Annotated in this window: 48 protein-coding genes and 1 pseudogene (1 of these 49 cut by a window edge); 24 read left to right on the forward strand and 25 right to left on the reverse strand. The window is 69.3% G+C overall.

The features are described from left to right. The 3 genes from QHF84_RS31495 to QHF84_RS31505 form a co-directional block, all read left to right on the forward strand. Positions 1–716 (forward strand): outer membrane lipoprotein carrier protein LolA (locus QHF84_RS31495; RefSeq protein WP_281317182.1); only part of this gene is annotated, 716 nt, incomplete at its 5' end. Positions 717–720: 4 nt separating this feature from the next. Further along, entirely contained in the window at positions 721–2,412 is a 1,692-nt protein-coding gene (locus QHF84_RS31500; RefSeq protein ID WP_281317183.1) for a class I SAM-dependent methyltransferase, read from the forward strand. Further along, positions 2,413–3,615: a Bcr/CflA family multidrug efflux MFS transporter gene (locus QHF84_RS31505; RefSeq protein WP_281317184.1), complete on the forward strand. Its 1,203-nt coding sequence runs from the start codon at positions 2,413–2,415 to the stop codon at positions 3,613–3,615. A gap of 3 nt (positions 3,616–3,618) precedes the next feature. Here the strand turns inward: QHF84_RS31505 and QHF84_RS31510 are convergent, their stop codons facing one another. After that, entirely contained in the window at positions 3,619–7,461 is a 3,843-nt protein-coding gene (locus QHF84_RS31510) for an NACHT domain-containing protein (RefSeq protein WP_281317185.1), read from the reverse strand. A gap of 148 nt (positions 7,462–7,609) precedes the next feature. Between QHF84_RS31510 and QHF84_RS31515 the strand changes: the two genes are divergently transcribed. Together QHF84_RS31515 and QHF84_RS31520 are read left to right on the forward strand one after the other, a co-directional pair. Further along, a complete protein-coding gene (locus QHF84_RS31515) occupies positions 7,610–8,089 on the forward strand; it encodes a hypothetical protein (protein WP_281317186.1) in 480 nt (159 codons plus the stop codon). A gap of 10 nt (positions 8,090–8,099) precedes the next feature. Further along, the gene (locus QHF84_RS31520) at positions 8,100–8,645 is read left to right on the forward strand and encodes a hypothetical protein (RefSeq protein WP_281317187.1); all 546 of its coding nucleotides are present in this window, start codon (positions 8,100–8,102) and stop codon (positions 8,643–8,645) included. 106 nt (positions 8,646–8,751) lie between these two features. Here the strand turns inward: QHF84_RS31520 and QHF84_RS31525 are convergent, their stop codons facing one another. The 3 genes from QHF84_RS31525 to QHF84_RS31535 form a co-directional block, all read right to left on the reverse strand. Beyond that, on the reverse strand, positions 8,752–9,543 hold the full coding sequence (locus QHF84_RS31525) for a hypothetical protein (RefSeq protein ID WP_281317188.1): 792 nt from the start codon (positions 9,541–9,543) through the stop codon (positions 8,752–8,754). 111 nt (positions 9,544–9,654) lie between these two features. Further along, the gene (locus QHF84_RS31530) at positions 9,655–9,816 is read right to left on the reverse strand and encodes a hypothetical protein (RefSeq protein WP_281317189.1); all 162 of its coding nucleotides are present in this window, start codon (positions 9,814–9,816) and stop codon (positions 9,655–9,657) included. Next, positions 9,813–10,793, reverse strand: coding sequence for a hypothetical protein (locus tag QHF84_RS31535; protein WP_281317190.1), 981 nt, complete (start codon positions 10,791–10,793; stop codon positions 9,813–9,815). Before QHF84_RS31535 ends, QHF84_RS31530 begins: the two co-directional genes overlap by 4 nt. A gap of 235 nt (positions 10,794–11,028) precedes the next feature. On the opposite strand from QHF84_RS31535, the gene QHF84_RS31540 reads away from it, so the two are divergent. From QHF84_RS31540 to QHF84_RS31550, 3 genes are all read left to right on the forward strand, one after another. Further along, positions 11,029–11,697, forward strand: coding sequence for a hypothetical protein (locus QHF84_RS31540; RefSeq protein ID WP_281317191.1), 669 nt, complete (start codon positions 11,029–11,031; stop codon positions 11,695–11,697). A 566-nt stretch (positions 11,698–12,263) separates the two neighbouring features. Further along, positions 12,264–12,647, forward strand: a complete 384-nt coding sequence (locus tag QHF84_RS31545; protein WP_281317192.1) for a hypothetical protein — start codon at positions 12,264–12,266, stop codon at positions 12,645–12,647. 23 nt (positions 12,648–12,670) lie between these two features. Further along, positions 12,671–13,054, forward strand: coding sequence for a hypothetical protein (locus QHF84_RS31550; protein ID WP_281317193.1), 384 nt, complete (start codon positions 12,671–12,673; stop codon positions 13,052–13,054). Between the two features lie 4 nt (positions 13,055–13,058). Here the strand turns inward: QHF84_RS31550 and QHF84_RS31555 are convergent, their stop codons facing one another. Then, positions 13,059–13,616, reverse strand: coding sequence for a hypothetical protein (locus tag QHF84_RS31555; RefSeq protein WP_281317194.1), 558 nt, complete (start codon positions 13,614–13,616; stop codon positions 13,059–13,061). A 60-nt stretch (positions 13,617–13,676) separates the two neighbouring features. On the opposite strand from QHF84_RS31555, the gene prs reads away from it, so the two are divergent. The 4 genes from prs to QHF84_RS31575 are packed head-to-tail and all read left to right on the forward strand — an operon-like array spanning position 13,677 to position 17,957. After that, positions 13,677–14,609, forward strand: a complete 933-nt coding sequence (prs, locus tag QHF84_RS31560; RefSeq protein ID WP_281317195.1) for a ribose-phosphate diphosphokinase — start codon at positions 13,677–13,679, stop codon at positions 14,607–14,609. 56 nt (positions 14,610–14,665) lie between these two features. After that, positions 14,666–16,369 (forward strand): glycosyltransferase family 39 protein, encoded by a 1,704-nt coding sequence (locus QHF84_RS31565; RefSeq protein ID WP_281317196.1) that lies wholly within the window; start codon positions 14,666–14,668, stop codon positions 16,367–16,369. Beyond that, a complete protein-coding gene (locus QHF84_RS31570) occupies positions 16,366–17,181 on the forward strand; it encodes an ABC transporter ATP-binding protein (protein WP_281317197.1) in 816 nt (271 codons plus the stop codon). Before QHF84_RS31565 ends, QHF84_RS31570 begins: the two co-directional genes overlap by 4 nt. Continuing rightward, entirely contained in the window at positions 17,178–17,957 is a 780-nt protein-coding gene (locus QHF84_RS31575) for an ABC transporter permease (protein ID WP_281317198.1), read from the forward strand. Before QHF84_RS31570 ends, QHF84_RS31575 begins: the two co-directional genes overlap by 4 nt. 21 nt (positions 17,958–17,978) lie before the next feature. Here the strand turns inward: QHF84_RS31575 and QHF84_RS31580 are convergent, their stop codons facing one another. After that, positions 17,979–18,656, reverse strand: coding sequence for a YdeI/OmpD-associated family protein (locus QHF84_RS31580; RefSeq protein WP_281317199.1), 678 nt, complete (start codon positions 18,654–18,656; stop codon positions 17,979–17,981). A 109-nt stretch (positions 18,657–18,765) separates the two neighbouring features. Between QHF84_RS31580 and QHF84_RS31585 the strand changes: the two genes are divergently transcribed. Next, complete coding sequence (locus QHF84_RS31585) at positions 18,766–19,053, forward strand: antibiotic biosynthesis monooxygenase (RefSeq protein ID WP_281317200.1); 288 nt, start codon at positions 18,766–18,768, stop codon at positions 19,051–19,053. Between the two features lie 347 nt (positions 19,054–19,400). On the opposite strand, the gene QHF84_RS31590 is transcribed toward QHF84_RS31585, so the two are convergent. Next, positions 19,401–20,975: a tetratricopeptide repeat protein gene (locus tag QHF84_RS31590; protein WP_281317201.1), complete on the reverse strand. Its 1,575-nt coding sequence runs from the start codon at positions 20,973–20,975 to the stop codon at positions 19,401–19,403. Between the two features lie 120 nt (positions 20,976–21,095). On the opposite strand from QHF84_RS31590, the gene QHF84_RS31595 reads away from it, so the two are divergent. The 4 genes from QHF84_RS31595 to QHF84_RS31610 all read left to right on the forward strand — a co-directional run bounded on the left by QHF84_RS31595 (position 21,096) and on the right by QHF84_RS31610 (position 24,899). Then, on the forward strand, positions 21,096–22,298 hold the full coding sequence (locus QHF84_RS31595) for a hypothetical protein (RefSeq protein WP_281317202.1): 1,203 nt from the start codon (positions 21,096–21,098) through the stop codon (positions 22,296–22,298). Positions 22,299–22,336: 38 nt separating this feature from the next. Then, on the forward strand, positions 22,337–23,170 hold the full coding sequence (locus tag QHF84_RS31600; protein WP_281317203.1) for an SDR family NAD(P)-dependent oxidoreductase: 834 nt from the start codon (positions 22,337–22,339) through the stop codon (positions 23,168–23,170). Positions 23,171–23,305: 135 nt separating this feature from the next. Then, complete coding sequence (locus QHF84_RS31605) at positions 23,306–24,358, forward strand: glycosyltransferase family 4 protein (RefSeq protein ID WP_281317204.1); 1,053 nt, start codon at positions 23,306–23,308, stop codon at positions 24,356–24,358. A 52-nt stretch (positions 24,359–24,410) separates the two neighbouring features. Further along, complete coding sequence (locus QHF84_RS31610) at positions 24,411–24,899, forward strand: AgmX/PglI C-terminal domain-containing protein (protein WP_281317205.1); 489 nt, start codon at positions 24,411–24,413, stop codon at positions 24,897–24,899. Here QHF84_RS31610 and QHF84_RS31615 read toward each other — a convergent pair. The 4 genes from QHF84_RS31615 to QHF84_RS31630 all read right to left on the reverse strand — a co-directional run bounded on the left by QHF84_RS31615 (position 24,889) and on the right by QHF84_RS31630 (position 27,872). Next, on the reverse strand, positions 24,889–25,509 hold the full coding sequence (locus QHF84_RS31615; RefSeq protein ID WP_348652901.1) for a Sir2 family NAD-dependent protein deacetylase: 621 nt from the start codon (positions 25,507–25,509) through the stop codon (positions 24,889–24,891). The two genes, QHF84_RS31610 and QHF84_RS31615, sit on opposite strands and share 11 nt — an antisense overlap. Further along, positions 25,454–25,936 carry a hypothetical protein gene (locus tag QHF84_RS31620; RefSeq protein WP_281317206.1) on the reverse strand — a complete coding sequence of 161 codons (483 nt, stop codon included), beginning with the start codon at positions 25,934–25,936 and terminating at the stop codon, positions 25,454–25,456. Before QHF84_RS31620 ends, QHF84_RS31615 begins: the two co-directional genes overlap by 56 nt. Before the next feature lie 298 nt (positions 25,937–26,234). Further along, on the reverse strand, positions 26,235–27,146 hold the full coding sequence (locus QHF84_RS31625; RefSeq protein ID WP_281317207.1) for an alpha/beta hydrolase: 912 nt from the start codon (positions 27,144–27,146) through the stop codon (positions 26,235–26,237). Between the two features lie 48 nt (positions 27,147–27,194). Further along, entirely contained in the window at positions 27,195–27,872 is a 678-nt protein-coding gene (locus QHF84_RS31630; RefSeq protein ID WP_281317208.1) for a Coq4 family protein, read from the reverse strand. A gap of 108 nt (positions 27,873–27,980) precedes the next feature. Between QHF84_RS31630 and QHF84_RS31635 the strand changes: the two genes are divergently transcribed. Continuing rightward, positions 27,981–28,583: a TetR/AcrR family transcriptional regulator gene (locus QHF84_RS31635; RefSeq protein ID WP_281317209.1), complete on the forward strand. Its 603-nt coding sequence runs from the start codon at positions 27,981–27,983 to the stop codon at positions 28,581–28,583. 24 nt (positions 28,584–28,607) lie between these two features. Here QHF84_RS31635 and QHF84_RS31640 read toward each other — a convergent pair whose 3' ends face one another. From QHF84_RS31640 to QHF84_RS31675, 8 genes are all read right to left on the reverse strand, one after another. Beyond that, positions 28,608–28,805 (reverse strand): ferredoxin, encoded by a 198-nt coding sequence (locus QHF84_RS31640; protein WP_348652902.1) that lies wholly within the window; start codon positions 28,803–28,805, stop codon positions 28,608–28,610. A gap of 38 nt (positions 28,806–28,843) precedes the next feature. Continuing rightward, positions 28,844–29,494 carry a TetR family transcriptional regulator gene (locus tag QHF84_RS31645; protein WP_281317210.1) on the reverse strand — a complete coding sequence of 217 codons (651 nt, stop codon included), beginning with the start codon at positions 29,492–29,494 and terminating at the stop codon, positions 28,844–28,846. A gap of 2 nt (positions 29,495–29,496) precedes the next feature. Then, positions 29,497–30,711: a cytochrome P450 gene (locus tag QHF84_RS31650; RefSeq protein ID WP_281317211.1), complete on the reverse strand. Its 1,215-nt coding sequence runs from the start codon at positions 30,709–30,711 to the stop codon at positions 29,497–29,499. 132 nt (positions 30,712–30,843) lie between these two features. Next, complete coding sequence (locus tag QHF84_RS31655) at positions 30,844–33,597, reverse strand: beta-propeller fold lactonase family protein (protein WP_281317212.1); 2,754 nt, start codon at positions 33,595–33,597, stop codon at positions 30,844–30,846. Beyond that, positions 33,597–34,526, reverse strand: a complete 930-nt coding sequence (locus QHF84_RS31660) for an STAS domain-containing protein (protein ID WP_281317213.1) — start codon at positions 34,524–34,526, stop codon at positions 33,597–33,599. The genes QHF84_RS31655 and QHF84_RS31660 overlap by 1 nt, the downstream gene beginning before the upstream one ends. Positions 34,527–34,778: 252 nt before the next feature. Beyond that, complete coding sequence (locus QHF84_RS31665) at positions 34,779–36,971, reverse strand: DUF4139 domain-containing protein (protein ID WP_281317214.1); 2,193 nt, start codon at positions 36,969–36,971, stop codon at positions 34,779–34,781. A 143-nt stretch (positions 36,972–37,114) separates the two neighbouring features. Then, positions 37,115–41,788, reverse strand: coding sequence for a protein kinase (locus QHF84_RS31670; protein ID WP_281317215.1), 4,674 nt, complete (start codon positions 41,786–41,788; stop codon positions 37,115–37,117). Between the two features lie 12 nt (positions 41,789–41,800). Further along, the gene (locus QHF84_RS31675; protein ID WP_348652903.1) at positions 41,801–43,105 is read right to left on the reverse strand and encodes a sigma 54-interacting transcriptional regulator; all 1,305 of its coding nucleotides are present in this window, start codon (positions 43,103–43,105) and stop codon (positions 41,801–41,803) included. Between the two features lie 285 nt (positions 43,106–43,390). Here QHF84_RS31675 and QHF84_RS31680 point away from each other — a divergent pair. Beyond that, positions 43,391–43,531 (forward strand): annotated as a pseudogene (locus QHF84_RS31680) (ATP-binding protein); the annotation flags it as partial. A gap of 156 nt (positions 43,532–43,687) precedes the next feature. Here the strand turns inward: QHF84_RS31680 and QHF84_RS31685 are convergent. The 5 genes from QHF84_RS31685 to QHF84_RS31705 all read right to left on the reverse strand — a co-directional run bounded on the left by QHF84_RS31685 (position 43,688) and on the right by QHF84_RS31705 (position 47,838). After that, positions 43,688–45,262 (reverse strand): caspase family protein, encoded by a 1,575-nt coding sequence (locus tag QHF84_RS31685; RefSeq protein ID WP_281317217.1) that lies wholly within the window; start codon positions 45,260–45,262, stop codon positions 43,688–43,690. Continuing rightward, the gene (locus tag QHF84_RS31690; RefSeq protein ID WP_281317218.1) at positions 45,259–46,011 is read right to left on the reverse strand and encodes a DUF4384 domain-containing protein; all 753 of its coding nucleotides are present in this window, start codon (positions 46,009–46,011) and stop codon (positions 45,259–45,261) included. Before QHF84_RS31690 ends, QHF84_RS31685 begins: the two co-directional genes overlap by 4 nt. Beyond that, positions 45,996–46,496, reverse strand: coding sequence for an RNA polymerase sigma factor (locus QHF84_RS31695; protein ID WP_281317219.1), 501 nt, complete (start codon positions 46,494–46,496; stop codon positions 45,996–45,998). The genes QHF84_RS31690 and QHF84_RS31695 overlap by 16 nt, the downstream gene beginning before the upstream one ends. 9 nt (positions 46,497–46,505) lie before the next feature. Further along, a complete protein-coding gene (locus tag QHF84_RS31700; protein ID WP_281317220.1) occupies positions 46,506–47,291 on the reverse strand; it encodes a hypothetical protein in 786 nt (261 codons plus the stop codon). Between the two features lie 157 nt (positions 47,292–47,448). After that, positions 47,449–47,838, reverse strand: a complete 390-nt coding sequence (locus QHF84_RS31705; protein ID WP_281317221.1) for a DUF202 domain-containing protein — start codon at positions 47,836–47,838, stop codon at positions 47,449–47,451. Positions 47,839–47,965: 127 nt separating this feature from the next. Between QHF84_RS31705 and QHF84_RS31710 the strand changes: the two genes are divergently transcribed. Both QHF84_RS31710 and QHF84_RS31715 read left to right on the forward strand, forming a co-directional pair. Further along, the gene (locus tag QHF84_RS31710; RefSeq protein WP_281317222.1) at positions 47,966–48,382 is read left to right on the forward strand and encodes a hypothetical protein; all 417 of its coding nucleotides are present in this window, start codon (positions 47,966–47,968) and stop codon (positions 48,380–48,382) included. A 5-nt stretch (positions 48,383–48,387) separates the two neighbouring features. Next, positions 48,388–48,678, forward strand: coding sequence for a hypothetical protein (locus tag QHF84_RS31715; protein ID WP_281317223.1), 291 nt, complete (start codon positions 48,388–48,390; stop codon positions 48,676–48,678). 122 nt (positions 48,679–48,800) lie between these two features. On the opposite strand, the gene QHF84_RS31720 is transcribed toward QHF84_RS31715, so the two are convergent. Continuing rightward, complete coding sequence (locus tag QHF84_RS31720) at positions 48,801–51,050, reverse strand: glycosyltransferase family 39 protein (protein ID WP_281317224.1); 2,250 nt, start codon at positions 51,048–51,050, stop codon at positions 48,801–48,803. Between the two features lie 56 nt (positions 51,051–51,106). Between QHF84_RS31720 and QHF84_RS31725 the strand changes: the two genes are divergently transcribed. The 3 genes from QHF84_RS31725 to QHF84_RS31735 form a co-directional block, all read left to right on the forward strand. Further along, on the forward strand, positions 51,107–52,693 hold the full coding sequence (locus QHF84_RS31725; protein ID WP_281317225.1) for a hypothetical protein: 1,587 nt from the start codon (positions 51,107–51,109) through the stop codon (positions 52,691–52,693). Positions 52,694–52,769: 76 nt separating this feature from the next. Then, a complete protein-coding gene (locus QHF84_RS31730; protein ID WP_281317226.1) occupies positions 52,770–54,602 on the forward strand; it encodes an ATP-binding protein in 1,833 nt (610 codons plus the stop codon). Positions 54,603–54,695: 93 nt separating this feature from the next. Then, positions 54,696–57,493: the 5' portion of a serine/threonine-protein kinase gene (locus QHF84_RS31735; RefSeq protein ID WP_281317227.1), read on the forward strand. Its footprint extends 1,069 nt past the window's final position; the window shows 2,798 of its 3,867 coding nt (coding positions 1–2,798); its start codon is at positions 54,696–54,698; its stop codon lies beyond the right edge, outside the window.

Below are 57,493 nucleotides of genomic sequence, written 5' to 3' on the forward strand. Positions count from 1 at the left end.
CGTCCCCGCGCCCGACCGCCACCGCGTCCGCCGCCGCCCCGGCCGCCTCCGCCTCCGCCGCCGCCCCGACCGCCTCCGCCACGGCCTCCGCCGCGCCCGCGCCCACGGCCGCGCCTGCGCCCGGCTCGGCCGACGCCGTGGCCGTGGCGATCGATCAGGTCTTCCTCGACAAGAAGACCTTCTTTGCGAAGTTCAAGCAGGAGCACACGCAGAAGGTCGCGGGCACGACGAAAAAATCGACCGGCGTCTTTTATTTCGAGCGGCCGAACAAGATCTCCTTCCGGTACGACCCGCCGAGCAAGAATCGAATCGTCTCCGACGGCACGACGCTCAAGGTCTACATCGGCGAGGACAACCAGATGTTCGTGCAGCCCGTGGACAAGACCGAATACCCGGGCGCGCTCGCCTTCCTGATGGGCAAGGGCCTCGGCCCCTCGTTCAGCTTCTCTTTCAACGACAAAACCAAATTCGAGGGCGGCCCCGTCCTGCTCGGGAAACCCCGGCAAGCGACGCCCCATTACGACTCCGTGTATTTTTACGTCGACAAGGCGCTCCTGGAGAAAAAGGATCCCGGCGTCATCCGGCGCGTCCTGCTCGTCGACGCCCAGGGCAACCGCAACCGCTTCGATTTCGAGGGCTCGACCCAGCCTGCCACGATCGATCCTGCCGAGTTCACCTTCACCCCTCCGCCGGGCACCAACGTGACCCAGAATTGAAGCCGTGCCGCTCGACCTCTGGCCGCTCTCTCCGCCGGGCCGTCTGATCCACGAGGACCGAGACCTCGTCGCCATCGACAAGCCCCCGTTCGTCCCGACCCACGCGCCCGAGCGCAGCGACGACGTCCATCGCCGCCTCACGGCCCATTACGAGGCCACGCAGCCGGGCGCGCCCGTTTATCTCGGCGTCCACCAGCGCCTCGAACGGGACGCCTCGGGCGTGCTCGTCTTCACGCGCCGCCGCGAGGCGAACCGATCCATTGCCGAGCAAATCGAGCGCCGCCGCGCGCGCCGCACCTACGTCGCGCTCGTCCGTGGCACGCCGGGCATGCTCGGCCGCGGCAAGGGGCCGGACAGGGGCGTCTTGCGCCATCGCCTCGCGCCGGGCGAGGGCGGCCATCGCGTCCTGCCGCCCTCGGCGCGTGCGGGCCAGCCGTCCACCGTGCTTTTCCGCGTCCTCGACAGGTGCGGCGATCGCACGCTCCTCGCGCTCACGCCCGAGGTCGGTTGTCCCGTGGATCTGCCGGCCCAGCTCGGCGCCGAGCAGGCCCCGATCGTGGGCGACGTGGCCCGCGGCGGCGATCCGGCCCCTCGGCTCGCCTTGCACCTCGAAGAGCTCGTCCTCGAGCATCCCGCAGACGGCCGCTCGCTCACGCTCCGCGCCCCCATCCCCGCTTTCTTTTCGGATTTTCTCGAAGGGAAAGATGGGCTCTCCGACGTCGACGCCATCGAGCGCCGCCTGCGCGAGGCCGCCGAGCGCCGCGCGTGGATCGCGCGCCTCCCGGACACGGACGCCTTCCGCCTCGCGAATGCCGCGGGCGACGGCTTGCCCGGCGTCACGGTGGATCGATACGGGGATTTCCTCGTGATCTCCCTTTACGACGAGAACGCGGAGGCCGCGCGGGAGCGGATCCTCGACGCGGCGTTCCGGCTCGGCGCGACGGGCATCTACCTCAAGATCCGCCCGAAACACGCGAGCCGCATCGTCGACGCGCGCGAGCCGCAGTTCGCGCCGAAAGACCCGGTCCGAGGCGCGCCCGCGCCCGACCCGATGATCGTGCACGAGCTCGGCTTGCCTTACGAGGTGCGCCTCGGCGACGGTTTGTCCACGGGGATCTTCCTGGATCAAAGGGAAAACCGCCGCCGTGTGCGGGAAATGGCCTCGGGGTTGTCGGTCGCGAACCTCTTCGCCTACACGTGCCCCTTCACGGTGGCGGCGGCCGCGGGCGGGGCACGGCGGACGGTGAGCGTGGACGTGTCGCGCGGCGCGCTCGAATGGGCGCGGAGAAACCTCGACCGCATCGGCGCGGATCCGGCGGCGCACGTGCTCGTCGAGGCGGACGCGATCAAATGGCTGGAGAAAAGCGCGGCGAAGGAAGGACCATTCGACCTCGTGATCCTCGACCCGCCGAGCTTCGCGACCACGAAGCAGACGCGTTTCTCCGCGGAGAGCGATTACAAAAAGCTCGCGGCGAGCGTGCTCCGCGTCCTCGCGCCGGGCGGGCGGCTCCTCGCGTGCACGAACCACAAGGGAATTCCGCGCGCCAAGTTCAAGCGAGTGCTGCAGGACGCCGCGCGCGACGCGGGGCGCGGCGCGGCCCAGGTGAAAGATTGGCCCGATCCCGAGGATTTTCCGCCGGAGCCGGGCGGGGAGGCCCATTTGAAGACGGTGCTCGTGACGCTCGAGAGGGGTTGAATGGCGACCACCCTCCCCTCCGACGATCACCTCTCCCACCGTGATCGCCCGGGCCTGCTCGCGCTGATCCTCGGCGCGCTCGCCGCGCTCGGGCCGCTCACGATCGACATGTACTTGCCGAGCTTGCCCTCGATCGAGCGGGATCTCCGGACCACCGCATCGATGACGCAGCTCACGCTCGCCTCGTATTTCGCAGGGCTCGGGATCGGTCAGCTCGGGTACGGCCCCCTCACGGATCGCTTCGGCCGCAAGCGCCCGCTTTATTTCGGGCTCACGCTGTACGTGCTCGCGTCGGCCGGATGCGCGCTCGCGCCGAATGCGGAGACGCTCATCGCGCTCCGCTTCCTGCAAGCGCTCGGCGGCGCCGCCGGGCCCGTGGTCATGCGCGCCGTCGTACGGGACCTCTACGTCGGCCCAGCGGCGGCGCGCCTTCTCTCGATGCTCATCCTGGTCATGGGCGCGGCGCCGATCCTGGCCCCGCTCCTCGGCGGCTTCACCCTCGAAATCGCGGGCTGGCGGACCATCTTCGCCGTGCTCACCGTCCTCGGCGCTGCTTGCCTCGCGCTCATGGCCACGGCGCTGCCCGAGACCTCGACCACGCGGACGCGGATCGAGGTTCGCTCTCTCGCCCGCAATGTGCGCGCGCTCCTCGGCCACCGCGCGTTCGTCGCGCACACGCTCACGGGCGCGTTCTCGCAGGCGGGCATGTTCGCGTACATCTCGGGCTCGCCGTTCGTCCTGATCGAGCTCTTCCACGTCTCGCCGCAGCGATATGGATGGTTTTTCGGGGCGAACGCGGTCGGGTTCATCGCCGCGTCCCAGGTGAACCACCGGCTCCTCGCGCGTTTTTCCCCGGGTCAGCTCCTCGCGCGCGGGACGGTCGCGGCGGCGTCGATGGGCGCGGTCCTCGTCGCCATTGCGGTGACCGGGGCCGGAGGGCTGCCCGCGGTGGCCGTATCGCTGTTCGGATTCATGGCGAGCATCGGCTTCATCGGGCCGAACGCGACCGCGCTCGCGATGGATGAGCAGGGGGACCGCGCGGGCCTCGCCTCGGCCCTGCTCGGGTCGATTCAATTCGGGATCGCGGCCTGCGCGTCGTCCCTCGTGGGCGTCCTCAACGACGGCTCCATGCGCCCCATGGCGGGCGTCATGGCCGCCTGCGGCGTGGCCTCCTTCCTCGCGGGCTTTCTCGCGCGGCGTTGACCGTCAATCGAACTCGACGTCGAGCTCGTCCGGCATGGGAGCGAGCAACGGCAATCGGGCGATCCCCGCCTCGTCGCAAAGCTCGTCGAGCGTGACCTCGGTCCCGTCGTCGAGCACGAGGTCGCCGCGCACGTAATACCGCAGGCCCCAGGAGAGCGGTTTTCCGCGGCTCTCCGGGTGCTCGGCGAGCTCGCCCAAGAGCTTGCGGTCCTCGGGCGAAGACAGACGCGCCACGTGCCGCGCGAGCGCGGGCCAGAGCGGATCGATTCCCTCGGGCAGCTCCGCGAGCGCGCGGCGGAAAGGCATCGATTCCGATCGCGGGCGCAAAGAAAGGCGGCAGGCCTCGTGGAAGAGTCGCAGGAGCGGATCCTTCGGCTCCGAAAACGCCAGCACCGCGCGTGTCCCGGCCCGGCCGATCCCGGCGAGCTCCACGGCCGCGAAATCGAGCGTCCACGGCTCCTCGGGCAATTCGAGCTCGTGCGCCCAGACCCACGCCATGTCGAGCACCCAATCTTGCTTCCAGTCCCGCGCCCAGTAGCGCGACAGATCGAACGCCCAGTCCCGCGCCAGATCTCGCGTCCAGTACCGCGCCAGATATCGCGCCCAGTACCGCGCCAGATCGAGCGCGAAATCCCGCGCCCATTCCCGCGCCCACGATCGCGAGAGGTCCATCGCCCAATCCCGCGCGAGGTCGAGCGCCCACGTCCGCACCCAATCATCGTGCGCCGCTTCCTTCGCCCACGACCCCGCCAGATACCGCGCCATGTACCGCGCCAGATCCCGCTCCTCCCGCTCCGGCACGAGCACCCGCCTCGCCGCGCGCCCGAGGTGCTCGCGTTTGCCCCCGAGCGAGATCAACGTCTGGAGCCGCGCCGCCGCCGGCCCCCGCGGACCCGGCCACAAATGGAGCAGGGAAAGCTCCGGCGGATCCCCCGGCCAAACCGGGCTCGATCCTCCAAGCGCCCGCCCACGCGCCACGCCTTGCCCCTCGCCCGCCGCCGAGAGCAATCGCGACATCGCCGGCGGCTCCGCCTCCTCGCGCCCGAGCCGCGCCTCCTGCCACCACGACGCCGCAATGACCCCCGGCAGCCAGCGCGCCCGCGACGCCACCTCCGGCCATGCCGCCGCGAGCCGCTGCCGCCGCCCTTCCTGCCGGCTCGCCGCCCACGCCCGCGCCGCCGCGAACCCGCGCACCTGCTCGTGCACGTGGAAATGGGCCGAGAGCCGCGCGCACCACGCCTCGAAATGCCCCTCGCCGAGCCCGTCCGCGAACATCACGCCCGCGAGCCAGAACCCATCGGCGTCCCCCTCGATGAGATTCTCCAGCACGGCCGCGAGGTGCGCGGGATTCCGGTCCTCCACGACCGCCGCCCACAGCCTGAGCGTCTCCCAGAATGCGAGATCGTGCAAATACCGCCGGCAAAGCGCGACCCGCGCCTCCGCGCCCTCCACCACCGCGGCCCAGTGCTGCGCCACGAGGTATTCCTGGAAGCTCAGGTGCGCAAACGAAAAGGTCCCGTCGGCGCGATCCACGAGCACGCCTGCCGACGAGACCAACCACGCGATGAACCCGCGGCGCTCCTCGTACGAAAAGCGCGAGGGCAGAAGCGCGCAAAGCTCGTCCTCGGTGCGCACGATCGGGCTCCGGCTGTGCACGACATACCCGTCGCGCTGCACCCGATCGGCGAGCTCCGCGAGCACGCGCATCCGCTCGGCCGCGTCCTCCGGCCGGAACATCGCCGACGGCGCCCGCGCGCCCTCCGCCTCCTTCGCGCGCGGCCGCGCCGAAAGCAGGTTGTCGAGGCACACGCGATACAGCTCGTGCCGTTTGTCCGGCAGCGGCCTCGACCGGTGCACGAAGAGCATCATCACGAGCAGGAGCGCCGTCCGCGCGAGGGCCTCGGCCTCGGCGCTCGACGCGAGGGCCGAGACGAAGCGCTCGCTCGCGGCGCGGGCGGACGCCTCGTCCTCGCCGTACACGCGCCCGTGAAAACGCGCGGCGAATGCCCGGATCTCCTCGTCCGAGAGCGGCTGCACGTCGAGCACATCGAATCCTTCGGCGCTCGAAGGCCGGCTCTCGCCATAAGGACGGCTCGTCACGACCGCGAGGACACGTGGCCACGTGCCGAGCAGGCCCATCAATTTCTCGCGCACCTCGTCGCCGAGATCGCCGAGCTCGTCCCAGCCGTCGACGAGCAGGATCGGCCTCGGCCCCGTGGGATCGTCGAAAAGCGCAGCGAGCGTCTTTCGTTCGTCGCGCCCGCGCACCTCGGCGAGCCGGCCCGCGAGGTAGGCTTCGAGCGTCCGCTCGCTCGGCGCCGCCCGCTCCCATGCGCGCCCGAGCTCACGAAGCTCGATCAAAAAGGGGACACAGGTCTTTCCGCCCTCGGCGAGCAGCTTGCGAAAGCAATGGCGCAGGATCGTGGTCTTGCCGCAGCCGGCCGGCCCACGAATGACGAGCGGCGAGGCGCGCGTGGCGAGCGCGAAGGGATCGAACGGCGCGCCGTCGTCGAGCTGGTCCGGGTCCGTATTCGTCCCGAGCCTCGGCGGCACGAACATCTCGTCGAGCCGCGCCGAAACGGGCGGCCCTCCTCCGCTCGGCTGCGTCACGCCCACGCCGCCGAGGTCCCAGCGCACGTAACGCGCGCCGAACCGCCGGCGATACGCCTCCACGAACGCCGAAACTTCGACGGCCTCTGACGCGACCGTCGCCTGTTTTTCCTCGCCAAACCCCTTGGGCACGTACAGATCGAGCGTCGCGCCGCGCGGGCTTCCGGGATCGACCGCAAAGGACCCCGGCTCGACCTGCCCCTCGGCGCGGGCGCGCGGCGCGTAGATCCGCAAAATCGACCGCGCTTGCCGCCGGGCCGGATCGAGCTCCAAAAGATGCACCATCGCCGGCTGGCTCTCGGGCAATTTCCCGGGCGAGAGCCCCCAGCTCCCGGACGAGAGCACCAGCGTGTGCCCCTTGTCCCCGCGCCGAAAAGGGAATGCGTGGGCATCGGCGCCGTGGTGATGTCCGTGCAGGACCACGGAGACACGCGCGTCTTCGGTCACGGCGCGCAGGTGCTCCTTGCCGTCGAAGCCCGCGGCGTCGGCGGCGAAATGCTCGATCGTCTCGGGCTTGACCGGGCCGGGATGGCCGCGCAGCCATTCGACCCAGCTCTCCACGGCCTCGGGCACGGGCGTGATCGGATTGTGGTGCACGGCGAGGATCGACATCCACGACGGGGGCAACCCCCGCAGATGATCGAGCAGCCGCTGGGCTTGCGCCTCGCCGAAGGAGCCGCCCTGGCGCGCGTGGGACTCGCGCTCGCAGGAGTTCAGGGCGGCGACGGCGACCCCGCCGTCCGGCGTGGCGAAATGGTGAACGACGGCGCCGTGGCCGATCGAGGTCACGTTCGCGAGCTCGGCGCGCGGGCGCCCGTGGAACGCCGCGACGAACGCTTCGAAGCGCGCGAGGCGTACGAGGGCGAGGCGTCGTTCGAGCTCGGCGTCATCAAACCCCTCGTCTTCTTGCTCGATCTGGACCTTGCGCGTCTCGGCCCAGGAGACGTCGTGGTTTCCCGGGACGAACACGAATCGATCCCGGGGGACACGAAGAAGCGCGTCGAGATGCCCGAAAAACCCGAGCGCCGCCTCGTATTCGTTCTTGCGCGCCGCCTCGGCGATGTCGCCCGTGACCACGACGAGCCCCACGCCCTGCCGAATGCCGAGCTCCTCGCGCGCGGCGTCGATCGCGCCCGCGAAACGTGAAGCGAGCCGCTCGCCGTCCTGGCCCCCGAAGCGACCATGCGGCCCGAAATGCAGGTCCGAGAGGTGGAGGACAAGGAGCGGAAAGGACACGTCGAGGGGGAGCATACCGGAAGTGGGGCGCGGCATGAAGCCCCAGCGCGCGAGGCGCGGAGAAGCGCCTCATCCGGGGGGCCGGGAGGCAAGCGGGCGCTCCGGGCGGGGCGCGGGAGCGAGGCGGGCGGCGGAGGGATGTGGGAGTTTGTCGGAGGATCTGAGCGCCTTCACGACGCTCGGAAACGGATTGCGGACGTGGGTTTTTCCAGGTACGGGTTTGACCTGGAACATGCGTTTGTCATCACCCGCATCCTGGTTGCCTCCGCATATTGCCGCCCTGTTCTTCGCGCCGCTCCTCGTACTCGCCGCATGCGCGCCGAGCCGCGAGGAAGAGGCCATTCTCCGCGAGCCGCCGAAGGTGGCGACGACCTTCGGCCCTCACCTGCGCCTGCCCGACGAGGCGCGACTTTGCAAGAGTCGGCTGGGCGTCCACCGGTGTCCGAAGGACTTGCCCCTCCGCGGGATCTATCCCGTCGAGCCCCTGCGGAACGCGTCGTGTCTGTACGAGCCAAACGGCCCGCCGATCGCGGAGCTCGACGAGAATGGCGTACCGCAAAGCGAGTACACGTTGTGTTGCGTCCTGACGTACTTCGAGGCGGACCGGCGTGACGCCTGTTCGCGGTGAGGGTGCCAGAATGGAACAGCAGAAACAGCCGCCTCCTCGTGTTCAAGGGGGCGGACCTACCGCGTGGTTCGTCTTCTGGGTCGAGTTCGTCGGCGGAGGGCTCGTCTTCTTCGCGTGTATCCTCGGCGTCGTGAACGTGTTCGCGTCGACGATCGAGGTCGACCGGTTGGCGAGCGAAACCGCCTGCATGGGGCAACCTCGCGGGTGCGAGGCGATGCCGATGAAGTGGGAGCGTGTGCCATGGGCGCACACGCTCCAGGTGAATACGACCGGCGGCACCGTCGATGTCCGTTGCAGCCGCGCGTATGTGCTCCTCGGCGCCTGGTCGTGTGGCGCGCTGAACGTGTTGCCGGAGCCCGTCACGCCGAGCGCAAGTGCGAGCACGAGCTCCGCGCCCTCCGCCGCGTCGGCAAAGGTCCCACCTCGATCCGCCAAGCCCATCGTCGTCCGGATTTCGCCGGCTTCGTCCGGTTCCGCTGTGCAGCGCACGGGCAAGTCGGTGCCCCAGGTGGTCCTGGATCTCGGTGGGAAACCGCCGGTAGAGACGACACAGTAGAGGGCTCGGCCACCGCTGTATTCCAAACGTTTGTCAAGGGAAAAGTCCTGGGAGTCGCAGCGGTAACCGACCCCTCTCGAGGTGTCGCGTGGACGGGGGCCGTGGCTCAGCCATCCTCGACGCGGATCGGGATCCAGTCGAACCCGGTGACGCCGGCATCGCGGAAGATGCGCCAGACCTTGGGGGTGACGAGGAACAAGGGGTTCGGGAAGAGGGCTTCGCTCACGTCGCCGTCGAACTTCGCCTCGCCAAACCATTCCCAGGTGACGTTTATATCGCGGATGTCAGCGACGTCCGCAGCCCGGTAGGCGAGGCGCATAGGGACCTCCTCCTTCCCTGCGAAGCTACTTCGCCCGCAAGGGCAGGGATTGTAGGGGGAGATGCCGGTCGAGCGGGGCGACATGCGAGGCAAGGTGTGCGTGGCGCAGAGCTGGCGCCACGGGAGCTGGAGGTGGCCCCTGCCCTCGAAGGCTGCGAAGACGCCGCGGAACGAGAGTCCCGTCGCGCCGCTCTCCGCGAGTGCACCGGAAAGCTTCTCGTCGACGAGCATGTCGTCTTTGAAGGTCATGGCCGCGCGCCGGCCTTCGAGGCGATGAAGATACTCGCCGTCGAGGATCATCGCGGAGGTCTGCCGGGCCCCGGCGCCGCACCGCTTGCAGGCCTCGGACATATCGTAGGTCGTGCCCTCCTGCGGCCCGCCGAAGACCTCGGCATTGACGTCGTACGACATGATGAGCAGCCGTGCGGATTCGAGCTCCTCGTCGGTGAAGCAATCGTAGCGCCGTTCCAACCAGGAAGCACCACGCTCCGTGAGGAGATGCAGGAGGCGCGGCAGGCGCTCGTCCCTTTCGTCAAGGGTGACGATGGTGAAAATCGCACCTTCGTCCAGCTCCGCCACGTCGGGACCGCAGCGCACCGTATCGAGCAGCGCACGGGGCCCCTCTTGGATGCGGTCGCTTCTGAACAGGATTCGAACCTCTGTCTTCATTCTGCGCCTCGACGGCTCGGACTACTTCCCGAAGTAAGGCTTGATGGCATCGAGCCAGTGGGAGTAAGGGGCATATACCTCCTCGTATACCTTCCAGAGGCCTTCCTTGCTCTTCGGGAACAGCTTCTTGGCCTCGTCGAGCGCCTTCGTGATCCTCTTGTGTTCTGCGCTCGTCAAGATCACGGACGGTCCTCCGTGAGCTCCTCGACCCCCTGGAGGATGATCGGCGCCTTCTTCGCGCACGCCTCCTCCAGCTTCTTGGCGAACTTCTCGGCCTGCCCGACGAGCACCGCCGAGGCGACCTGCGTGATCGCCGCCGCGGCCTGCACGATGGCGTTGTCGACGCCGTCCTCGTCGTCGCCGCCGATGATGCCGAACCGCTTACCGTCCTTGCGCGCGAGATCGTGGTTGAACTCGCCGTTCAGCATTGCGGAGGCGATCGTCAGCTCGCGGACCATCCGCTCGATCGGCGTCAGGGGCTTCGCCTTGCCCTTCCCGTTCCCCTTGCACCCCTCCTTCGTCTGCTCGCACGGGACCGCGTTCACGAGCGGTCGCCCTTGCCCGTGCTGAAGCTCGGGGAGCACGCCGCCCCGATCCACCAGCGTGCAATGCGGGTCCACGCACTTCGGCGGGTGCACCTCGTCCCGCTTCGGCAAAACGCCCTCTGACGGCAACTGCGGCTCGCTCGACAGAACGCCCTCGGGCGGAGGCGGCGAGGGCTTTGGCTTCTCCGGCGGACGCTCGGGCATCTTGTTCACGCCCGGCGGCACAACCTCGACCTCGACTTGTTCGTCCTTCGCCGGCGGCGGCGGCGACTCCGAGGCCTCGGCGGACGCGGACGTTCCGGCCTTGCTCTCCTCGCCCGGAGCCTTGCGCGTGTCCTTCGCCGGTGCCGGCTTCGGGCGCGGCGGCGGCGTGGGGCAGGTCAGCTTGTTGTATGGAGGCGGTAGAAACCTCACGTTTCCGGGCGGCGCGTAGGGGTCGTATACGAAGATCGTCAGCCCGCTCGTCTTCGCCGCGAAGACCTGCCAGCTCTGGGTCATCACGGTCGCGCTGCCCGAAAGCGCCCACTGATCCATCTTCGGGTGCCCCGGGAGCCGCACACAAACGCGGATCTCCGCCCGGGCGACCGTCGGCACGCACAGGACGAGGAGGCTCAACGGTAAGCACCAGGCGAAGACGCGAGGAAGCACCAGCAACTCCCGAGGTGAATGCGCCCTCCCAGGTCCACCCCCGCGGTGGTGATCGGGCCTGCTCCGGCAGGCCGGCAATCGTGCCGAAAGCATAACGGGAACGTCAATCCCAGCGCGCATACCTGCGCGGCGCGGCCCCCTTCCCCCTTGACACGTCCCCCGCCGCCTCAGTTACCTTCCCCACATGGCTACCCACCTACGCATGACCACCTCACCCCAGCTCGCGGCCGACATTTGCGCCGCCATTGCCGACGGTCTCGCCAGCGATGAAGCCACGAAGCACCTCGCGCACCTGTGGGAATCGCTCGCGGCCAAGGGCGACGCGCTCGCCGCAGAGCGCCGCAAGCTCGATCGCGCTCTCGGCCGCGCGCGGGCGCGGCTCGCGGTCGCGGATGCGCAATGGGATCCGGAGGTCGCGGCGTTTGGCAGGGACGTCGTCGACAAGACGGGCGGCCGTCGGGATGTGCCGCCCTATACGCGGTTTTTCAAGGATGTGTCGCCGTCGGCGGCGCAAGATTTTGGGGTCGATCGCGAGGTGAAGCAGGGCCGCGAATGGCTCGACGAGCTCGGGCGGAACCCGGACGAGCCGCTCGCGTTGAAATGGTCGTCGCGGCTCGGGGTGGTGACGGACAAGCTCGACGCGGCCTCGAAGGAGCGGGCGAATGGCCTGCGCGCCCTCGCCTTGCAGGGCACGTCGGAGGAGCTTTACGTGGAGGACATCAACCTGGAGCTCGACCGGCTCGAAGGCGACCTGAAGAAGCTGTTCCCGGGCCAGCCGAAGCGCGTCGCGGCCTTCCTGGAGCCGACGCGGCCGAAGCGAAAGCGAGCTGCGGGGGACGGCGACGAGGCGGAAAGCGGCGAGGATTCGTGAGGTAGATCGCGCAACGGACTCGCTCCGGGTCTGGATCGTGGTGGTTGTGCGGCGCGCGGAGGTGACTCCCGGGGGGGAGCGCGCCGGTTGCGCGAGGCGCGAGGGGCGATCCGGGTCGGGAGTGCGCCCGTTGCGCGACGCGAGAGGGCGGATCCGGGTCGGGAGTGCGCCGGTTGCGCGGAGCGACGGGGTGGATCCAGGCGGGGATCGGGGCGGTTGCGCGGGGCGCGCGGGGCGATCCAGGCGGGGAAAGAGGTTGACGCGTCGGGAGAGGGCCGGCAGGCTCGGGTGAGGGGCGAAGGTCATGCGCGTGGGTCCGGTGTTGTCTTTCTGGCGAGCTGGATGACGGGCTGTGGTGGGTCCACGGTGACGGGGACGCAGTGCGCGGACCCAGCCAATTGTGAGTTACAGACCCCTCTTTGCCACAATAGTTGCGACCACAAGTGGGCTTTGCCCACGTGCCATGATTGCTGCAACGAGATGCGTCGCAAGTGCCTCGACTGCGCGCCCAGGGAACAAATCAACTTCGAGGGCTGTGATTGATGACACTTTCGAAATGTGTGAACATGCGAGCTTCATTCCTGATTTTGGCCGCTCTCACCTTCCCCGCATGCAGCCGCGGGGAACCTACCGAGGTCACCCTCGACGTCGGCAAAGCGACGCGCGTGAACGGCTGCAACGTCTTCGTGCACGACGCGAAACCCGGGGAGCGTCCTGCTTCCTTCATGACGCCCGCCTGCGACGTGCCGGAGTCGCTGGTGAACGAAAAAAACTGGTGGGGTGAGGGACTTCCACGGCCGGCCACCACAATGATCATGGGAGACTGCATGCGCCTGGGGGACCGATTCTATTGCATGGTCGGACTGGAAGCCGACAAGTCGGTCACGCTCAAGGCGACCTATGAGATCACGCACCCCCGCAGGGTCGATCACCTCCGGCCCATCCGATGATATGCTTACGCCGTCGAGGAACCATGCGAAGCTGTCTCTATATGCTCGTAGTCCTCGCGCTCGTGTCCTGCGCACGCGGTGAGCCCACCGAGGTCACCCTCGAACTGGAAAAGCCCACGCGCGTGAATGGCTGCAATGTCTTCTTGGACGAGGCTCTCCGACAGGATCCGCTCGTCGCGTATCTGTCCCACGCATGTGACGTGCCGGAGTCCGCCTTGAAGGAAGAGAACTGGTGGGGGGAAGGCCCCAAACGCCCGTGGACCGGCATGCACGTGGGCGATTGCGTGCGGCTGGGGAATCGATTTTACTGCCTGGAGGCCATCGAGCCTGGCGAGTCGGCCACGCTGAAGGCCACATACGAAATCCTCCACCACCGCCGAATCGACCACCTCCGCCCCATCCACTGACCCCTCAAAACGCCCCCCGCACCACGACCCCGCCAAACCCCGCCGAGACCACCGGCACCACGGCGACCCCCTTCCCCGCCGCCTCCTTCTTCTCCGCCTTCTCCGCCGCCATCACACTCGTCACCACCAGATACACCCCCGCGAACGCCGCTCCCACGTGCAGCCCGTACATCACGTGCTGCAACGTGTTCCACGTATTCCCCCGCGCGCACGTCTCCCGGATGAACCCCGCCCCCGGATCCGCCGACGTCTCCGCCCCCACGCACACGCTTCGCTCTTGCGTGAACTGCGCCGCGAACACGCTCGTTCGTATTGCCACGTTCGCCTCGTGCACCTGGTACGTCGACAGGATCCCGAGCCCCAGCGACACCGCCGACACGCCGAACGCGCTCATCCCCGCGACGAACCGTCCATCCCATCCGCCCCGCTCCTCGGCCTTCACCTCCGCCGCCGGCGCAGGTTCGTCCGCCCGCGCGACGCCCGGGACGACGAGCAACGCGGCGAAGGTGAGGCGCGCCGCGAGGGTGGATGCGAGCGGGCCGGGCAACGTGATTTTTCTCATGGTTTCCTCCTTCGAGGCGTGACAACGGCGCCGAGATGGGCGAGGAGAACCCGGGCTGCCATGGCAAGAAAGCTCCTCTTCACGATCTCCTCGTACGCCTACCTCGAGCCCCGTTTCCTCGCGGCCGGCGAGCTCGACCGCGGCGAGATCGTGCACAAGACCTTCCCCGACGGCGAGCGTTACCTGCGCGTCGCCGAGGACCCGTGGGGACGCGACGTCGTGCTGCTCGGCGGCACGCCCACCGACCTCGACTGGCTCGAGCTCTACGACCTCGGCTGCGCCATCAGCACCGGCGGCGCCCGCTCCCTCTCCATCGTCATGCCGTATTTCGGCTACGCGACCATGGAGCGCGCCGTCCTGCCCGGGGAGGTCGTCACCGCCAAGACCCGCGCCCGCCTCGTCTCGGCCATCCCGCCGTGCGAGGGCGGCACGCGCGTCTACCTCTTCGACCTCCACACCGACGGCATCCCCTACTACTTCGGCGACAGCCACGTCACCCACCATCTCTACGGCGCCTCGCTCGTCACGAAGCTCATCCAGCGCACGATGGACGGCCGCTCCTACCTGCTCGGCGCCACCGACGCCGGCCGCGCCAAGTGGGTCCAGAGCCTCGCGCGTGACCTCGACGTCGAACCCGCGTTCGTCTACAAACGCCGCGATCCCGAGACCGGCAAGCTCGCCGTCACGGGCGTCAACGCCGACGTGCGCGGCCGCGAGGTCGTCATCTACGACGACATGATCCGCACGGGATCCTCGCTCATCCAGGCCGCCGCGGCCTACCTCGCCGCCGGCGCCACGCGTTGCCACGCCGTCGCGAGCCACCTCGTCCTGCCGCCCGGCGCGCTCGAAAAACTCCGGGCGAGTGGCATGTTCGAGCACATCCTCGGCACCGACTCGCACCCCGGCAGCTTGCAGCTCGCGAACCAGCCCGGGGCCATCGAGTCCGTCGCGCCGCTCTTCGTCCACGCGATCGAGCGGACGTACCGCATCTGAGGGACGACCCCAATTTGATTGGAGCCTCCGCCGGATCCGACTAGAACGTCGCTTCGGTGACACTCGCCGCCGACGAACCGGAAGCCGCCCCCGAGCGGGCCAGCCCGCCCCCCGCGTCCGCGAACTCGACGCGCCTCGTGCCCCTCGCGGAGCGCGCGCTCGTCATCGCGTGCCTCGGGGTCATGGGGATCTTGTTCCTCGACATGCTCACCTTCGGCCATGGCCGCGACCAGGGCATCTACACCCTGGTCGGGCGCACCGTGCTCGAAGGCGGCATGCCTTACCGCGACGCCTGGGACTTCAAGCCCCCCGGCATCTTCCTGATTTATGCCCTCGCACGGCTCCTGTTCGGCTCGGCCGAGTGGGGCATCCGCGTCGTCGAGATCGTCGGCCTCGCGCTCATGTCGTTCGGCATGGTCCGGCTCACGCGCAGGTGGTGGGGCAGCGGCCTCATCGGCCTCGTGGCCGCGACGATCGCCACCTTCATCCACGCGCAGCTCGAGTTCTGGCACACGGCGCAGCCCGAGTCGTTCGGCGGCATGCTCACGATCGCCGCGCTGCTCTGCGTCCCGGGCGTCGGCCCTTCGGGCCGGCCCTCGCATGTGGCGACGAAGGCGCGCTCGTTCCTCCTCGCCGGCTTCCTCTTCGGGTTCGCCTTCCTCCTCAAGCCGCCGCTCGTGGGCGGCGCCGCGATCCTCGCGCTCTTGCCCGCGTGGTGGGAGACGGACCCCGAAAAACCCACGATCGAGCGCCTCAAGGCTGCCGCCCGGAACCTGGTCCGCCCTTCGCTCCTGCTCGCGGCGGGCGGGGCGATTCCGATCGTGCTCTGCATTGCGTGGTTCGCCGCGCGGGGCGCGCTCGGGGACCTCTATCGCGTCCTCTTCGTCTTCACGCCCCATTACACGGCGCTCGGCTGGCACGGCGCGACCGTGACGGGCATGCTCTATTACGCCTTCACCGAGTGGCTCCAGCAATATGGCAGCGTCCCGACGGTGGGATTGCTCCTCGCGCTCGGCTTCGGCGTCGGGACGAAGGAGCGGCCGCTCGTCCTGCTCGCGCTCGGCATCGTGGTCGTCCACCTCGTCGGCGTGGCCATGCAGGGGAAGTTTTTCCCGTACCATTACGGCGCCACCTGGCCGCTCACCGCGCTCTGCGCCGCGCTCGGATATCACGCGCTCTTCCAGTGGGCGCGGGCGCGCGGGGCGCTCGGCCTCGCGGGGTTTGCCCTGTTCGTCCTGTTCGTCCCGTTTGGCCGATCGGCGACGAAAGACGTCCCCGGCTCGTTCCTCGTGCGCTCGGAGAAGCGCCTCGCCATCGCGGCCGCGGGTTTCCGTGACCAGCGCGGGCTCGACGAGCTGAACAGCCTCTGCGACGTGAACATCGTGGCGCTGCGCGAGGTCGCGAATCTCCTCGGGCAAGAGGTCCCCGCGAATCGCCCCATCTTCGTCTGGGGATTCGTGCCGAACCTCTACGACATGGCCGATCGCGCCTCCTCGACGCGATACATCTACGACATCCCGCAGCGCGTGCCCTGGGCCAAGGAAGAGCACCGGCGCATCCTCATGGAGGACCTCCGCAATCGCCCGCCCGCCGCCATCGTCGTCCAGCATTACGACGTCGTCGCCATGGTCACCGGCGACGGAATGGGCTCGGCCGACGCGCTCACGAGCTTCCCCGAGCTGCAAGCGCTCCTCGAAAACCAGTACACGCTCGTCCGGACGATCGACGGATTCGACGTCTACCGGGAAGCCGCCCGATGACGGCCCTGGTCCTCGAACCCGGCCTCGCAGCAGAGGCGGCTCCCCCGGGCGGCGTGCGGATCGTCGTCGAGCAAGCGCGGCGCATCTTTCCCGGCAGCGGCGTCGTGCTCGACGGACTCGACCTCGACGTCGCGGCCGGCACCTTCGTCGCCCTGCTCGGCCCCTCCGGCTGCGGCAAGTCCACGCTCCTCCGCCTCGTCGCCGGGCTCGACCAGGCCGACGGGGGCTCGGTCCGGCTCCTCTCGCCGGACGGCGCGGAGCGTCCGCGCATCGCATACGTTTTTCAAGACGCACACCTCCTCCCCTGGCGCAACGTCGTCGACAATGCGGCCTTGCCGCTCGAACTGGCAGGCGTTCCTCGGGACGAACGGCGCGCGCAGGCGCTCGCCGCGCTCCAGCAGGTCGGGCTCGGCGACGCGGCGGCGCGGTATCCGGCGGAGCTCTCGGGCGGCATGAAGATGCGCGTCTCGCTCGCCCGCGCCCTCGTCACACGCCCGAGCATCCTCCTGCTCGACGAGCCTTTCGCCGCCCTCGACGAGCTCACGCGCCAGAGGCTCGACGATCAGCTCCGCGCGCTCTGGCTCGACCTCGGCATGACCGTCCTCTTCGTCACGCATTCGAACGCCGAAGCCGCCTACCTCGCCGAGCGTTGCATCGTCTTCTCCCGCCGCCCGGCGCGCATCCTGCTCGACACCCCGATCGACCTGCCCCGCGAGCGCCACGCCTCCCTGCGCAGCGATCCTCGCTTCGCCCGCGCGCTCGGCCCGCTCCAGGACGCGCTGCTCGCCGGGGAGGCGCCGGATCCGCGATGAAATCGAATCCCCTCAAAGCAGCGGCCCCGCCCATTCTCTCGCTCGTGCTCATGCTCGGCGCCTGGGAGGTGCTCGTGCGGGTGCTCGTGGTGCCGGCGTATCTCCTGCCCCCGCCGAGCCAAATCGCCGCCGCATTCGCCGCCGACGCAACGACGCTCGCCCTCGCGACCCTGACCACGGCGAAAAGCGCGCTCCTCGGATTCGTGCTCTCCGGCGTGATCGGCGTCCTCGTGGCCGTCGCGCTCTCCGCCTCGCGCCTGCTCGAACGCGCATTTTACCCGTACGCCGTCTTCCTGCAGACCGTGCCGATCGTGGCCATCGCGCCGCTGCTCGTGCTCTGGTTCGGGCCGGGCGAGCGCGCCGTCAGCGTCTCGGCGTTCATCGTGAGCGTGTTTCCGGTCGTGGCGAACGCGCTCTCCGGGCTGCGATCCGTGGAGCCCGCGCTGCGTGATCTTTTCCGTCTCTATGGCGCGGGCAAACTCCGCACGCTCGTGCTCTTGAGCTTGCCCTCGTCCTTGCCGAGCATCGTCACGGGCCTGCGCATCGCGGGCGGGCTCGCCGTGATCGGGGCCATCGTGGGTGAATTCGTGGCAGGCTTCGCCGAGGGCACCCCCGGGCTCGGCATCCTCATCATGAGCGCACCGCGGCAGCTCCGGACCGATCTGCTCTTCGCAGCCGTGCTCTGCGCCTCGGCACTCGGACTCGGCTTGTTCGGCGCGACGAACCTCGGCGGCTGGCTTCTCCTCAGGCGGTGGCATCCGTCGGAGAAGAGCTGATCCCGCCGCGAGAAAGAGCGTTCAGCGCGCGTACTTCGCGTTCCGGTCCCTGACGCCGGCCGCCATCATCTCGACCGCCGACGCAATGCGACGCGCCCGCGTCTCCGGCTTCTTCGCCTCCTCGATCCAGCCGACATACTCCCTGCGATGCGAAGGCGCGAGCGAACCCCAGGTGGCGCTCGCCGCGGCGCTCGTCGCGAGCGCCACCGAGAGATCCGAAGGCGCCGTCCCATTCGCCGATTCCTTCCTCGCCGCGCCCGTCTTCCTCGCCCCCGGCGCCGCAGCCGAGTTCTCCTTGCGCGCAACCATCGCCTCCGGCTTGAAGCGCAACGCCGACCAGGTCTCATCGATCGCGACCTGCGCAACCCCACCCCACCCAGCCTCCTCGATCACCTTCCAGCCAACATCCCGCGTGAGATCCGTCTCCACCCCCGAGCTCTTCTTCGGATAAGCAATCCAGAGGACGCCGCCATCACGCACCGCCGAAATCGCCTTCAGCCCGCCCTTCTCGAGCTCCTTCGCCTTCTCGACAAAGAAAAGTACGACGTCAAACGAACCACGCGCCAACGTCGACAAGCTCGCGCCCTGAGGCAACGGTTCGAGCAGCTCCGCGCGTCCGTCCGGGGCCCCGAGGACGAGCACACGGCTGTTCGGTTTGATCTGGAGTTTCTTGGAGAGGGAGCTCTGGGTGGTGGTCATGGCAAACGCTCGCACGCCCATGCTACAGCCATTTCCGCGTCCAGAGTGGAACACGGTTTGCCCCGACCACGCTCGCGCGACGCGCGCCCCCGCCTCGAAGGAGTCACCCATGTACGTCGTGGTCAACACCATCCAGGCCCCCGAGCACGAGCTCTCAAGGATCAGGCGGGCCTTCCGCGACACAGCACACGACCTCGACCAATTCGAAGGCTTCCTCGGCATCGAGCTCTGGCAAGACGAAGGCGCCCTGCTCGCAGTCTCCCGCTGGGCCACACGCGAAGCCTTCCTCGCCTACCCACGCTCCGAGCTGTTCCGCAAGCACCACAAAGGGCTACGCGGCGCAGAAGCAATGACAGCAGCGCAGATCAAGATGTACGAGGCAGAGTCGATCGCCTGAGGCGTCGCGCTGGGGCTTTGCCCCAGGCCCCACCAGGGGCTGTCCGCCCCTGGACCCGGACCAGCGCAAGCGCTGGACTCGGGGTCGATGAACTGCGCGGTGCGCAGTTCATCGAACGGGCCAGGTCCCCTGCCAGCCAAGACCGCAACGCTGACGGTTCAACCGGCAACGTGCCCGCCGCCGGCTAGAAACCGACCTCCATGGTCTTGCCACCGGGCCGTCGGAAAAACTGCGCACCGCGCAGTTTTTCCGCCCTCGGTCCAGGCCGTGCCTGGTCCGGGTCGAGGGGCGGACAGCCCCCGCGGGGTCCGGGGCAGCGCCCCGGCGCGACGCCCGCCTTGCGAGACTCACTCCCGCGGCGCGGGTGGCAGCGACTTCAGCGTGAGACGCCGGATCTGCTCGAGCACGATCGGATCGTTCGGGCGCATCTCGCGTGCTCGCTCGAAGAGCAGCCGTGCGCGCGCGGGTTTGTCCGCGACGCCTTCCCAGCGCGCGGCGAACTCGATGAGCCGCTCGAAGCGGAGCGTATCGCTCGGCAGGGCTGCGAGCAGACGTTCCTCGGCGCTCATCACGCCTCGCCAGTCGCGCTCCGATACGCAGAGGAGAAGGAGCGATTCGAGTGCGGGGATGTGACCTGGCCGGAGCGCGAGTGCTTTCTCGAAATCCGAGATCGCGTCTTCGGGCTCGCCGTGCCGCGACCGCAGCTCGCCGATGCGCACGTACATCTCGGCGCGCGAGTGTGGATCGCCGGCGGGCCCGAGCACCGAGAGCGCCTTGCGAAATGCGGCGATCGCGCCGTTCACATCGTCCTGCGACGCGAGCAGCTCGCCCTCGACCGTGTATCGCGCGAACGGCGAGATCTCGCGACCCGAGATCGGGCTCGAGATCGGCCCGTCCGTCCCGAGAATCGAAGCGCTCCCGCTGCTCGCCATCGGCGGCGGCGGCAACGAGGCGCCCGGCGGTGCGGCGAGCGGACGCGCCAGCGGGATGACACGCGGCATGCTGCCCCAGTCTTCGCCTTCTTCGGTCCAGGTGAGATCGACGTCGTCGGTCGGCGGCGGCGGATGGAACGTGCGCGGCGGACGTGGCGCCGCGAGCGAGACCTCGGGCTCGCGGACGGCCGGCGGCGCCATGCGTGGCGCCTCGGCGGGCAGCGGCGGCGCGGGCGGCAGTGGCAGCGCGACTGGCGGCGCGGGTGTCGCGCTGCGCGGAAGCACGTCGAGGCGCGGCGCGGGCATGGTGGAGGTGGAGTCGCGCCGGCCTGGTTTGCCCGGGGCGAGCTCGAAGCTCACCTTCGCCCGCGCGTGGTGCAGGCAAGGCACCGACTCGCGCAGCTTGCTCAGCAGCCGATCGAAGAGACCACGCGAGGTCAACGTACGTCCGCTCGGCAGCGCGTCGAGCTCGGCGACGATCGCCTGCGCGAGCGGCAGGCTCGTGGTGTCGGCCGTGCGCGGGCGCGCGCCGAGGAGCAGCTCGATGCCGCTCGCGTTCGGATCGGTCGCCGCCTCGGCCGCGCGCACGAGCACTTCCGCGCGCGTGGGGTCGAGGCCGAGCTTCGTGTCGGCGAGCTCGAGCACGACGAGCTTCGGCCCTGGCGCGCCGTCGCGCAGCACGGCCGCGACGTCCGCGAGCGCATCACCGACGGTGGGGTTCTGCGGATCGAGGGACAAGAACAGCTCGCCGTCGATGGAGAGCAGCGCCGAGCACGCCACGTAAAGCATCACGGAGTCGCGGAAGCTCGGCCCGCGCTCGGCGAGCAGAGCCTCGATCTGCTCGGCCAGGTCGCGGCCGGGATCGGCCTCCACGACCTCGAACGCGGCGTCCTCGCGACCGAGGCGGCTTTTGAGCTGCCCGGAGCCCGTCGCCGCAAGGGACGCGCTGGCGCCTTCCTGCGCTGAAATCGCGGTGATCAAGAGTCGCATCGAGCCCGTGTCCTCGGGGTTGGTCGCTGTGAAGGGCGAATTTACCAGGGATCGCCTCGGATCTCTCGATTTCAAAGAGAGCACGGGAACGGCAGCCTCGGGAGGCGCGAGGCTGGTAAGATGGGACGCGAGTCCTCCGTCATGCACCACGCCGTCGAGCTCTTCGTGTCCTCCGCCCCCGGGGATCAGGTGATCCGCGAGGAGCTCTGCGCGCGGCTCGCGGCCTTCGTCGACGCCGGGATCGTACGGGAAGCCGTGCCGGCGGCCCCCCCGGATGACACGCGCTCCCGCATCCGCACGGCCGACGTGGTCGTGGTGCTCGTGAGCCCCGAGGCCCTCGCGCCCGGCTCGATCGTGGAGACGACGCTGCGCGAGGGGCTCGCGATGGAGAGCGACAAGCGGGCCGTGGTGATCCCGCTCCGCGCCCGCGCGGGCGCCCCGGAGGAAGCCGGCCTGCTCGCGGATCGCACGATCTACCCGCGTGATGGCCGCGCCCTCGACGATGCCGAACAGCGGGAGGAGATCTTCCGCGAGGCCATTGCCGGCGTGCTCACGGGCGTCACCCTCTGCCACGTCATGGTCGGAGACTACCTGCTCGAAGACGAGCGCGAGGCCGCGGCTGCAGCCTCTTTTCAGCGTGGCATGACGCTCGCCGAGCGCCTCGCCGGCGACGCGCCCGAGGATCAGGATCATCGCTCCCTCGTCGCGATCACGCGGGACCGCTACGCCGACGCGCTCCTCGCCGCTGGAGACGGGCCCGGCGCGCTCGCGGCGTACAAGGAAGCGCTCGTCGTGCGCGATCGGCTCGCGCGCGACGCGCCGGACGACATCACCCGCCGCCGCGCGCTCGCGCGCTGTCACGAGAGCATCGGCGAGGTGCTGCGCGCGATGGGCGAGAAGCCCGACGCGCTCATGGCCTACCGCGCTTGCCTCGCGCTCCGAGAGGACCTCGCCGAGTCCACGTACGACGACGAAGCGCGGCGTGACCTCTACGCGACGTACGGCCGTATCGGCCACGTCCTCCGCGCGATGGGGGATCCGCGCGGCGCGCTCGACGCGTTCCGCACCGGCCTCAAGCTCGCCTCGCGGCTCGCGGCGGAGCAGCCGGACATGGCGGCGATCCAGGGGGATCATGCGCTCTTTTGCTTCCGCGCGGCCACGGTCCTCGCGGAGGGCACGTCGGCCGAGCGGCTGGAGGCGCGCTCGCTCTTGCGCCGCGCGCTCGCGATTTACCGCGTTCTCGAAGAACGAGAGCTCCTCACGGAGGCGCAGGCGATCTGGCCGCCGGCCGTCGAGGCGCTGCTCGTCACGCTCGGTACATGACTTGACGCCCGCCCGCCGGGGCGCTTCCGTCGATGTTCATGAGCAGCGGGCGTTTTGCTGGCAAGGTGGTCCTCGTGACGGGGGCGGGCAGCGGCATCGGGCGGGCGACGGCGCTCGCGTTCGCGAAGGAGGGCGCGGACCTCGTGCTCTGCGACGTCAACGAGGGCACGCTCGACGAGGCCGCGGCTGCCGCGCGCGCCGAGGGCCGGAGCGTGCTCGCGCGCAAGGTCGACGTGTCGAGCGCCGCGGGCGTGCAGAGCTTCGCGGACGAGGTACACGCGGCGTTTCCTGCGGTCGACGTGCTCGTCAACAACGCCGGCGTCGCGGTCACGGGCGGCCTGCGCGACACCACGCTCGAGGACTGGAACTGGGTGATGGGCATCAACGTGATGGGCGTGGTGCACGGCTGTCACTTCTTCGTCCCGCGCATGATCGATCGCGGACGAGGCGGCCACGTCGTCAACATCGCCTCGGCCGCGGGGATCGCGGGCAGCCGCCTGCTCGTCGCGTACTCGACGACGAAGTTCGCCGTCGTCGGCTTCTCCGAGTCGCTGCGCGCCGACCTGCGGCGTCACCGCATCGGCGTCACCGCGATCTGCCCTGGGTTCATCCGGACGAACATCAACGAAGCGAGCCGCCGCCGCGGCCGCTGGGCCGAGCCTGCGGCGCTGGAGCGCTCGCGTCGCTTGATGGAGCGCGGCGCCTCGCCGGATCTCGTGGCCGAGAAGATCATGACCGCCGTCGAGCGCGACCAGGGCCTCGTCCCCGTGACGAAGGAGGCGCACCTCATCTACGCGCTCAAACGTTCGTCGCCGGATCTCCTCGCCGCGATCTGGCGCCGCGTCGAAGCCTGGCAAGCGCCCGAGCTCTGACGACGCTCCCCTCTCCTCTTTCCCCGAGAGGGATAGGGGATGGGGGTGAGAGGAATTCGTCGCGCGATGGCACGCGATGTGTAGCGTTGGTCCCCCGCGCGCAGCGGGGGGCGAATGCGCGCGGGAGGCACGGCCATGCGCATCGCGATGATCTCGACTCCATTCATCCGCATGCCGCCCATCGGCTACGGCGGGACCGAGCTCTTCTGCTACGAGCTCGCGGAAGAGCTCGAAACACGCGGCCACGCGGTCACGGTGTTCACGACGGGCGACTCCATCACGAGCTGCCGCAAGCGCGCGCTCTACCACCGCCCCGTCTGGCCTCCCACGGCCGCCGACGAACTCAACCACGTCGCCTGGGCCTTCGCCGAGATCACGCGCGGCAACCACTTCGACGTCGCCCACCTGAACAGCCCGCTCGGCGTCGCGCTCTCCGCGTTCGTGCGTGTGCCGATCGTGTACACGTTGCACCATCACCGCGAGGAACCGTTCTCGCGGATCTTCGCCTCGCACCCGCAGGTCTCCTACGTGGCGATCAGCCAGCGTCAGCTCGACCTCGAGGTCCCGCTCCTCCGCGCGCGCGTCATCCACCACGGCGTCTCGCCGAACCGCTATCCGCCGAGCCTCCACGACCACGGCTACCTCGTGCACATCGGGCGCTTCTGCGAGGAGAAAGGCACGCACCTCGCGCTCGACGTCGCGCGCCTCGCCGGCATGCCCATCCACCTCGGCGGCCGCACGCATCCGCAGGATCGACCGTTCTTCGAGGAGCAGATCGCGCCGCGCCTCGATCTCCCGGGTGTCGTCGACCATGGAGAAGTCGACCACGAGCAGAAAGTTCGGCTCCTGTCGGGCGCGCGCGCGCTCGTCTGCCCTCTGCTCTGGGAGGAGCCGTTCGGCCTCGTCGCGGTCGAGGCCATGCTCTGCGGCACGCCCGTGATCGGCTTTGCGCGCGGATCCTTCCCGGAGATCGTCGACGAGGGCGTCACCGGCTTCCTCGTCCAGCCGGACGACCTCGAGGCCCTCGCCCGCGTCGCTCGTTCGCCCGAGCTCGCGCGCTTCGACCGGGCCCGGTGCGCGAGCCGCGCCCGCGACCGCTTCACCACCTCGGTCATGGCAACCGCGTATGAGTCCGTTTACCGCCGTGCTGTCGGGGGCGGAAGCGCGGCGCGCGCGCGGGTCGCTTGAGCGGTACGTTCCCGGTAGACAACGCGGCGTTTCTCGACTGAAGTCGCACGCCATGCGCTGGTTCGTCACTCCAATCGTTTTCGTCGTCCTCGCGGGCTGCGGGGCGACGCAACCCGCGGGCGGCCCGGGGCCGAACGAGCCCGCAGGCCCTGCGGCCACGGGAGAGCAAGCGTCCTCCGAGGGCACGCCTTCGGAGGGCACCCCGAAGGACCCGGCGACCGTCCCGCTCTCGGGCACGCTCACAGACGAGCAGATCCAGGCGGCGGTCAACGAGAACGTGAAGGCGTTCGACTCTTGTTACACGCTCGGCGCGGACAAGGAGGGCAAGCTCGCCGGCACGATCACGGTGCAAGCGACCGTCGGTCCGCTCGGCACGGTGAACGAGGCGAGCGTGAAGAAGTCGACCGTGAAAAACCCGAAGGTCGACGACTGCGTGCGCAACGCGTTCAAGACGATCAAGTTCCCGCGTCCGGCCGGCGGCGGGACGGTGATGATCACCTACCCGATGACGTTCGGCGGCGAGGTCATCATCAAGAAGTGAGCGGGTCCGCGCCGAGCAGCGCGGGCAAGACCTCCTCGGCGCGCCCGAGGACGACGTCGTCGAAAGAAGGGTTCGGCGGCGAGGGCGGCTCGAGGTTCACGAGGATCGTGCGCGCGCCGGCATCGTCGGCCTCGCGCACGTACGCCGCCGCGGGGAACACGACGCCGCTCGTGCCCGCGGCGACGAACACATGGCATGCCCTGAGCGCCTCCTTGGCCGCGCGTTCGTCCGCGGGATCGAGGTACTCGTCGAAGAGCACGATGTCGTGGCGGAGCTTCGCGCCGCAGCGCGGGCAAGGCGGCGGTTCGTCCACGCGCGCCGAGGGATCGGGCGCGGGGATCCGCGCGGCGCAACGATCGTCGGGGCAACGCAGGCGGAAGAGGGATCCGTGGAGCTCGACGACGTGCGGCGCGCCGGCGCGCTGATGCAAGCCGTCGACGTTCTGCGTGATCACCACGACGTGGCCCTCGGGCCGTGCCCGCGCGAAGGCGGCGATGGCGTGGTGCGCGGTCCGTCCGTTTCTCGATCGTCGCAGCGCGCCCGGATGGCCTCCGTCAGAAGCACGGGCAGCCGGCGAGATTGGCCACGCACGTGCACATGACCTGGCAATGCGGGGCCGCGAGCGATTGGCTCACGGAGCGACCGTCGATCGTCGCCTCGACATGCGCTTCGAGCGTCGACGCATCGACCTGCGTGACGACCACCTCGCCGCTGTCCGCGATCAGATCTTGTTTACCGGCCGCAGAAAAGCGCCGCGTGCGCACCACGGCGACGCAGCTCCCGTCGTGCGGAACGGCGGGGAGATCGGGCCCGGGGCTGATCTTGCAGGTCCCGGGGAGCTCGCCGAGAAGCTCCACCTTCAGGAAGGAGACCGGCGTCCCATTCTCTTCGAGCACGTTCTCCACTTCGAGGAAGTACGAGCATGAATCCGGCTCCGCGAAGCCAATGATCGAATACCCGTCGGGCTTCGCCGTTTGCTCGATGTAAATCCCACCGAAGGCCGACGATTCCACGCAGAGCTCACCGTCCTCTGCCACCGGCAGCGTCGTGCAGCCACCGGCCCCGCCCGAACCGCCTGCCCCGCCCGCACCGCCCGAGCCGGTTGCCGTGGGCTTTTCCGGCTCGCTCCCACACCCCACCATGATCGCGACTGCAAAGATCCCAATCCCGAGAAATGCTCTCAATGCCATGCGCGCGCCGCTGTGCACGAGCTGTGCCCACGGCAAAACGACTTTCTTCCCAGTCGAGCCCACGGCCTCGGCCCTGACAGCGCCGTCCGTGCCCTGACCGCGCTGTCAGGGGTCCGCGGCCCCTCGGGCGGCCGCCGGGTGACGCTCAGGCGAGCGCGCGGCGCAGCGCCGTGATTTGACGCGCGAAAAATGTCTTCGAGACGTTCGCGCGCCGGAGCACATCGAAGCCGTGAAAGGCGCCCGGGACGATTTCGAGCTCGACGGCGATACCCGCAACTTCGAGCCGCTTCGCGTATTCGACGTCCTCGTCATGGAAGAGGTCGAAGGTCCCCACGCCGATCCAGGTGGGCGGCAAGCTTGCGAGGGATTCGGCGCGCGCGGGCGCGGCGTACACCGGCACGTCCAACCCGCCGGGCTCACGCCCGAGATACGACGTCCATCCGAAGCGATTGCTCCCCGCGTTCCAGAGCCGATGATTCGTACCGTCGATGGTCTTGCCCACCGTCCGGTCGTCGAGCATGGGATACACGAGGAGCTGAAATGCGACGGGGATCTCCTTCCGATCACGCGCAAGGAGCGTGAGCCCGGCCGCGAGCCCACCCCCGGCGCTCGCGCCCGCGACGACGATACGGTCCTTGCGCACGCCGAGGGCCGCGGCATTCGCGTGGAGCCACGCGAGCGTCGCATACAGGTCGTCCATGGCGGCGGGAAAGGGATGCTCGGGCGCGAGACGATACGACGGCGCGACGACGGTCATCCCGAGCTCGCGCGCGAACGTCATCGCGACCTCGTCGTCCTGCGCGGGCGAACCGATGATGAAGCCGCCGCCGTGAATCCAGAGCATCGCCGGCATGGGCTGCGTGACGCCGTCGGGCACGAAGACACGCGCCGTCTGGGCCCCGGGAATGTCGCGAAGAAACGCGCGCACGCCCGGCGTGCTGCGGGGCGCGCCCGCGTTTGCCGCGAGCCGGCGCATGAACTTCACGAAACGAGGGCCGGCGGTGATGCGGGGCAAGAAGCGCGCGGCGAAGGCCAGGTCAGGATGGAAGTTGCTCATGGCGTTTCCTTGGGGCTCCCAGGATCGATCCGCGCGCCCACGTCGTGGTCACGCAGGAGCGCACAATAACTCGGCGAGCGCCGAGACCGGCTGCTCCCAGAGCTTCTCATAACTCACGCTGAGAAGCTCGCGCGAGTGGCGACCGCGGAGGTAAGCCGCACGCAGCCGTCCGACGTATGCCCCGAAGTCCTTGAGCCCCGACCGCTTCAGCTGTCGCGGGACCGCGTACGCCAGGATCAGCACCGCCTGCCGGACGCCGAGGTTGCCGAGCACGAACGCCTGCAGCTCCATCTCGCCCGGCTCGTCGGTCGCATAACCGGTGATCAGGTGAAACAGGTCGTGCGTCTCGCGGTAGCGCTTGCTGAGGTAATCGACGTCGTTCGTGACGGGGAACGTGGTGACGAACGGCTCGATGCCGTTGTCGCGGAAGTAGCGCACGAACTCGTGGCCGAGCGTGCCGGGCGGCAGGCGCGCGAGCGCGTCGAGGTCGAGCTCGCGGCCCTGCAGCGTCGTGCGCTCGTCGAGCAGCCGCCGGGTCTCGGGAATCTCGCGCCACGCCTCGGCCAGCTTCGCGTACGTCTCGCTATCGAGGCACGCATTGACCAGCGGGCCGTAGTACGTGTGCCCAGGGTCGTTGGCCAGGACGCCGAGCGCGTGGACGGCCAGGCGGATGCGAGTGAAGAGCGACGCGTTCGCGGGCAGGGTCGGGAGCGTGTCGTGGTTCATGAAGACCTCCTTCGGCGACGAGCGAGCCCTGGCTTTTGGCGCTCGCGAATCGAGGATAATCGAAACGGACAGTAGTGTCCACTTGAGCTTCGGGCTAGAGTCGCGCCGGTGGAGAGCCAGACTGAAAAAAGACCGGCGCGACGGCGCGACGCCGAGGAGAACCGCGCGCGGATCGTCGCCGCCGCGCGCGAGGTGTACGCGTCGGCCGGCTTCGACGCGCCGTTCGACGCGATCGCGCGTCACGCCGGCGTCGGACGTGCGACGCTTTATCGGAACTTCCCGGACCGGTACGCGCTCGGCGCCGCGATCGTCGAGGACGATCTCGGCACGCTCGAAGCGCTCGCCCGCGAGCACGGCGATCGGCCCGACGCCTTCATGGCGCTCTTGTCGGCCATCGTCGAACGGCACACCGAGACGCACGCATTGGTGCCTGCCCTCCTGCGCGGGCCGGGCGAGCCCGCCCTGCAGGCCCTCGTCCCCCGGGTCACGCGGCTGCTCACGGTGCCGCTGCGGCGCGCGCGTACGGCGGGGCTGGTCCGCGACGACCTCACCCTCGCCGACGTGATCGACGTGCTCACCATGCTCGCGGCCGTGCTGGCGGACGACGGGACGGGCCGCTCACGCGAGCGGCGCATGGCGCGGGCGCTCGAGCTTTTGATCCACGGCCTCGTCCCGCGCGAGCCTGTGCATTCACACCCGTCGCGGCGATGACGCGACGGGAAAGGACGGGCGGCGTTATGCGCTCTCTTCGAGCCGCAACGCCGCGCCCGGACAAACCGTGACCGCTTCCTGCACCGCCTTGTATTGCTCCGGCGGCGGCGTCTCGTCGAGCAGCACCACGATCCCGTCGTCGCGCTGATCGAAGACCTTCGGCGCGACCATCACGCACTGCCCCGCGCCACAGCACTTTTCGTATTCCACGAGCACGCGCATTCCCATGACGAACCTTCTTTCGTTTTGTTCCCGAACGCTCATTTCGCCGGCGTGAACGGAGCCAGCCACAACCCGGCGAGCGCGTCCACGAGCCCCGCGCCCGCGGCCTCCCAGGAGGCGCGCGGCGTGGGAGTCCCCGCGTGCAGCGCCCGCTCCCGCTCGGCGCACATGTGCACGATGATCTGCCGGCTCATGTCGGCCCGCTCCTCTCGTACCTCCGCAGGCAAGATCGGCAAGAGCCGCTCGAAGACCTTCGTCGTCTCCCGCATCGACGGCGAGGCGACCGTCTCGTCGTGCACCAGTTTCCACAACGCCGGATCCGTGGTCACCTGCGCGAGAAACCGCGCATACCAGCTCGCATGGCCCAGCGACGCGAGGTGCTCCGTGATCGGCAAGACGAGGCAAGCAAGCCCATCACGGAGCTCGAGTGAGCCCTTGAACTTCGCCAGCATCTCCTCGCGCCGCCGCTCGATGGATGGGGCATGCCGACGCACGATCGCGAGCACGAGGTCGTTCTTCGTCCCGAAGTGATACCCGACCGCGAAGTTGTTCGCCTGTCCGGCCGCCTCGCTCACCTGACGATTCGAGACCGCCACGACGCCGTGCTCCGCGAAGAGCCTCTCCGCCGCGGCCAGAATGACCTCTCGCGTCTCGCTCCCTTGCGTCTGCCTCACCCTCGAGCCGGCCATGGTCACCAGCGTACCAGAACTTTCTCGATACCGCCGACGAGCAGACCTTCACGCCGCGGCAGCTCCTCCGGTTTCACCGCGAGCTCGAGCGTCGGCAGGCGCTTCAAGAGCACCTGCAGCGTCGTCTGGAGCTCCGTCCGCGCGAGCGCCTGCCCGAGGCACGAATGCGGGCCCGCGCCGAACGTGATGTGCGCGTTCGGCGCGCGATCGAGCTTCATTTCGCCCGCGCCCTCGAAGAACGACTCGTCGCGGTTCGCCGAGGACATGCTGCAGACCACGGTCGTCCCGCGCGGCAATGGCTGGCCCGCGACCTCGGTGTCCTCCGAGATGAACCGGGGCAAACCGAAGCCCATGTTCGCGTCGAAGCGCAGGGATTCCTCCACGGCCGTGCGGATGAGCGAGGGATTCGCGAGGAGCTGCTCCCAGCGGCTCCGATCCGCGAGCAGCATCGACATCATCTTCCCGATCATGTTCGAGGTCGTCTCGTGCCCGGCCACCAGGATGCCCTGGCCCGTCATGAGCAGCTCGCGCTCGGTGAGCACGTCCTCCTTGTCGGTGGCCGTGATGAGCTCGCTCAGGAGATCATCGCCGGGGTTTGCCCGCTTCGCGGCGATGTGGCCCATGAAGTATTGGGCAAACTCCATCTGGGCCCGGTTCACCTCCTCCTGGGTGAACTGCGTCATGGTGAGCATCGCATTCGACCAGTACGCGAGTTTGTCGCGGTCGTCCACGGCGATGCCGAGCAGATCGGCGATGACCCAGACGGGCAGCGGGAACGCGAATTCGCTCACGAGATCCGCCGGCGGGCCTTTTTTCACCATCGCGTCGACGAGCTGGTTGGCCATCGCCTCGATCTTCGTCTGCAGCGCCTGGATCCGCTTCACCGTGAACGCGCGGTTGATGAGCCGCCGCCACCGTTGATGCGACTCGCCGCCCGCGAGCGACGCCGCCTCGGGATTCTCGAAGACGCTCCCGCCCTCGTTCGTCGTGATCCGCGCCGCGCCATCCTGCGCGAGGTTGCGGGAAAACCGCGGGTCCGAGAGCACCTGCCGGACGTCGTTGTACCGCGTGAGCAAGACCGCCTTGTCCCCGCTCGGCAGCCGGATATGGGCCACCGGGCACCCCTGCCGCAATTGAGCCCACTCCGCAGGCGGCTCCAGAGCCGACGGCGCACGGAGAGGATAATCCAAGACCTGATCGCTGCTTTCGCTGCTCATGAAGACAACCTCCGCGCTTGGTTCTAAGGCACACGACTTAGAGAGTCAAGTGACTTAAAGCGGAGCCCCCCCGACGAGACGTGGGCCGGCGTGCAGGCGGTCAGGCAACCGCTTCCGCTGCGCCAGGTCTTCTCAAGGCGTGCTTCCGGGATCCGCCGGATCACTGCCCGCGTCGTGCTCGTCGCCGTCGCGGAACCCGTCCTCGTCGCGGTCGAGCCCCAGGCGCTCACCCGAGCCGGGCGGCGTGCAGGTATAGGTCAGCGGCAAGTGGAGCAGGTAGGACACGAGGCGCAGCGTGGCGTCCGCCATCGGGGGAGAGCCCGCGCGATTGCCCGTGAACAGGCCGCCGCCGGCGTACAGATAACCGACCTCGCTGCCGAGCAGGTGTCCCTTCACGACGAGATCGCATTCCCCGGCCTCGGCGCGGCTGCGCAGCAGATTGAGGCGGGCGTGGACGGCCGCGTCGCTCGCGTGGCTCAACGTCACCTGCTGCCCGACGATCGGCGCCATGTTGGAGTCGAACGCGAGCAGGAACGATTCGACCTGCCGGCGCAAGAGCTGGCCGCTCGGGCCGGTCGGGAACCCTTCGGGGTTGAATTCGCTCTCGCCGAAGCCGAAATGCATGAATCGGAAGATGGTGTCGATCATGCCGTCGTGCAGATAGCCGAAGCCGCGCACCTGATCGCCCATGAAGCCATTGTCGCCCGGCTCGATCCCGGGCGCCTCGGCCATGCCGAACATCCCGACCTTCTGGTAGAGGTTGCGGAAATGGGGGACCTTCATCGTCTGCGGCGTCCCCTCGAAGGTGCTGAGGCCCATCGTGCCGAAGAAACCGGGCGCCTCGCTCCCCGGATTGCCCGTGGGATCGAGGGTGTGGCATCCCTCGCAGCTATGCGTGACGTCGGACAGGGGGCCGGTGAAGAACGCCTTCCCCGCTTGCTGATCCGGGGTGAGGGAGTTGTCGAGGTTGCGGATCGGGTTCGGCGGATAGGTGATGCGCAGGACGAAGTCGGTGAATGCGTCCATGTCCGCCTCGGAGAGCTCGGTGTGGCGCCCGAGCAGCTCCACGAAGGCGGGGTTGAATTTCTTGAAAGCCGCGACCTCGTCGAAGATCCCGCTGTCCGGCTGGACGGACGGAGCGTCGTTCCCGCCGGTGCGGTCGCCGCGCCAGTGCATCGGGCCGTGGTTTGCCATGCCGCGCAGGCTCTGCGTGGTCATGGGTCCCTTCAGCGGACGATAATTGGGATTGCCGGGATCCTCGACGAGGAACGGCCCCGGGTTCGTGATGGTGACCGCGTCGGGATTCCCGAGATCCCAAGCGAGGCTATCGAAATCGCCGAACACGTGGCAGCTCGCGCAGGACGAGTCCCCGTGGCTGGAGGACAATTTCGCGTCGTAGAGGAACCTCCGGCCATGGGTGATGCTGGGCGGCTCGGGGTTGTGCATCGGCACGTGGGCCACCTCGGCGCGCGCGGCGGTGTCGATGATGGAGATTGCATTGTCGAAGCTGGTCAGCGCATAGAGGCGGCCGCGCGCCTGATCGAGCACGATCCCCGTGGGCCCACCACCCGAGACGGGGATATGGTCCGACGCCGAGGGCGTGAACGTGTCGTTCTCCAGGGCCGCGGTATTGAAAATGCCGATCTTGCTCGAACCCAGGGCGGCCACGTAGAGCGTCGCGCCGTTGCTGGTGATGGCCATGCCCTGCGGGAGCGCGAGGCTCCGCTCGTTCTCCGTGTTCGGCAGGGGCCCGCAGCAGGTCGCATAATCGATGTGCTTGTTGAGGTGCCGCGGGGCCACGCCGCCCGGACCGAGCACCGTGATATGGCTCTCGTGCAGGTGTCCCCGCAGCGTCTCGCCCGCGAAGATCCCCGCGCCCTCGAACCGCTTGTCGTTTTGCGCGTCGGTGTTGGTGACGTAGACCTTCCCATTCACCGGGTTGACGATCATGTTGTAGAGAATGGTGCCGACGCCGGTGTAAAACCCCGACGCGCCGGCCCGTTGTGCCGGCGGATTGGCGAGGGCGTCGATGACGAAGACGTCCTCGTCGGGCAGCGAAAAGCGCACCTCGTCGTCCCAGGGCCGGCCGATGTGATCGACCCAGTGGACGCCGTCGTACTTGACGATGATGCTGGTCTCGGGCTGGGGCAGGCCCTCGAAATTCGTGTTGGGCGCGGGCACGCCGCCGGCCGATTCGCCGCCGTCGGGCACGAGGAGGTCGCTGACGACCGTGGTGCGGTTGCCGGAGTGGAAGGCCGCGGCATACACCTTGGCGCCGTCGGGGGAGACGGCGAGCGCGCGCGGCGTGTCGCTGAAGAGGGTCACGATGGTGAGCGGCGTTCCGCCGAGGGGCGCGCCGAGCGCATTCGCATCGAAGACCCAGACGTCGGCGCGGCCGATGCCGGGCGTCGTGAGCTGGGGATCGCTCGGGCGATTCTGGCCCCGGTGGGCCGTCGTGATGAACGCGCGCCGGCGGTTTGGCCCTGCGAAGACGATATCGCGGGGTTCGTCGCCCACGAGCAGCGTGCGCGCCACCCGCGCGTGCGCCGGATCGCTCACGTCGACGACGCTGACGCTGTCCGAGAGATGATTGACGACCCAAACCTCGTCATCGTTCCGCGGCGCGACGGCGACGGGCTCGAGCCCCACGGGCACCGAGCCGACGTGCGACAGGCCGCTTTTCTTGATGCGGAAGATCTCGAGGCGGCCATCGGGCGTATTGACCGCGAAGAGGTGCTTGCCATCGGTCGAGAGCGCGAGGGGACGCACTTGACCACTTTCGAAGAGGGTATACGACGAGGCGGCGTGGGCGAGGGTGGGGGCGGCGAGGGGGACGGCGAGCCCTGCGAGCGCGAGGGCTTTGCGCAGCAATCCAGATCCAGTCATCACCTTTTCCTTGCGAGTGTCGAGGGGCGGGCGCCGGCAAAGCGCCGGAGTGCGTGTTCGACCCCGCTCTGCAGCGTGCTACGGGTGACGAGCCCACGCAAATCGGTCCCGAGCTCGACGAGCGTGCGCGCAATCTCCGGCCGGATACCGGTGAGCACGACCTCCGCCCCGAGGAGCGCCACCGCCTGCGCCGCCTGGATCAGCCCATTGGCGACCTCCGTATCCACCACGGGGACGCCCGTCACGTCGAGGATCGCGACCGTCGCCCGATGCGCCATCACCCCCTGGAGCAGCGTCTCGATGACCTGCTGCGCGCGCGCGCCGTTCACGTTGCCGATGAGCGGCATGACCACCACGCTTTCGGCGATGGGGATGAGCGGCGTCGACAGGGCGCGCAGGGTCTCCTCCTGCATGCGAATGATCTCCGCCTGGAGACGCATGTTTTCGGCCTCGGCGCGCTGCGTCTGTTCGATGGCCCGCTTTGCCTGCTGCTGCGAGGTGACATCGATGTTGAACTCGACCACGTACTCGGTCCCGTCGTCGCCGTGGATGGGAATGTAGGTGGTCTCCGTCCACACCACGCGATCGTCGACGGTCGCCAGCGTGGACCCCGAGGTATCGTAGGAGGTCGGCGGCATCGTGATGTTCGTGTGCTCGGCGGCCGCCCGCTCGAAATTGGCGACGAACCCCATCGATATCGATGCCGGATCGGTCAGGATGTTGAATTTTCCGATGATCTCTTCTCGCACACCCCCGATGACGTCCAGGGAATTGCGATTCATCGCGACCGACAGGCCATCCCGCCGGTAGACACCCAGGCCCACGGGGATGGCATCGAAGATCTTACGATAGGGAACGCGGCGCTCGTGCTCGGTGAGAGTGTCCTCCAGCACCTCGCGCTCGGCGAGCGCACGCTCGAGCTCGTCCACACGAGCGCGCAGGGCCGCGTTCTCGACTCGTAAGGTTTCGTAGGTCGGCTGGTCGTTCACGCTCAGGCTCCTCCATGGCCGCGCCCGGCCGGCATCCTCGGTTTGCACTGCCAACGGCCAGACGTCGGCAACGTACAGTATCCGAGATGAATGCTGGCGAGAAAGGGAATCCGCGCGGTATTGGGAAGGAGCTGTGTCTCCGACACGACGTGAGGAATGCAAAGCGACAGACGATTGACGCTCTCGCCGCCGCTAAAGTGAAAGCTCCGCCACGCCGTCCTGGAACCGGATCCTCGCCAGCATCATTTTCTCCTGCAGCGCCACGAGGTCGATCGTCGCCTTCGAGATCCGATCACTCACCTCCTGCATCTTCTTCTCGAGGCTCTGCATCAAGGGCCCGCCGCTCTTCACCACCTTCAGCGTGACGATCTGCGCGTGCAGCTCGTCGAGCCGCTGTCGATACTCGGCGAGCTCCTCCCGGGTCGTCGTGATCCGCTGCTCCACGTTCCCCATTTCCTTGTGCAGATCGAGGAGCGCCCCCACGCTCTCCTTGAGCTTCCCGCTCACCGCCGGGCCCGACAGGTACACGCGCACCATCTCCATCCCGACGTCGCTCCGCAGATCCGTCGTCCGGAACACCGGCGTCTCCTCGTCGATATCGACGTCCACCTTCTCGCCCGGCCCGATCTCCACGCGGAACAGATACGACTCGCCCATCCGCTCCCGCGAAGTCGGCGCTTTCGCCAAGGTATACCCCTTCGCCACGTTATGCCGCACGTACACCGTCGCCTTGTCCTGCGATCGGTTCGTCATGACGAGCGTCTTCCGCCGCGTGTGCTTCACCTCCGTCGAGAACACGCCCCGCTGCACCGAGAGGATCCGCGTGATCGCGTCGGACTCGTCGTCCTTGCGCTCCACCACGATCTGCCGGTCGAGCGCGAATGGGATGAACGCGAACGAGCGCGCCGGGATCGGATCACTCATGCCCTCGCCGATGAACCGGCCCTCGCCGAACACGGTCACCGGCCCGCTCTCCAGCACCGAATCCGTCGGGTTCTTCAGGCGCACCGCCTTGAACGGGAACGTCGTATTGCCGCGCGTGCTCTCCGGATCGTAGAAATACACGAAGCCGCCCTCGGTCTCCGTGCTCAGGATCGAGACCATCGCGCTCGTCGTGCGCGGCACGGTCATCGGCACGGTCGACTCGAAATGCGCCGTGCCGATCGGCTCGCCGCTCGTCGCCGCGGCCGGATCGAGGCTCGCCGTCTTTTGCATCTGCGCCTCCGTATCGGCCGACTCCACGATGCTCACGCCACCCTTGCGCCCCTCCTGCATTCCATTGCCCACCGCCGTGATTTGCATCGCCGGGAGCCCCGCGCGGATGAGCTGCTCGCGCGCGCGATTCGCCCGTGCGAGCGACGCGGCCTGTTTGTCGGCGTCCTTCGCGTCGGCATACCCTTCCACGACGATCTGCTTCTTGTTGCTCCGGTATTTCGCCGCGAGCTGCTCGAGCTGGATCTGCTCCATCGACTTCGGCGGAGGAGGGGGCGGCGCAGGCGCAGGCGCAGCCTCAGGCTCCCTGGGCGCGACCTGCACACCGGGCGCGACGGCGGCGAGGGATTCGAACGAACGGGTGGCGGAGCCAGGCACGACCAGCGGGGCGCGCCTCGTGTAGTCCGAGCTGGCCGTGGAAACCGTGACTTCGCTTGCGGACACCCCGTCGACGACGAAACCATTTTCGGGACTCGTGCTCCCCGCGACATTCGCGAGCCTCGTGTCGTCGAGGTTCGCGAGAATGCGCTTCCCAGGCTGCCCCGGCTGCCCCCCGTGCGTCGCCCCGCCCATCGGCGGCGCCTGCGCAAAGAGGCCGTCCGATTGCAACGTCTCACGCTCGACCACGCGGATGGTTCGCAGATCAAAGCGGAACGAGAGCGCCGAGCTCGACCCGACCCCGAGCTTCACCTGGTTCCAATCCTCGCCCGAGGTGTTGTCGACGACGGCCCAGGCATCGACCTTCATCTTCCCGTCCTTGCCGACGGAGATGCGATAACTCGGCTTCCACGAGGGCGCCTCGGTCACGTACGAGAGCCGGAGCTTGTGCGGCCGCGCGCCCTGAAGCTGGATCTCCATGTTGACGAGGTTTCCCCCCTGCCCGTCGTATGGCTGCCCGGAATACCCGGACCCCACGGTCGGATAAGCGATCGGCGCGGGTTTGCCCGTGGTCGCGTCGACCACGGTGAGCGATTTCAAGAAATCGTCGACCTTGTCGTCGGGGACGCTGAGGCGGAGCGAATCGCCCTCGATCTCCGCGTACCGTTCGAAGTACGCGACGCCATTACGATACACGACGACACGTCCGAGCGTCGTGTCGCTCCGGACGAAGGTCGTGGCATTGCTACAGCCGAGGAGGCAAACAAGGGAGAGGGGGGCGAGAACGTTGCGCATCGGGACACCTCGTGCGAGACGGATGCGGGGCCCTCAGCAGCGATCGTGCCACCCCGCTTTCCCGCGCCGTCGCGGCGTTTCCTCGCCGCGCCCCCCGCGGACGTGGACCCGGCGTCGACAGGTGTGGACTGGTTGTCGACAGATCAGCGGGGCGCGCCGGAGACGCGGCGCTCGCAGGCCTCTTGCTCGGCCCGCGCCGTGGCTTCGGGCACGTTGAGGAGCGCGATCCGCCGCTCGACCGACAGGCAATACGTCGTCGCCGACCACAACTTGGGATCCTCGGTGCCCGTGAGCGGCTCGAGATCCGTCCACACCCACGCGGCCTTGTCGTCCGACGCCGTGACGAGCCGCTTCCCATCGGGGCTGAACACCGCCGAATTCAGCACGAAATCGGAGCCACGCAAGACGAGCGGCTCCCCGCTCCCGTCCGCATTCCAGATCCGCACCGTCTTGTCCTGCGAGGCCGTGACGATACGTTTCCCGTCCGGGCTCCACTCCGCCGAATTCACCCAGTGCTGATGTCCTTCGAGCACCAGCGGCTCCCCGCTCCCGTCCGCATTCCAGATCCGCGCCGTCCGGTCGTGCGACGCCGTGACGATACGCTTCCCATCCGGGCTGAACACCGCGCTCCGCACATTCCCCTGGTGGTCGAGCAAGAGCAGCGGCTCGCCGCTTCCATCCGCGTGAAATACACGAACGGATTTGTCGCGGGACGCCGTCACGATACGCTGGCCGTCGGGGCTCCACGACGCCAGGTTCACCGCGGCCTGATGACCTTGCAAAACGAGCGGCTCGCCGCTGCCGTCGGCATTCCAGATCCGCGCCGTCTTGTCCTCGGAGGCCGTGACGATCCGTCTCCCGTCGGGGCTGAAGGAGGCGGATTTGACTGTGGCCAGGTGGCCTCGAAGCACGAGCGGCTCACCGCTGCCGTCCGCATTCCAGATCCGCGCCGTCTTGTCCTCGGAGGCCGTGACGATCCGTCTCCCGTCGGGGCTCCACTCCGCCCAGTGGACCACATTCTCGTGGCCACGCAAAACCAGGGGTTTGCCCGCGCCGTCCGCATTCCAGACCCGCGCCGTGTTGTCCCACGAGGCCGTCACGATACGCCGGCCGTCGGGGCTGAAGGACGCCCGATAAACCATGCGCTGGTGCCCTTTGAGGAGCAGGGGTCTGCCCGCGCCGTCCGCACTCCAGACCCGCGCCGTCTTGTCCGAGGAGACGGTCACGACAAAATGGCCGTCGGGGCTGTACGACGCCCGTTGAATGGCGTCCTCGTGGCCACGAAAGACCAGAGGATCGCCCGAATTCTCCGCGGTCCACAGGCGCAGGCCCTCGTTCTGGAACGCCGTGAGGATCCGCTCGCCCTCGGACGTGAACGCGAGCGAATACACGCCGTCCCTGTGACCCGTGAGCACCTGGGGCTCGCCCGAGCCGTCCGCATTCCACACCCGAACGGTCTTGTCCCACGAGGCCGTCACGATGTGCTGGCCGTCGGGCCGGAACGTCGCCGAATTGACCGGCGCGAGGTGGCCCCGAAATACCACGGGTTCGCCCGAGCCGTCCGCATTCCACACGCGCGCCGTCTTGTCCTCGGAGGCCGTGACGACACGCGCGCCGTCGGGGCTGAATGCCGCGGAGCGCAAGCTTTGCTCGTGCCCGCGCAGGATCACGGGCTCGCCCGTGCCGTCGCTCCGCCAGATGCGCGCCGTCCTGTCCCGCGACGCCGAGACGAGCCGCGTGCCGTCGGGGCTGAAGGCCACGGATCGGACCGCGTCCTCGTGGCCCGAAAGGATCATCGGGCGGCCGGAGCCGTCGGCATTCCAGATCCGTACGGTCTTGTCCCACGACGCACCTGCAATGCGGCGGCCGTCGGGGCTCCAGGCGACCGATTGCACGGTCTCCGGAGCCCGAAGGAGCAAGGGCTCGCCGCGGCCATCGGCGCTCCACACCCGCACCATGCCGTCCTCCGACGCGGTGGCGATACGTTTGCCGTCGGGGCTGTAGGCCGCGGACATGACGATGGCCGGATGCACGAGCACCACACGGGCCGGCCCGCTCTGGAGCGCCCAGCGCGCGAGCTCCGACCAGCCGCGTGGCACCTCGGGCGGCTCGACCTCGCGCAGGAGCGCGAGCACCGTCGTCGGATCCCCTGAAAGCTCGCGCGCCGCGGCGATACGCGTCGCATTACGCGCCTGCCTCGCCTCGGCCTGCGCGCGCGCCGCCTCCGCGTCCGCGTGCGAGGCCTGCTGATCGGCGCGCCGCGCATGCTCCCCGGCGCGGAGGGCTAGATACGAAAAGACCACCGCAATCGCGCCGAGCAGCGCGATCGACGCCCCGACCAGACGCCGGCGCAGGCCCCGCTCGCGATCGGCGAGCGCCACGACGGCCACGAGATAACGCTCCTCGCGCCTCCCGAGCCGGAACGGCGCGCCCGCTCCCTGCGCGGCGCGGCGTCGCTCCAGCCATTGCCGCGCTTCCTCGGCGGCTCTGTCGCGCCAAACCAGCCCCTCGGCCTCGGCGCTCGCGTCCCATTGCTGGGCTGCGGCGCGCAGGCGCGCCAGAAATTGCGCGTCCTTCTCGTTCTCGTCGAGCCAGTGCCGGAGCTTCGCCCACCGCTCGACCAGCGATTCGTGGACGATCTCGACCGTCGACCCCTCCCAATCGCCGCCCGTCTCGATGACGAGCAGCCGCGCGGCCGCGAGGTGCTGCACGACCTGCTCCGTCGCGTCCCCGCCCTCGGAGAGCTCGCGAAGCTCGGCCAGACTCACGAGCGCGCGCGTGCGCTCGGGCGTGACGAGACGCAGCAGAATCGACCGGGCGAGCGCCTGCTCGGGCCCGGAGAGCGTGGCGAGCACCGCATCCGCGTGCGTGGAGAGCGCCCCCGCCACGCCGCCGAGCGCGCGATAACTCTCGCGGGAGAGCAGCTTGTGCTCGCGATCCCGCGCCTCCCAGAGCTTCGTCGCCGTGAACTGCAAGAGCGGCAAGGCGCTCCGCGTGCTGTCCAGGGTATCGAGCATCTGCTCGACGAGCTCGTCGCCCTCGAATCGATATCCCGCCGCCTCGATGGGCTTCGTGAGCGCCGCGCGCAACCCCTCGCGGCCGAGCGGCGGCAAGAAGACGAGCCCGCGCGTCACCTCGGTCATGAAATGGCGATTGTCGACGAGCCGATCCAGAAAATCCGAGCGCATGGCGAGCACCACGCGCAGCGGCGAGGACGCGTCGTCGGCCGCGCCTTCGAGGCAGGCGAGGAACGCCTTCCATTCGTCCGGGCTCGCGCCGAGGGTATAAAGCTCCTCGAATTGATCGACGAAGAGCAGCACGTGATGATCCGGCCCCGCGCGGCGGCATCGCGCGCGGAGCCGGGCGCCGAAATAGCCGGGGCGGCTGCGCAACATCGTCGCCAGCTCCTCGGCGTCGGTGGTGGGCGGCACGCTCCCTCGAACGTCGGTGGGCGGGTCGGCGATCTGGACCAGCACATCGGCGAGCGCGGTGAGCGGCTTTCGCGCCGGGCGCAGAATGAAGGCCTCCCAGGAGCCCCCCGAGCGCTTCAGCGCAGGGAGAATGCCGGCGCGCACGAACGACGATTTGCCCGCGCCCGACGGTCCGGCCACGACCACGAGCTGCTGGTTGCGCAGGCGCCCGAGCACGCCCGCGATGTCGCGCTCGCGCCCGAAAAACCGCGCGGCGTCCGATTCCTGAAACGCCGAGAGGCCGGCGAACGGATTGTCGTCGTCGGACAGCGCCACCGTGGTCGGCTCGTCCACGAGGGATTCGAGCGCCGTGAGCAGCTCCCGCGCCGATCCGATACGCTCCTCTTTGCGTTTCTTCAGACACCGATCGATGAGCGCGCCGAGGGCCCCGAGGTCCGGGCGTGATTCGAGCACGCTCGGCATGGGCAATTCGAGGACCTGCACGCCGACGAGCCGCGCCATGCTCACCGGCGCGAGCGGGTGCGCGCCCGTGACGAGCTCGTGCAGAATGATCCCGGCGGCCCAGACGTCGCATTGCGGGTCGACGTCGAGCCCCAGCCATTGCTCGGGCGACATGTACGGCGGCGTGCCGACGACCGTCCCGTCCTCCGTCGTCGTGACATCGTCGCCCGGGCGCCGCGGCGCGATCGTCATCGTCCCCGTATCGCCCAGCGTGAAGCGCTTGGCGATGCCGAAATCGAGCACCTTCACCTGCCCGCCGTCGGTGAGGAGGATGTTCTCCGGCTTGAGATCCCGGTGCACGATGCCCATTTCATGCGCGCAGACGAGCGCGCGCAGGACGGGAATCATGATCTCGGCCGCGACACCGGGCGAAACGCCGCTCACGCGCTCGCGCTCCGCCATCCACGCCCGGAGCGTGCGGCCTTCGAGGTATTCGAGCACCATGTAGGGATATCCCTCGAGCTCGTCGACCTCGTAGACGACCACGATGCTCTCGTGCTTGCAGCGCGCCGTGGCCCGCGCCTCGGCCAGAAACCGCCCGGCGCGTCTGCCCGTGTACCCGACGAGGAGCTTGATCGCGCAGAGCCGCGCGAGCCTCGTATCCCGGGCCAAAAACACCCGCCCCATGCCGCCCTGGCCGAGCTCGCGGATGATCTCGTAATGCTTGAGGACGCTGCCGGGATGGAGGGAGAGCGACTCCACCGGAATCGCGGGCGCGCCGAACGCGATCGGCGGCGACGTCGCCGAGACCGTCGAGCGGGACGGCGGCTCCGGATTGGGCCCGGTCACGGCCCGCGCGGTCCGGGCGAATGCGGGATCGTGGTCCGGCTCCCTCGCCGGAGCCTCCTCCGAGCGATCGCGCTGGCTCTCCGGATGGCCCTCCATGCGATCCGTCCCCTAAGGCTCGATCCCGTGGCGCCGGAGCAGGCGATAGAGGTACGTCCGATCCATCCCCGCCGCGCCCGCGGCGCGCGCGACCTTGCCGTCGTGCAGGCGGAGCAGCGCCTTGAAATAACGCCGCTCGAAATCGGCCATCGCGCGCTCCCGCTCCGACGCGTACGGCGCCGTCGGATCCACGACGAACCCCTCCTCCGCCCCGCCGGTGGTCTCCACGGCCGGCTCGATCGTGCGAAGAATCAAGCAACGCTCGACGTAATTGCGCAGCTCGCGCACGTTGCCCGGCCAGGCGCCATTGCGGATCTGGGCCATGAACTCAGGGGTGCGGAGCTGCTCGGCCGCTTCACGCGGCGCGCGGAGGGACGCGATGATCTCCTCGGCCAGCGCGGGGATGTCCTCGGGCCGCCTTCGCAGAGGAGGCATTCCGATCGTGACCACCGCGAGGCGGAAATACAGATCGGCGCGGAATCGGCCGACGTTCACGTCCGTGCGCAGATCCCGGTTCGTCGCGGCGATCACGCGCACGTCGACCGGCCGGTACGCATTCGATCCCACGCGGCGGACCTCCCGCGCCTCGAGCGCGCGGAGCAGCTTCGGTTGCAAGTCGACCGGCAGCTCGCCGACCTCGTCGAGGAAAAGCGTCCCGCCCGACGCCTCCTCGAACGCGCCGACCCGTCGCTCCGTGGCCCCCGTGAACGCGCCTTTTTCGTGCCCGAAGAGCTCGCTTTCGAGCAGGTTTCCGTGGATGGCGCCGCAATCGACGATGACGAACGGGCCCTCGCTGCGGGCGCTCTTCTTGTGAATCGAGTGCGCCGCCTGGCTCTTGCCCGTGCCGGTCTCGCCTTCGAGCAGGACCGTGACGTCGCTCTCCGCCGCGCGTGCGAGCATGGCGAACGTCGCGCGCATGGCCGGCGAGACGCCCGCGAGCGAGCCGAAGCGGGTGTCCTCGGAGAGCGGGAGGCGGTTCGTCTCGGCGGCGAGCTCGAAGCGGATCACGGTTTTCCCGAGCCGGAGGAGGCTGCCGACGCGGAGGAACGCTTCGAGGACCACGACGCCGTCGAGCGCGGTGCCGTTGCGGCTCTTGAGGTCCCGGACGCGGACGCCGGCTTCGTCGATCACGATCTCGCAGTGGAAGCGGGAGACCGTGGGGTCGTCGACGATGAGGTCGTTGCGGTGGTGGGAGCCGATCGAGCAGCGGTCGCCCGTGGACTGCCAGGCGAGGCCACGCGCGGGGCCTTCGACGACCGTGAGGCGGAAGCGGCGGACGGTGCCCTTCGGGGCGGTCTGGCCGTCGGCGTGGGTCAGCGTCGTGGAGTGAGCGGGGCCCTCCGGGGAGTTGCGGTCGCTCTGCTCTTGCCCCGCGGCGCGGCCTCGGCTGGACACGGGGCACGTTTCTACCACAGGCGCGGTGCGGCACGTATGACAAACGCGGGAGCGGAAGCCGGCGCTGCGCAGCCCGGCGGCCCTCGAAACCCGTTCGGCGGCCGCGCCCCTGTGGCATAAACAGATCGCTCGCACCCGCGCCTGGCAGACGAGTGAGTCACCCTGCGTGCAGAGCAGCCGGTCGTCGGCCAATGGGACCCGTACCGGCTGGAGCAGGTCGTGACGAACCTCCTCACGAATGCCATCAAATTCGGGAAAGATAACCCCGTCGAGATCACGATCGATACCAACGGGCAGCTCGCGCGACTCTCGGTGACGGACCACGGGATCGGGATCCCGGCGGAGGTGCAGGCGCGCCTTTCCCTCCGCGCGAACGACTGTCGCCTCCGTGCGAGCGACTGTGTCCTCCGCGCGAGCGGCTGTGTCCTCCGCGCGAACGACTGTGTCCTGCGCGCGAGCGACTGTGCCCTCCGCGCGAGCGACTGTGCCAGCCCGGGGATCCTCTCAGAACCGCTTGCCCGCACCGCCGAGCAGCCGCATCGCGAACGCTGCGGCAACGTCGCTCGCCCTCGGATCGGCGGCATCCTGCTGGCGGAAGAAGTACGTCTCCGCCCCCACCTCGCCGAGAAGGTAAAAACCCGCAGGCAGATCGACCATCACGTCGAGGCCCACGCCCACGTGAGGGGCAAAGCTCGTGCGGGCCGGCGCGACGCCGCGGGTGACGAACGATTCGTACAAGATCGCCGCCCCCGCAGAAATGCCGAGGTCGAGGCTCACGACGGGGAAATCCCAGGCGTGCGCGAGGCGCACCGAGAGGTCGAGCTCGTCGGTATCGGCCGAAAGGGCATCGTTGGCAAAGCCGCCGCGGCAGGCGCCGAGCCGCGGCGTGAGGCTCAAGTGCTCGGTCTCGATCGCGTACCCAACGAAGAAGCCGTGGCAAGACGAAGCGCCCTTCCAGAACGGCGTGCGCAGCCGGTAGCCGGCCTGCGGGCCGTGCACCGCGCCCGCGCGCGCCTGCCCCTTGCGCACGAGGCGCGCGTAGGCGACCTGCGTCAGCGCGTCGTCCCGCAGCACGGCCGCCTGGCCGGCGCTCAGCGTGATCGTGCCCTCCAGAAGGTAGTCCTTGTCGCGACCGCGCACGAAGTAGGTGCCGGGCTTCACGCTGATCTTCCGCGCGGCATCGCGCGCCGAGACCTCGGCGACCACCGGCCCTCCGCTGCTCCCCCCGAAGAGCAGGTACGATCGGCCCGCGGGCAGCTCCAGGGTCGCGCGGCCCGAGGCCCCGGCCGGGAGCGAGGTCAGTAGGACCTTGCCCTGCCCGCGCAGCTCGTAGCGGAACGTCGGGTGCTGCGTGCCCGCGAGCGTGCGGCTCGAAGCGCGCAGGGTGTTGTCGTAGGCGTGGTCGTACGCCTCTTCCAGCTCGACGAAGCCATCGCCGTTGTCGTCCGCGGCGCCCATCAGCCCGGACACGAAGTAATGGGTGAAAAACGAGCCCTTGAGGGCATCGGACTCCTGCGCGTCCTCATTGGCCGAGCTCGCCGTGAGAAAGACGACGCCCTCGCCCGCGAGGCGGCCGTCGATGCGGATGTCGACCTGCGCCGCGGGGCTGCCCCCCTTCACCCGCGTGAGCGCGCCGGATCGGCAAGCGTCGAGGACGAGCACGCGGAAGCTCGCGGCCGAGCCACGCACGAGCTGCTCGATCTGCGCCAGATCGAGCGTGGTCCTGCCGAGGTGCAGCGCCGTCGCGTCGGCGTGCCCCGAGTAATACACGACGGCGATGATCTGGACGTCCGGAGCCGCGGCCTGGCGGATCCGATCGTTCATCGCGATCAGCGTGGCGCGGACGGTGTCGGCGCCCTCGCCCCGGAGCAGCACCATGTTCGCCGGCGGAAAGCCGCCGAGGTCCTTGAGCACCTCGTGCACCCGTTCCGCGTCGGACTCGGCGTAACGCAGCTCGACGTCGCCCGCCGCGCCCGCGTTGTTGCCGATGATCACGGCAAAGCGCTCGATGCGCGCCCAAGCGAAGGCAGGCTGGAGCAGGGTCGCGAGGAAGATGCCGAGGATCCAGAGAGCCTTCATGGTGCCGGCCGCTTGACGAAGGAGACGCGATCGACCTCGCAGCCGGCGGGCATCGGCGGGCTGTCCGGCGTGGCCTCGAAGGCGACGCGCAGAGGTTCGAGCTCGATCGGATCGGCGCAGAAGAGGGCGTATGTGGTCTCCGCGCCGAGGACGGCGTCGAGCACCGTGCTCTGTTCGAGCGGCACGTCGTTGCCACGCGTGATGCGCACGGCCCGCGGCGCGGTGGGGTAATAGACGCTGGCCTTGCGCGCGCCGTCGACGCTGATCAGGGCGAAATACGCGTCGTCGCGCTGCATTGTGTACGTGAACTGGAGGGTATCGCCGGGGTAGACGATCTCGCCGGCCGCGCCGGGCGTCACCGCGTCGCCGTGCTTCACGTAGAAGCCGACGCGGGGGCGGCCCTTGATGCGGGTGCCTGGCTCGCCCGCATCGTCGCCGGGAGGCCGCGCCCGGAACCAGAACGCGAACGCGGCGGCGGCGGCGAGCACCACGGCGACCCGCGGGGCCCACCGGGCGAGGCGCCGCACCTCGGCCGACGGGCGCGCGGCCGGGAGCGGGGGCAGATCGGCGAGGAAGGCCGCGCGGCCCGCCTCGATCTCGGCGAGGCGCGCCTTGCAGCGCGCGCAACCTTCGAGGTGGACGCGCGCCTCGCCCCCGGCCGCGGCGTCGAGCTCGCCCGCGACGAGGCGGTCGAGGCGCAGATCGGAGAGGCAGCTCTCCGGTCGTGATCGCGTCAGGACAGGTCGCACGGTTCACCCTCCTCGTGGGATGCGGCCCACGTCTTCAGCCGATCGAGCAGGTTGCCGACATGCCGGCGCGAGCAGCCCATGACGGCGGCGATCTCCTCGTGGGTCATGTCGTCGAGGTAGTAGTAGACGGCGGCCGTCGCGAGGTCCTCGGGCAGCTTGGCGAGCAGATCGCGCACGAGCGCGCTGGCCTCGGCCGAGGGCGGCACGGCGTCGGCGCGGGCGGGCGCGACGCGCTCGTGGAGGAGCCGGGAGCGCGTCTTCCCATCGCGTAGCTTGTTCAGGCAAAGGTTCGTCGTGGCGCTGTAGAGCCACGTCGTGAGCGAGCTCGTCCCCTGGAACTGCTCGGGGCGCTCGAGGAGCGAGGCGAAGACCTCCTGCAACGCCTCGCGCGCGTCGGCCTCGTTGCCGAGGAGACGCGCGGCGCGGCGGAGCACCGAGTGCCCGTGCGCCCGATAGACTTGCTCGATGCTCTGCCGTCCCAGCATGCCGCCCGTTCAATACCAGTCGATGCCCTGCGTCGGCTCGCCGAGACGCACCTCGATGGAGGTGCCGAACCCGTTCGGCGCCTCGCGGAAGGTATCCTTCCCGCTGCCGCAGTCCGGCTCCGGATTCCCCGTCTCGCAATCGGCGGTGCACGCGTCGAAGTCGCTCCCGGAGGACATCTGCGAGCACTGGTCATAGCAGTCGTTGAGGGCGTCGCTGTACATCTCGTAGCACGCCTGGATCGCCGCCTTCTCCTCGGGGGTTTTCCGAACGACCTCCATCAGGTGGTACCCGGGCGAGGGCCGGCCGCCGAGGAGGCCCTCCCAGATGCTGTTCGGCTCGAGCTCGTGGTCGATGTACACGAGGACGTGGTCCTCGCTCATGCCGAGCATGTTGGCCTCGACTTGCTCGAAGCTCGTGATGGCCCCTTCGGTCGTGCCCGGCTCGACCGCGAGGATCAGAGCCAGGCCGACCTTGTCTCCACCCGTCTCCTCCGCGGTGATGAGCGCGGCCTCGGGCGGAGGCGTGAAGATCGGCAGCGTGAAGCTCGCGGGAAATTGGCCGCTCACGGCCGCGCTCGTCCCGAAGAGGCCGTCCGGGTTTTTCTGGGGCAGCGCCCAGATCAGGGCCACATCGGCGGTCGAGACCGCGCTCCCGTCGTTGACGACGGAGCCCTGCACGGTGGCGATGGGCTCCCCCTGGTAGGCCGGATCGGCCTGCGATTCGCAGCCCGCGGCGGCGAGGGAGGCGAAGGCGAACGTGGCGAACGTGACAAGCGAAAGACGATGCAAGTTCATGGGCGGCGCTCCTTCGTTGAGGTTGCCGTGTCGCCCCTTTGGGAACGCGAGGCCGCGGCGATGGCACGGCCGCCGAAAAAAAATCTCGCCCCGGGGGTCCCGTCCATGTCGTGCGGCTCGCGCCCTCGCCCCTCGCCCGCCACGGGCCTTTCCCACCTCAATCGAGCCGCAAGAGATAAACCGCCATCGCGCATCCAATCAGTGCGAGCAGGACCGAAAGCAACACGCCCATCGAAACGGGGTGTGCGCGCGGCGTCTCGCCGCGGTTGTACCGGACGATGAAGCGCGCGTGCTGGAGCGCCGCGACGACGTTCACGACGAGACCCAGCACCACGAGCGCAATGCCGACCGCCTGCGACGTGTGCGCCGGATGCGCGGGCGGAATGCCGCGGGTCGCGGCGAGCTCGCGGAGGAAAATCCCGAACCGGGCCACGACGAACCCGAACCCCATCATGGCGAGGCCGGTGCGCAGCCACGCGAGCAACGTGCGCTCGGCGGCGAGAGGAATCCGCAGATCGTAATCGGCGCGGGGAGGCGGCTCCGGCATGGCCTCCCCGCCTACCACCGTTCGGATCGCGCGGCCACGCAGAGGGGCCTGCGAGAGCTCGAATGCGCGGTCTGCCGCCCCCGCGAACCCTTGACACCCGCGAGAGGCTTTGTCTTCCTACCGCGCCATGATCTGGAGAACAGGAACGTTCGCGCTTCTCTTCGCAGCTTGCGCATCGAGCACGCCGCCGGACAAAACGTCGGCCGCGACGGACAAACCCGCGGCGGCGGCGCTCGCGCCGGCCGAGCGGGAGGAGCTCGCGCGGCAGTTCCGGCAAGACGAGGCCGAGGACGCCTACAAGTGGAAGCTTCAGACGTTCGTGCATCCGGTCGTCTGCGCGGACCGGCAGGGTCGCTCCGGGGATGCGTGGATCATGATTCAGGACGGGAAGGTCGTGAAGGCGGGCATCGAGGACGGCTCCCCCGACAACGCGGTCGATCTCACCCCGCAGCTCGCCGGAAAGGCCGTGCCGCCGGTGCCGGCCAAGTGGGAGAAGCTCTTTGCGGGCGGCGAGGCGGTCTACTTCTCCTGGAGCTGCATGTGATCACCATGAAAAAACACGCCTTTGCCTCCGCCGTCGTCGCCCTCGTTTTGGGCGCCGCCCTCGGGTGTAGCAACACGACGCCCGCGCCGGTCGACAGCGGCGCCGCGCCGGATCGCAAGGCCGCGCCCGCGCCCTCCTGCGCGGCGGGCACGTTCGCGAACAACGAGGGTCAGTGCATCAAAGAATGCGCGACCGACGCCGACTGCGCGCCCAACCAGGCCTGCGAGGATGTGCGTTTCATCGAGAAAGACGGCAGCATGGGCCCGCTCATGGGCAAGGGCTGCCAGGGCCCCTGACAGCCTGTGGAATCATCGTCGCGAGCGCCCCGAAGCTAGGGCGACGGAGCGAGGAATCCTGAAGGATTTCGAGCGATGTCGACCGACGATTCGGGGCGCGCAGCAGATGAGTCCACAGGCTGTTAATCCAGCCGCAGCACCTCGATCGCATTCGCCCCCGCGGGCCGCGCGAGCTTCATCGATTTCCCCCGCCCGAGCAGCGCCGCGTGGAAGACCTCCGCGCCGGGCCTCTTCACGATCGTCACCGGATCCACGTAAAGAAACCCCTTCCGCATCCGTTCGACCGGCACCACGAGCGGAAACCCCACGTCGCGCGTCGTCGGATCCGCCATCGTCGTGGAGAGCGGCGCGCGCGCGGTGACGCGGGATCGCACGGCGAGCGTCGTCCCCGGCGCGAGCGGCCCCGACGCCCGGACGAACAGGTCGAGCCGCGGACGAACACCCGTCCGGTACGACGCACCCACGATCTCGGACCCGTCCTCGTACGCCGCGCCGATCGGCCGGAGCTCGCGCGTGATCTCCGCGAAGAGCGCCTCCGCCCGCGCCGCGTCGCCCTGCGTCACGGCCACGTTGTGCGCGATTCGTTTCTGTTCGAACGTCCGCGGCGGCTCCGCGGGCGGCGCCGCCTCCTGATCCCAGTGCACGCGCGCCTCCCACGTCGCATACGCGTCCGGCACGATCGTACGCACGGGTTCCGTCGCGCTCACGAACATCCATTCGAGCGCGCTTGGCTCGCGCTCCTCGAACACGTACGCGTCGATCGGCGCGAACATCTCGCGCGGAGACACGGCCCAGAACGGGCCCACGGCCGTCACGTGGAACCGCTTCGCCACGGCCGCGAGCTGCGCTTCCGGCGCGTAGCGGCTGTCCATCACGTACACGCCGTCGCGCCCCGGCAGGGGCCCCGCCGGCACCGGCTGGTTGACCTTCACCACGCGCCCGCCGAGCGACCAGACCTGCGCCCACGTCGCGTGCATGCTCTCGTGCAGAAAGGCCGTGGCGTCGGGCGGGATGCGCGACGCGAGCCAGCGCAGGAACACGGTCTTGTCGCCGTCCGAGTCGATGAGGTTCCCCTTCTCGTTGAACCGCCCGCCCGTCTGCCGCGCGTAGAGCGCCGCGGGTACGCCGTCGCGCAGGACGAACACGAGCGGCACGAGCAGGACGCCGAGCGCGACGAGCCCACCCTCGAACGTGCTGCCCGCGGGCATTCGCCGCACGCGACGCGCGAGGGCGCCTGCCGCAGGCGCGAGCGTGGCCACGAGCGCGCCCATCGCGAGAGCGAAATACGCGGCGAACGCATGCGGCCAGAACACGTGGATGTCAGCGCCCTGCTTGAAGACGATGTACTGGAACGTCGCCATGCCGAGCACGAGGAGCGGCGCGAGCTCGACCTCGGCGCGCGTGAGCAAGAGCCGCAGCACGCACACGACCGCCGCGATCTTCCCGAGCAGGATCGCGATCGGCGTGAACGAGAGCTCGATCCAGTACCGCCGGCTCGTGAGCACGGCCGAGAGCGGGATCGCGTTGCCCGCCGAGCGGGATCCGTAGACCGAGAGCAGATCGCCGAGCTTGCCGGCCTTCTGGAAGATCGCGAGGTAGAGGACCCCGGTGAGCACGGACAGCACGGCCCACGTGATCCAGAGCTCGGCGTACCTGCGCTCGTGCAGTGGCCCGAAGAACCGGCGCCCGCCGAGGTAGCCGCGGACGAGCCCGAAGCCGAGCCACTGCCCCGCGAGCACGAACGCCGGCCAGTCCGCGTGCAGCGCCATGACGAGGCCTATCGCGCTCACGAAGAGCCATTTGCGCCGCCACGTCTGGACGAGCCGCACAGAGCCGTAGATCGCGAGCAGCGACCAGAACATGAGCGGCACTTCGAGCGCGTTGAAGCTCGCGAACGAGAGCGTGATCGGCAGGACGACGAACCCCACGGCCGCCGCCGCGCCCGCCGCGGGCCGCCAGATCGAGCGCCCGATCGCGTAGAGCAAGGGCGGCGTCGCGCCCGAGATCAGGATCGCGGCCAGGCGGCAGACGACGTCGTGCCGGCCCACGATCTTCATGACGAACGCCGTCACCCAGAAGATCCCCCACGGGTGGTGGCAGTAGTAGAGCTCCGGCCCGGGCCGCGCCTCCGTGTACTCCCAGACCGGGCCCGGGATCCCCCAGCGCAGCATGTTCTCCGCGATGATCCCCATGCTCGCGGTCGAGGCCCAGTGCCCGTTCAGCACGGGCCCGAGCATCTCCCACGCGGCGACCAGGAAAAACCACGCGGTCGCCACGGCGGCGAGCGTCCGCGCGATCCGCGCCTCGCGCGCGCTCGCCACGGGCAGGCCGTCCGAGCCTTGGGGCAAGCGGAGCGAGAGCCTCGGGATCATGCGCGCGAGAGGGTAGCGGATGGCAAGCGCTTCGGGCGTGGTAACTTGCCGCCCCCGTGCGTCTCGGAAAGCGGCTTGCGGCCGCCGTAGAGAAAAATCCCGTAAGTTCCGCCCTCGCGATCGTCGCGCTGGCCGCGTCCCTTTACGTCATCGCCTACCCGTTCACGGCCGCGCGATACGCGCCGATGACGGATCTCCCGTTCCACGCCGCGCAGACCGGCGCGCTCCGGCATTTCTTCGATCCGAGCTACCACCTGCGCGACCAGTTCGAGCTGCACCCGCTCGCCGTCCCGTACATGTCCTCGTACGTGATCGGCGCGCTCTTCATGTTCCTCGTGCCCACGCACGTGGCCGTGAAGATCGCGGCCGTGGCCATGCTCGCGCTCCTGCCCGCGGGCCTCGCCGTGCTCTTCCACGGCATGAAAAAGAGCCCGCTCCTCGGCCTCGTGGGCCTGCCGTTCGCGTGGAGCCACCTCACGCACTGGGGCTTCCTCAACTTCGTCGGCGCGCTCGGCCTCTTCGCGATGGCGCTCGGCGTGACGCTCCTCCTCCTCGACGCGCCCTCGCGGCGCCGGCAGATCACGCTCTCCGCCGTCCTCGTCCTGCTCTTCTTCACGCACGTCTTCCGCTTCCCGTTCGCCGTCGCGGGCGTCGTCGCCGCGGCCGTCGTGATGTATCCCGCGACGCGGCGCTTCCGGCCGATCCTCGCCCCGCTCATCCCTCCGCTCGTGCTCTTCGCCGCGTGGACGCGCGTTCGCCCCGCGGCCATCGGCGGGCCCATCGACCTCTCGCGCTTCGATCTCCACCGCCTCGACGAGCTCCGCCCGCTCCTCCTCGAAGGCGGCTTCAACGATCCGATCGAGGCTGCGGCGATCGTCACGAACTACCGCACCGTCGGCCTCGTCGCGCTCGTCTCGTTCGTCGCGCTCGTCCTCTCCGGCCGCGCGAGCGCGTGGAACCGCCGCGCCTTTTCCTTCGCCGTGGGCAGCCACGTCCTCGCCCTCGGCTGCGCGGGCGCGTTCCTCCTATCGTTTCTGATGCTCCCGATGCAGCAGGGCGTCTGGTGGTACGTCTACCCGCGCGAGGCCACGGCGCTCGCGTTCGCCGCGCTCGCGCTCCTGCCCGACCTGCCCCGCGCGCCCCTGCTCCGCGCCCCGCTCGTCCTCGCGCTCGCCCTCGCTCCGATCGGCCTCGCCCGCGCGGTCGCCACGAATTACCGCATCTTCGACCGGGCGACCGAGGACTTCCACCGCATCACCGAGGACATCCCGCGCGCGCCGCGCCTCATGTATCTCGTCTTCGACCACGGGGGCTCGACCAAGAAAAACACCCCATTCATCCATTTGCCGGCCTACGTGCAGGCAGACAAGGGCGGCTGGCTCAGCTTCCATTTCGCCGTCTTCGGCGCCTCGCCGCTCGTGTATCGCAATCCGTCCGAGCCCTCGGCCGTCATCCCGCCGCCCGTCCCCACGCGATGGGAATGGACGCCGCACAAGTTCCGGCCCCTCCAGAATGGCAAGTTTTTCGATTGGTTCCTGGTTCGCAGCCGAACCTCCCCGGACGGCATGTTTCGCGAGGATCCCTCGATTGTCCCGGTAAATCACGTCGGCACGTGGTGGCTCTATCGACGGAAATCGGGCTAGGGCCCGCTCGATCGCCTGTGGTCCTGCAGCCATCGCTGCCTTGCGTCTCTGACGCCAGGGGCTAGGCTGCGCGATCATGGCGGCGATGATGCGAAGTGCGCCGAGAGATCGCGAAGCCCGACACGAGCACGCGCCGGCTTCCGGGGCACGCGCCGAGCTGACCAGGTTCACGCCGGAGGACGCGTCTCCGGAGCAGGTGATTTCGAGCGCGGAGCGGCTGCGCACGCTCATCGAGGCTTCACCCGATCCGATCTTCATGAAAGACGGCGAAGGCCGCTGGCTCGAAGTGAATCGCGCCGGCCTCGAGGTGTTCGGGCTCGAAGGCGTCGATTACCAGGGCAAAAGCGAGGCCGAGCTCTCCGCGTTCACGCCCTTCTATCGTGAAGCATTGCTCGTCTGCCCGGATACCGACAGCGTCGCCTGGGACGCGGGCAAGCTCTCCCGCGTCGAGGAGAACGTCCCGCGGCCCGACGGGTCGATCCGGACGTACGACGTATACAAGGTTCCGCTCTTTTATCCGGACGGACGGCGCCGCGGCCTCGTCGTGCTCGGCCGCGACATCACGGACCGGCGGCGCGCCGAGGAAGAGCGCGATCGGCTCCTCGAAAAAGAGCAGGCCGCCCGCGCGGCCGCCGAGCGCGCCGAGCGAAGGAGCGCCTTCCTCGCCGAGACGACGCGTATCCTATCGGGCACGCTCGATTACGAGGATACGGCGACGCGGCTCGCGCATCTTTGTGTCCCCTTCGCCGCCGATTGGTGCGCGGTGTGGACCGTCGACGGCCAGGGCGGCGTGCACCTCGGCGCCCTCGCGCACGTCGATCCGGCCCGCGAGGCCCTCGCCAAACCCGGCTCCATCCGCGTCGAGCCCGATCTGCCCGGCGGCGTCTCGCACGTCGTCCGCTTCGGCCAGCCGCTGCTCTGCCCCGCAGTCCCCGACACCACCGACGCGCGCCTCGCCGCGCTCGGGACGCGGGATCCGGCCTGCGAAGCTCTCGTCCGCGCGCTCGGCCTCTCCTCGTACGTCGCCGTGCCGCTCATCGCGCGCGGCCGCACGCTCGGCGCGATCACCCTCGCCCGCATGCCCGGCTCCTCGCCCGCCTGCGCGGCCGACCTCACGCTCGCCGAGGACCTCGGCCACCACGCGGCGCTCGCGCTCGCGAATGCGCGCCTCTACGAGGAGTCGCAGGAGGCCATCCGCGCGCGCGACGAGTTCCTCTCGATCGCCTCGCACGAGCTACGCACGCCCTGCACGTCGCTCCGGCTCGGCATCGAGGCGCTCCTCCGGCATGCGCGCGCCGGCAAGCTCGATCGAATGCCCGCGCCGCTGATCGAGCGCCTGCTCGAGACGAGCGACCGGCAAAGCAAGCACCTCTTGCACCTCATCGACCGGCTGCTCGACGTCTCGCGCCTCGAAGCCGGCCACCTCGATCTGGAGCTCGAAGAAGTGGATCTCGCGGCCCTCACGCGCGAGGCGGCCGGCGAGCTGCGCGAGGAGGTCGCGCGCACGGGCGGCTCGCTCGTCGTCGAGGCGGAGCGCCCGGTGCGCGGCATGTGGGATCGGGCGAGGCTGCGCCAGGTCGTGACGAACCTGCTCGGCAATGCGCTCAAGTACGGCGCCGGCAAGCCCGTCCGGGTGCGGGCCACGGGCGACGATACCCAGGCGTGGCTCTGCGTCGAGGATCGCGGAATCGGCATCCCCGAGGACCGGCAGGCCCACATCTTCGACCGATTCGAGCGCGCGGTCTCGTCCCGCCATTACGGCGGCCTCGGCCTCGGCCTTTACATCGTGCGGCAGATCGTCGAGGCCCACGGCGGCGCCATCTCGCTCGCGAGCCTGCCCGGCGAGGGCTCGACCTTCACCGTCACGCTCCCGAAGGCGCGCGCCGCCGTCGCCGCGCGCGCCTCCTGACCGATTCCGTTCTTTCCGAACGAAAAAATGGTGCGAACGCGACCACTTTCTTGATCTTGTCGCCTTGTCCCGGGAGCGGTACATCCTCTCGAAATGCGGCTTCTGGCGGGCGACCTGGTCGACGATAGGTTCGTGATCGAGCGTGTCGCAGGCTCCGGGGGCATGGCCACGGTCTACCGGGCGCTCGATCGACACACGGGCACGCGGGTCGCGCTCAAGCTGGTGCACGACGAGGGCGGCGAGATGGGGCGGCGCTTCGACCACGAAGCGCAGAGCCTCGCCGAGCTCCATCATCCCCACGTGGTCCGGTACATCTCGCATGGATCCATGGGCCTCGGCAGGCGCTGGCTCGCCATGGAATGGCTCGAAGGCGAGGACCTCGCGGCGCGCCTCGCCCGCGGGCCCCTGTCGATCGAGGACACCCTCACGCTCGGCATACGCGTGGCGCGAGCGCTCGAAGTCGCGCACCTCCGCGGCGTCATCCACCGCGACATCAAGCCGAGCAACCTGCTCCTCCTCGGCTCCTCGGTCGAGGAGGTCCGATTGATCGATTTCGGCATCGCCCAGAGCGTGAGCACCTCGCGGCGCGTCACCGAGACCGGGGCGGCGATCGGCACGCCGGGCTACATGGCCCCCGAGCAGGCGCGCGGGGATCGCGTCCGGGTCGACGGTCGCGCGGACCTGTTTTCACTCGGCGCCGTGCTCTTCGAGTGCGTGACGGGCAGGCCCGCGTTCGAGGGCAATCACGTGATGGCCTTGCTCGCGAGGCTGCTCTTCGAGGAGGCGCCGCGCCTCAGGGACCTCCGGCCCGAGGCGCCCCGCGCGCTCGACGAGCTCGTCGCGAGCCTGCTCGCCAAGGACCCGGACGAGAGGCCTCAGGACGCGGGCGCCGTGGCGCGCACCCTCGAATCGATGCACATGGGCCGCGCGACGCTCCGCCCGCCGCCCGGACGTGTGGATCTCGGGCACACCGAGAGGCGGCTCTTCTCCATCGTCGCGGCCCTGCCCCATGTGCCGGCGGCTGGTCCGTACGTCGAGACGGCGGAGCTCGTGAACATTCGCGTCACCGCGATCGAGCACGCCGTGAGCCCGTTCGGCGCGCATGCTTCGGCGCTCGCGAACGGCGCGCTCTTCGTCACCCTCTCCGGCGAGGGCAGCGCGAGCGACCTCGCCCTGCGCGCCGCGCGCGCCGCCCTGGCGCTCCGCCCCCTCTTGCCCCCGAGCGCGATCGCCCTCGTCACGGGCCTCGGCGAGGCCGATGGCAAAGCCCCGATCGGCAAGATCGCCGATCGCGCCGTCGTGCTCCTGAAGGACGGCGAGCGCCATCCGCACGGCTCGGTGCTCATGGACGAGGTCACCGCGGCGCTGCTCGACGGCCGCTTCGCCGTGGCCCTCGCTTCGGGTGATTTCGTCCTCGAAGGCGAACGCGAGGCGCCGGAGGACGCGCGCACGCTCCTCGGACGCCCGAGCCCTTACGTCGGCCGCGATCGGGAGCTTCGGATGGTCGAGGAGCTCGTGCACGCGAGCTTCGACGAGGGAAATGCGCGCGCCGTGCTCGTCGTCGGCGCGGCGGGCATGGGGAAATCGCGCCTGCGCCGCGAGCTCGAAATGCGCCTCGCCGCCGCCAGGCCGGACGCCGTCGTCGAGATTGGCCGGGGCGACCTCCTCGGGCGGGGCTCGCCCTTTTCGGTCATCGCCGCGGCATTGCTACGCACGGCCCGCATCACGTCCGGCGAGCCCTGCGCGGTGCGCCGCCAGAAGCTCGAAGACACGTTCGGCAAGCACCTCGCGCCCGATCGGCAACGGCACGTCCTCGAATTCCTCGGCGAGATGGTCGGCATTCCCTACCCCGACGATCAGAGCCCCAAGCTCCGGGCCGCGCGGCAAAACGCGGCGCTCATGGCCGATCGCATCCGCGAGGCGTACCTCGAGCTCCTCGCGGCCGAGCTCTCGGCGCGGCCGCGCCTCCTCGTGCTCGAAGACCTCCAATGGGGGGATGCCGCCTCGATCAAGCTCGTCGACGCCGCGCTGCGCGCCCTTCCGCATCACCCTTTCGTGGTGCTCGCGCTCGCGCGGCCCGAGGTGCGGCAGAGCTTTCCGCGGCTGTGGGAGCAACGCGATCTGCAAGAGATTCGCCTCGGCGCGCTCCCGGGCCGCGCGGCCGCCGAGCTCGTGCGGCATTACGTGGGCGATCGCATTTCTTCCGAGGAGATCGACCGCGTCGTCGCGCGGGCCGGCGGCAATGCGTTTTACCTGGAAGAGCTCGTGCGGGCCGTGGCCGAGGGCCGCGGCGGCGAGGTGCCCGAGACCGCGCTCGGCCTCGTGGAATCACGCCTCGCCGCGCTCGTCCCCGAAGAACGGCGCCTTTTGCGCGTCGCCAGCGTCTTCGGCGAGGCCTTCTGGACGGACGCCCTCGCCGCCGTCGCCGACGAGCCCGTCGAATCCGTCACCAACATGCTCGCCTCGCTCGAAGCGCGCGAGCTCGCGTTCCGCCGGAAATCGAGCCGTTTTTCCGGGCGCACCGAGTACGCCTTCCGGCATTCCCTCATCCAGGAGGGATCGTATACGACGTTGACGGAGCGGGATCGCGCCCTCGCGCACGCGCGGGCCGGCGCGTGGCTCCTCTCGGCCGGGGAGAACGATCCGAAGGTCCTCGCCGAGCATTTCGGCCGCGCCGGCGACGCGAGCCGGGCCATCGTTTATTACGTGCGGGCGGCCGAGCAATCCCTCGCCGCGGGCGACAACGAGGCCGCCGTCTCGCTCGCCGACGCGGCGCTCGGCCTCGGCGCGACCGGCGCGGACGCGGCCGAGCTCCGGGCCATCCAGAGCGACGCCTGGACCTGGAGCTGTCAGTACGTCCGGGCGCACGAAGCGGCGCAGGTCGCGCTTTT

This window comes from Polyangium sp. y55x31, assembly GCF_029946505.1.
Taxonomy (GTDB): domain Bacteria; phylum Myxococcota_A; class Polyangia; order Polyangiales; family Polyangiaceae; genus Polyangium.

What these genes read in the sequence shown, in the direction of transcription:
- QHF84_RS31505 (WP_281317184.1), top strand. Translation starts at nt 2,413, where the DNA reads ATGGCGACCACCCTCCCCTCCGACGATCACCTCTCCCACCGTGATCGC.
- QHF84_RS31520 (WP_281317187.1), top strand. Translation starts at nt 8,100, where the DNA reads ATGGAACAGCAGAAACAGCCGCCTCCTCGTGTTCAAGGGGGCGGACCT.
- QHF84_RS31540 (WP_281317191.1), top strand. Translation starts at nt 11,029, where the DNA reads ATGACCACCTCACCCCAGCTCGCGGCCGACATTTGCGCCGCCATTGCC.
- QHF84_RS31545 (WP_281317192.1), top strand. Translation starts at nt 12,264, where the DNA reads ATGCGAGCTTCATTCCTGATTTTGGCCGCTCTCACCTTCCCCGCATGC.
- QHF84_RS31550 (WP_281317193.1), top strand. Translation starts at nt 12,671, where the DNA reads ATGCGAAGCTGTCTCTATATGCTCGTAGTCCTCGCGCTCGTGTCCTGC.
- QHF84_RS31555 (WP_281317194.1), bottom strand. Translation starts at nt 13,616, where the DNA reads ATGAGAAAAATCACGTTGCCCGGCCCGCTCGCATCCACCCTCGCGGCG.
- prs (WP_281317195.1), top strand. Translation starts at nt 13,677, where the DNA reads ATGGCAAGAAAGCTCCTCTTCACGATCTCCTCGTACGCCTACCTCGAG.
- QHF84_RS31570 (WP_281317197.1), top strand. Translation starts at nt 16,366, where the DNA reads ATGACGGCCCTGGTCCTCGAACCCGGCCTCGCAGCAGAGGCGGCTCCC.
- QHF84_RS31575 (WP_281317198.1), top strand. Translation starts at nt 17,178, where the DNA reads ATGAAATCGAATCCCCTCAAAGCAGCGGCCCCGCCCATTCTCTCGCTC.
- QHF84_RS31580 (WP_281317199.1), bottom strand. Translation starts at nt 18,656, where the DNA reads ATGACCACCACCCAGAGCTCCCTCTCCAAGAAACTCCAGATCAAACCG.
- QHF84_RS31585 (WP_281317200.1), top strand. Translation starts at nt 18,766, where the DNA reads ATGTACGTCGTGGTCAACACCATCCAGGCCCCCGAGCACGAGCTCTCA.
- QHF84_RS31590 (WP_281317201.1), bottom strand. Translation starts at nt 20,975, where the DNA reads ATGCGACTCTTGATCACCGCGATTTCAGCGCAGGAAGGCGCCAGCGCG.
- QHF84_RS31595 (WP_281317202.1), top strand. Translation starts at nt 21,096, where the DNA reads ATGGGACGCGAGTCCTCCGTCATGCACCACGCCGTCGAGCTCTTCGTG.
- QHF84_RS31600 (WP_281317203.1), top strand. Translation starts at nt 22,337, where the DNA reads ATGAGCAGCGGGCGTTTTGCTGGCAAGGTGGTCCTCGTGACGGGGGCG.
- QHF84_RS31605 (WP_281317204.1), top strand. Translation starts at nt 23,306, where the DNA reads ATGCGCATCGCGATGATCTCGACTCCATTCATCCGCATGCCGCCCATC.
- QHF84_RS31610 (WP_281317205.1), top strand. Translation starts at nt 24,411, where the DNA reads ATGCGCTGGTTCGTCACTCCAATCGTTTTCGTCGTCCTCGCGGGCTGC.
- QHF84_RS31625 (WP_281317207.1), bottom strand. Translation starts at nt 27,146, where the DNA reads ATGAGCAACTTCCATCCTGACCTGGCCTTCGCCGCGCGCTTCTTGCCC.
- QHF84_RS31630 (WP_281317208.1), bottom strand. Translation starts at nt 27,872, where the DNA reads ATGAACCACGACACGCTCCCGACCCTGCCCGCGAACGCGTCGCTCTTC.
- QHF84_RS31640 (WP_348652902.1), bottom strand. Translation starts at nt 28,805, where the DNA reads ATGCGCGTGCTCGTGGAATACGAAAAGTGCTGTGGCGCGGGGCAGTGC.
- QHF84_RS31645 (WP_281317210.1), bottom strand. Translation starts at nt 29,494, where the DNA reads ATGGCCGGCTCGAGGGTGAGGCAGACGCAAGGGAGCGAGACGCGAGAG.
- QHF84_RS31650 (WP_281317211.1), bottom strand. Translation starts at nt 30,711, where the DNA reads ATGAGCAGCGAAAGCAGCGATCAGGTCTTGGATTATCCTCTCCGTGCG.
- QHF84_RS31655 (WP_281317212.1), bottom strand. Translation starts at nt 33,597, where the DNA reads ATGACTGGATCTGGATTGCTGCGCAAAGCCCTCGCGCTCGCAGGGCTC.
- QHF84_RS31665 (WP_281317214.1), bottom strand. Translation starts at nt 36,971, where the DNA reads ATGCGCAACGTTCTCGCCCCCCTCTCCCTTGTTTGCCTCCTCGGCTGT.
- QHF84_RS31670 (WP_281317215.1), bottom strand. Translation starts at nt 41,788, where the DNA reads ATGGAGGGCCATCCGGAGAGCCAGCGCGATCGCTCGGAGGAGGCTCCG.
- QHF84_RS31685 (WP_281317217.1), bottom strand. Translation starts at nt 45,262, where the DNA reads ATGAAGGCTCTCTGGATCCTCGGCATCTTCCTCGCGACCCTGCTCCAG.
- QHF84_RS31695 (WP_281317219.1), bottom strand. Translation starts at nt 46,496, where the DNA reads ATGCTGGGACGGCAGAGCATCGAGCAAGTCTATCGGGCGCACGGGCAC.
- QHF84_RS31700 (WP_281317220.1), bottom strand. Translation starts at nt 47,291, where the DNA reads ATGAACTTGCATCGTCTTTCGCTTGTCACGTTCGCCACGTTCGCCTTC.
- QHF84_RS31705 (WP_281317221.1), bottom strand. Translation starts at nt 47,838, where the DNA reads ATGCCGGAGCCGCCTCCCCGCGCCGATTACGATCTGCGGATTCCTCTC.
- QHF84_RS31710 (WP_281317222.1), top strand. Translation starts at nt 47,966, where the DNA reads ATGATCTGGAGAACAGGAACGTTCGCGCTTCTCTTCGCAGCTTGCGCA.
- QHF84_RS31715 (WP_281317223.1), top strand. Translation starts at nt 48,388, where the DNA reads ATGAAAAAACACGCCTTTGCCTCCGCCGTCGTCGCCCTCGTTTTGGGC.
- QHF84_RS31720 (WP_281317224.1), bottom strand. Translation starts at nt 51,050, where the DNA reads ATGATCCCGAGGCTCTCGCTCCGCTTGCCCCAAGGCTCGGACGGCCTG.
- QHF84_RS31730 (WP_281317226.1), top strand. Translation starts at nt 52,770, where the DNA reads ATGGCGGCGATGATGCGAAGTGCGCCGAGAGATCGCGAAGCCCGACAC.